Annotated in this window: 42 protein-coding genes and 2 tRNA genes (1 of these 44 running past the window's edge); 24 read left to right on the forward strand and 20 right to left on the reverse strand. The window is 66.1% G+C overall.

The features are described 5' to 3' along the window. Positions 1 to 613 carry the 5' portion of an alpha/beta fold hydrolase gene (locus BZF61_RS07735; RefSeq protein WP_169711951.1) on the reverse strand. It extends 122 nt beyond the left edge of the window, so only the first 613 of its 735 coding nucleotides appear in the window; it begins with the start codon at positions 611 to 613; the stop codon falls past the left edge of the window. An 81-nt stretch (positions 614 to 694) separates the two neighbouring features. Between BZF61_RS07735 and BZF61_RS07740 the strand changes: the two genes are divergently transcribed. From BZF61_RS07740 to BZF61_RS07750, 3 genes are all read left to right on the forward strand, one after another. Beyond that, a complete protein-coding gene (locus BZF61_RS07740) occupies positions 695 to 2,368 on the forward strand; it encodes an alkaline phosphatase D family protein (RefSeq protein ID WP_086618321.1) in 1,674 nt (557 codons plus the stop codon). 252 nt (positions 2,369 to 2,620) lie between these two features. Then, positions 2,621 to 4,621: a threonine--tRNA ligase gene (gene thrS, locus BZF61_RS07745; RefSeq protein ID WP_086618239.1), complete on the forward strand. Its 2,001-nt coding sequence runs from the start codon at positions 2,621 to 2,623 to the stop codon at positions 4,619 to 4,621. 10 nt (positions 4,622 to 4,631) lie between these two features. Further along, a complete protein-coding gene (locus tag BZF61_RS07750; RefSeq protein WP_086618240.1) occupies positions 4,632 to 5,375 on the forward strand; it encodes a TSUP family transporter in 744 nt (247 codons plus the stop codon). Position 5,376: 1 nt separating this feature from the next. Here BZF61_RS07750 and BZF61_RS15750 read toward each other — a convergent pair whose 3' ends face one another. From BZF61_RS15750 to BZF61_RS07760, 3 genes are read right to left on the reverse strand one after another with little or no spacing between them, the layout of a single operon-like run. Next, positions 5,377 to 5,517, reverse strand: coding sequence for a hypothetical protein (locus BZF61_RS15750; RefSeq protein ID WP_158094073.1), 141 nt, complete (start codon positions 5,515 to 5,517; stop codon positions 5,377 to 5,379). Positions 5,518 to 5,552: 35 nt separating this feature from the next. Then, on the reverse strand, positions 5,553 to 6,533 hold the full coding sequence (locus BZF61_RS07755; RefSeq protein WP_086618242.1) for an agmatine deiminase family protein: 981 nt from the start codon (positions 6,531 to 6,533) through the stop codon (positions 5,553 to 5,555). Positions 6,534 to 6,537: 4 nt separating this feature from the next. Continuing rightward, positions 6,538 to 8,241 carry a M28 family metallopeptidase gene (locus BZF61_RS07760; protein ID WP_086618243.1) on the reverse strand — a complete coding sequence of 568 codons (1,704 nt, stop codon included), beginning with the start codon at positions 8,239 to 8,241 and terminating at the stop codon, positions 6,538 to 6,540. 139 nt (positions 8,242 to 8,380) lie between these two features. Between BZF61_RS07760 and glnE the strand changes: the two genes are divergently transcribed. The 6 genes from glnE to BZF61_RS07790 all read left to right on the forward strand — a co-directional run bounded on the left by glnE (position 8,381) and on the right by BZF61_RS07790 (position 16,337). Further along, positions 8,381 to 11,137, forward strand: coding sequence for a bifunctional [glutamate--ammonia ligase]-adenylyl-L-tyrosine phosphorylase/[glutamate--ammonia-ligase] adenylyltransferase (gene glnE, locus BZF61_RS07765; protein WP_086618245.1), 2,757 nt, complete (start codon positions 8,381 to 8,383; stop codon positions 11,135 to 11,137). Beyond that, positions 11,134 to 11,607: a peroxiredoxin gene (locus BZF61_RS07770; RefSeq protein WP_086618247.1), complete on the forward strand. Its 474-nt coding sequence runs from the start codon at positions 11,134 to 11,136 to the stop codon at positions 11,605 to 11,607. The genes glnE and BZF61_RS07770 overlap by 4 nt, the downstream gene beginning before the upstream one ends. 8 nt (positions 11,608 to 11,615) lie before the next feature. Then, a complete protein-coding gene (locus BZF61_RS07775; RefSeq protein ID WP_086618249.1) occupies positions 11,616 to 12,407 on the forward strand; it encodes a ferritin-like domain-containing protein in 792 nt (263 codons plus the stop codon). Positions 12,408 to 12,536: 129 nt separating this feature from the next. Further along, positions 12,537 to 13,262 (forward strand): M23 family metallopeptidase, encoded by a 726-nt coding sequence (locus BZF61_RS07780; protein WP_245804544.1) that lies wholly within the window; start codon positions 12,537 to 12,539, stop codon positions 13,260 to 13,262. A 244-nt stretch (positions 13,263 to 13,506) separates the two neighbouring features. Continuing rightward, positions 13,507 to 15,048, forward strand: a complete 1,542-nt coding sequence (locus BZF61_RS07785; protein ID WP_211276738.1) for an acyl-CoA synthetase — start codon at positions 13,507 to 13,509, stop codon at positions 15,046 to 15,048. Further along, on the forward strand, positions 15,045 to 16,337 hold the full coding sequence (locus BZF61_RS07790; RefSeq protein WP_086618253.1) for a cytochrome P450: 1,293 nt from the start codon (positions 15,045 to 15,047) through the stop codon (positions 16,335 to 16,337). The genes BZF61_RS07785 and BZF61_RS07790 overlap by 4 nt, the downstream gene beginning before the upstream one ends. Before the next feature lie 331 nt (positions 16,338 to 16,668). Here the strand turns inward: BZF61_RS07790 and BZF61_RS07795 are convergent. Further along, a tRNA-Thr gene (locus BZF61_RS07795) sits at positions 16,669 to 16,744 on the reverse strand. A 51-nt stretch (positions 16,745 to 16,795) separates the two neighbouring features. Beyond that, positions 16,796 to 16,869: transfer RNA gene (locus BZF61_RS07800), tRNA-Cys, on the reverse strand. Positions 16,870 to 17,038: 169 nt separating this feature from the next. On the opposite strand from BZF61_RS07800, the gene BZF61_RS07805 reads away from it, so the two are divergent. Next, positions 17,039 to 17,818, forward strand: coding sequence for an acyl-CoA thioesterase (locus BZF61_RS07805; RefSeq protein WP_086618322.1), 780 nt, complete (start codon positions 17,039 to 17,041; stop codon positions 17,816 to 17,818). A 296-nt stretch (positions 17,819 to 18,114) separates the two neighbouring features. Here BZF61_RS07805 and BZF61_RS07810 read toward each other — a convergent pair whose 3' ends face one another. From BZF61_RS07810 to BZF61_RS07835, 6 genes are all read right to left on the reverse strand, one after another. Further along, positions 18,115 to 19,785, reverse strand: coding sequence for a TonB-dependent receptor domain-containing protein (locus BZF61_RS07810; protein ID WP_158094074.1), 1,671 nt, complete (start codon positions 19,783 to 19,785; stop codon positions 18,115 to 18,117). Then, the gene (locus BZF61_RS07815; RefSeq protein ID WP_086618256.1) at positions 19,691 to 20,242 is read right to left on the reverse strand and encodes a TonB-dependent receptor plug domain-containing protein; all 552 of its coding nucleotides are present in this window, start codon (positions 20,240 to 20,242) and stop codon (positions 19,691 to 19,693) included. Before BZF61_RS07815 ends, BZF61_RS07810 begins: the two co-directional genes overlap by 95 nt. 90 nt (positions 20,243 to 20,332) lie before the next feature. Next, complete coding sequence (locus tag BZF61_RS15885; RefSeq protein ID WP_086618258.1) at positions 20,333 to 20,749, reverse strand: hypothetical protein; 417 nt, start codon at positions 20,747 to 20,749, stop codon at positions 20,333 to 20,335. 92 nt (positions 20,750 to 20,841) lie between these two features. After that, positions 20,842 to 21,660, reverse strand: a complete 819-nt coding sequence (locus tag BZF61_RS07825; RefSeq protein ID WP_086618259.1) for a crotonase/enoyl-CoA hydratase family protein — start codon at positions 21,658 to 21,660, stop codon at positions 20,842 to 20,844. Positions 21,661 to 21,733: 73 nt separating this feature from the next. Next, positions 21,734 to 22,030, reverse strand: a complete 297-nt coding sequence (locus BZF61_RS07830) for a hypothetical protein (protein ID WP_086618261.1) — start codon at positions 22,028 to 22,030, stop codon at positions 21,734 to 21,736. A 180-nt stretch (positions 22,031 to 22,210) separates the two neighbouring features. Next, entirely contained in the window at positions 22,211 to 23,410 is a 1,200-nt protein-coding gene (locus BZF61_RS07835; protein WP_086618263.1) for an LL-diaminopimelate aminotransferase, read from the reverse strand. A gap of 176 nt (positions 23,411 to 23,586) precedes the next feature. On the opposite strand from BZF61_RS07835, the gene BZF61_RS07840 reads away from it, so the two are divergent. The 6 genes from BZF61_RS07840 (at position 23,587) to lptG (ending at position 29,903) form a co-directional block, all read left to right on the forward strand. Then, the gene (locus BZF61_RS07840; RefSeq protein ID WP_086618265.1) at positions 23,587 to 25,512 is read left to right on the forward strand and encodes a PHA/PHB synthase family protein; all 1,926 of its coding nucleotides are present in this window, start codon (positions 23,587 to 23,589) and stop codon (positions 25,510 to 25,512) included. Between the two features lie 113 nt (positions 25,513 to 25,625). Beyond that, positions 25,626 to 26,393 (forward strand): phasin family protein, encoded by a 768-nt coding sequence (locus tag BZF61_RS07845; protein WP_086618266.1) that lies wholly within the window; start codon positions 25,626 to 25,628, stop codon positions 26,391 to 26,393. A 225-nt stretch (positions 26,394 to 26,618) separates the two neighbouring features. Then, complete coding sequence (clpS, locus tag BZF61_RS07850) at positions 26,619 to 26,963, forward strand: ATP-dependent Clp protease adapter ClpS (protein ID WP_086618324.1); 345 nt, start codon at positions 26,619 to 26,621, stop codon at positions 26,961 to 26,963. A gap of 13 nt (positions 26,964 to 26,976) precedes the next feature. Continuing rightward, entirely contained in the window at positions 26,977 to 27,483 is a 507-nt protein-coding gene (locus tag BZF61_RS07855) for a DUF427 domain-containing protein (protein WP_086618268.1), read from the forward strand. 65 nt (positions 27,484 to 27,548) lie between these two features. Further along, positions 27,549 to 28,784: an LptF/LptG family permease gene (locus tag BZF61_RS07860; protein WP_086618269.1), complete on the forward strand. Its 1,236-nt coding sequence runs from the start codon at positions 27,549 to 27,551 to the stop codon at positions 28,782 to 28,784. Positions 28,785 to 28,793: 9 nt separating this feature from the next. After that, on the forward strand, positions 28,794 to 29,903 hold the full coding sequence (lptG, locus tag BZF61_RS07865) for an LPS export ABC transporter permease LptG (RefSeq protein WP_086618271.1): 1,110 nt from the start codon (positions 28,794 to 28,796) through the stop codon (positions 29,901 to 29,903). A 149-nt stretch (positions 29,904 to 30,052) separates the two neighbouring features. Here lptG and BZF61_RS07870 read toward each other — a convergent pair whose 3' ends face one another. After that, positions 30,053 to 31,147 (reverse strand): fatty acid desaturase family protein, encoded by a 1,095-nt coding sequence (locus tag BZF61_RS07870; RefSeq protein WP_086618272.1) that lies wholly within the window; start codon positions 31,145 to 31,147, stop codon positions 30,053 to 30,055. A gap of 148 nt (positions 31,148 to 31,295) precedes the next feature. Between BZF61_RS07870 and BZF61_RS07875 the strand changes: the two genes are divergently transcribed. Further along, entirely contained in the window at positions 31,296 to 32,471 is a 1,176-nt protein-coding gene (locus BZF61_RS07875; protein ID WP_086618274.1) for an N-acetyltransferase, read from the forward strand. 262 nt (positions 32,472 to 32,733) lie between these two features. Next, entirely contained in the window at positions 32,734 to 33,528 is a 795-nt protein-coding gene (locus BZF61_RS07880) for a response regulator (protein ID WP_086618326.1), read from the forward strand. Between the two features lie 15 nt (positions 33,529 to 33,543). On the opposite strand, the gene BZF61_RS07885 is transcribed toward BZF61_RS07880, so the two are convergent. Next, entirely contained in the window at positions 33,544 to 35,232 is a 1,689-nt protein-coding gene (locus BZF61_RS07885; protein ID WP_281251525.1) for a CHASE domain-containing protein, read from the reverse strand. A gap of 219 nt (positions 35,233 to 35,451) precedes the next feature. Here BZF61_RS07885 and BZF61_RS07890 point away from each other — a divergent pair, with 219 nt between their 5' ends. Both BZF61_RS07890 and BZF61_RS07895 read left to right on the forward strand, forming a co-directional pair. Next, positions 35,452 to 35,685, forward strand: coding sequence for a NepR family anti-sigma factor (locus tag BZF61_RS07890; protein WP_086618275.1), 234 nt, complete (start codon positions 35,452 to 35,454; stop codon positions 35,683 to 35,685). Continuing rightward, positions 35,682 to 36,305, forward strand: coding sequence for a sigma-70 family RNA polymerase sigma factor (locus BZF61_RS07895; protein ID WP_086618277.1), 624 nt, complete (start codon positions 35,682 to 35,684; stop codon positions 36,303 to 36,305). The genes BZF61_RS07890 and BZF61_RS07895 overlap by 4 nt, the downstream gene beginning before the upstream one ends. 59 nt (positions 36,306 to 36,364) lie before the next feature. Here the strand turns inward: BZF61_RS07895 and BZF61_RS07900 are convergent, their stop codons facing one another. Beyond that, on the reverse strand, positions 36,365 to 36,973 hold the full coding sequence (locus BZF61_RS07900) for a superoxide dismutase (RefSeq protein WP_086618278.1): 609 nt from the start codon (positions 36,971 to 36,973) through the stop codon (positions 36,365 to 36,367). Positions 36,974 to 37,042: 69 nt separating this feature from the next. Continuing rightward, positions 37,043 to 38,338 carry a dicarboxylate/amino acid:cation symporter gene (locus BZF61_RS07905; protein ID WP_086618280.1) on the reverse strand — a complete coding sequence of 432 codons (1,296 nt, stop codon included), beginning with the start codon at positions 38,336 to 38,338 and terminating at the stop codon, positions 37,043 to 37,045. Between the two features lie 97 nt (positions 38,339 to 38,435). Here BZF61_RS07905 and glmM point away from each other — a divergent pair, with 97 nt between their 5' ends. From glmM to thiD, 3 genes are read left to right on the forward strand one after another with little or no spacing between them, the layout of a single operon-like run. Beyond that, complete coding sequence (gene glmM / locus BZF61_RS07910; protein WP_086618281.1) at positions 38,436 to 39,773, forward strand: phosphoglucosamine mutase; 1,338 nt, start codon at positions 38,436 to 38,438, stop codon at positions 39,771 to 39,773. 11 nt (positions 39,774 to 39,784) lie between these two features. Then, positions 39,785 to 40,009 (forward strand): DUF1272 domain-containing protein, encoded by a 225-nt coding sequence (locus BZF61_RS07915; protein WP_086618283.1) that lies wholly within the window; start codon positions 39,785 to 39,787, stop codon positions 40,007 to 40,009. A 49-nt stretch (positions 40,010 to 40,058) separates the two neighbouring features. Then, entirely contained in the window at positions 40,059 to 40,892 is an 834-nt protein-coding gene (gene thiD / locus BZF61_RS07920; protein WP_086618285.1) for a bifunctional hydroxymethylpyrimidine kinase/phosphomethylpyrimidine kinase, read from the forward strand. On the opposite strand, the gene BZF61_RS07925 is transcribed toward thiD, so the two are convergent. The 3 genes from BZF61_RS07925 to BZF61_RS07935 form a co-directional block, all read right to left on the reverse strand. Then, the gene (locus BZF61_RS07925) at positions 40,889 to 41,764 is read right to left on the reverse strand and encodes an LOG family protein (protein ID WP_086618287.1); all 876 of its coding nucleotides are present in this window, start codon (positions 41,762 to 41,764) and stop codon (positions 40,889 to 40,891) included. The genes thiD and BZF61_RS07925 overlap by 4 nt on opposite strands. Before the next feature lie 770 nt (positions 41,765 to 42,534). Next, positions 42,535 to 43,365, reverse strand: a complete 831-nt coding sequence (locus BZF61_RS07930; RefSeq protein WP_086617980.1) for a Fic family protein — start codon at positions 43,363 to 43,365, stop codon at positions 42,535 to 42,537. A gap of 104 nt (positions 43,366 to 43,469) precedes the next feature. Next, complete coding sequence (locus tag BZF61_RS07935; protein ID WP_086618288.1) at positions 43,470 to 43,769, reverse strand: DUF6471 domain-containing protein; 300 nt, start codon at positions 43,767 to 43,769, stop codon at positions 43,470 to 43,472. A 162-nt stretch (positions 43,770 to 43,931) separates the two neighbouring features. Between BZF61_RS07935 and BZF61_RS07940 the strand changes: the two genes are divergently transcribed. Beyond that, on the forward strand, positions 43,932 to 45,011 hold the full coding sequence (locus tag BZF61_RS07940; RefSeq protein ID WP_086617977.1) for an IS1595 family transposase: 1,080 nt from the start codon (positions 43,932 to 43,934) through the stop codon (positions 45,009 to 45,011). On the opposite strand, the gene BZF61_RS07945 is transcribed toward BZF61_RS07940, so the two are convergent. After that, a complete protein-coding gene (locus BZF61_RS07945) occupies positions 44,989 to 45,501 on the reverse strand; it encodes a hypothetical protein (RefSeq protein WP_086617976.1) in 513 nt (170 codons plus the stop codon). The genes BZF61_RS07940 and BZF61_RS07945 overlap by 23 nt on opposite strands. Between the last annotated feature and the right edge of the window lie 119 nt (positions 45,502 to 45,620).

Raw genomic sequence — 45,620 nt, forward strand, 5'->3', positions numbered from 1 at the left:
GCCGCAGCGAAATCTCCCACGGCACCTCGGCATCCCGCTGGCCGTGGATCAGCCGCACCGGGCAGGTGATGTCGATCGGCCCGTCAAGCCGCACATGGCATTCGGCATCGGCGAAGAAGCCGGGGTGGGTCGGGGTCGGCTCGGGCCCGTAGGGGTTGGGTTGATAGAGGATCTTGCCCGCCGCGAGGCTAGCACGCTGTTCCTCGGAATAGCCCCAGCGGGTGAAATCGGGGGCAGGGGCGATCCCGATCAGCCCTGCGAGGCGGTGCCTGAGATGCTCGGCCACCAGCAGCATCAGCCACCCGCCCATCGAGGAGCCGACCAGCAGCACCGGCCCGCTGACATAGGAGGCGACCAGCGCCAGCACCTCGTCGCGCCACCGGCTCAGCTTCCCCTCGGCAAAATCGCCCGCGCTCTGCCCGCAGCCCGAATAGTCCATCAGCAGGCAGGCGCGCCCTTGCGCCTGTGCCTCGGCGAACAGCGCAGTGGCCTTGGTGCCGCTCATATCGGACATATATCCCGGCAGAAACACCAGGCATGGTCCGGTTCCGGGGGTGAAACGGAAGGCAATCTGCCGGCCATCATAGAGCCTATGGTGCATGACATCGCTCATGGCTTGCTCCATGCCTTGCGCCGATGGGCTGGCGCAAGCATTGTCATGCAAGCGCAACCGGAAAGGATTATTCGCGCCGCCATGCTCAAGACCGACGATCCCGTTGCCCAACCGGCGGCCGCACCCACCGCGCTCACCCGGCGCGGCCTGTTCACGCTCGCGGGCGCATCGGCGGCGCTGGCCGCTACCCCGCTCGCCGCGCGCAGCTTCGGCACCGGTTTCACCCACGCGGTGGCCAGCGGGGAGCCTGCAACCGACAGGGTGCTGCTGTGGACCCGCTACGTCTCGGATGCGCCGGCCTATCTCGCCTGGGAAATGAGCGAGACCGAGGATTTCGCCCGCATCGTCGCCGAGGGCAGCAGCGGCAGGCCCGCCGGGCCGGACAGCGATTATTGCGTCAAGGCCTGGGCCGACGGGCTCGCGCCGGGGCGCTGGTATTTCTACCGCTTCATCGCCCCCGACGGGACGAGCTCGCCGGTCGGCCGCACCCGCACCCTGCCCGCGGCCGGCGTGCAGAAATTCCGAATGGCGGTGTTTTCCTGCTCGAACTACGGGTTCGGCTGGTTCAATGCCTATGGCCATGCCGCCGAGGCCAATGACTGCGATCTCGCGGTGCATCTGGGTGATTACATCTATGAATATGGCGCCGGCACCTATCCCGATAGCAGGCAGGGCGTTGCCGAGCGGATGATCGAACCGGCCTGGGAGATCGTCACCCTCGTCGATTATCGCCTGCGCTACGCCACCTACCGCGCCGATCCCGACTGCCAGCGCCTGCACCAGGTGCTGCCGATGATCGCGGTGTGGGACGATCACGAGACCGCCAACGACAGCTGGAAGGACGGGGCGCAGAATCACCAGCCGGATAAGGAAGGCGACTGGGCTACCCGCAAGGCGATTGCCAAACGGGTCTATCGCGAATGGATGCCGGTTTCCGATGAAGCCTATGGCGCCTATCAGGTGGGCGATCTGGCCACCCTGTTCAAGCTCGACACGAGGCTGGAGGGTCGCGAGCAGCAGTTCAGCCTTGAACGCGTGCTGGCCGGACAAAAGGATCCGCACGGCGCGATGCAAGCCCTCAATCGATTCCGCGACGGGGACTGGGCCAATCCGGATCGCCAGTTGCTCGGACAGGCACAGGAAGCCTGGCTGGTCGAGGGTCTCAAGGCTTCGCGCGCGAGCGGGACCGCGTGGCAGGTGCTGGTGCAGCAGGTGCTGATGGGCAATCTCAGAACCCCGGTCAGCCTTATCGACCAACTTGGCGATGCACTGCCCGACTTTATCAGCCAGCGTCTCAAGGCCGCGGCCATGGCGAGCCAGGTCGGGCTGCCGTCGAACATGGACGCGTGGGACGGCTACCCCGCCGCGCGCGCGCGGGTATTCAGGGCCGCGCTGGATGCCGATGCCAACCTGCTGGTGCTGGCGGGCGACACCCATAACGGCTGGGCCTTCGAACTGGCGCAGGATCGGGCCAGGGTGGGCGTGGAACTGGGGGTCTGTTCGGTCAGCTCGCCGGGGTTCGAAACCTATCTGACCTTCATCAAGCCCGCCGATCTGGCAAGCGCGCTGGTGAGCACCAACCCCCAGCTGCAATGGGCCGACACCGCGCAGCGCGGCTACATGGCCGTGGAGCTGACCCCGACGCGGGCTGTCACCGAATACCGCTTCTCCAGCAGTGTGAAGCAACGTTCGACCAAGCTCGCGGGGACAAGGCTGATCGCCACCGAGAAGGGCTCGCGCAAGCTCGCCGTTTAGGCGGCACATCCGATAATGACATCGCCAGCCTGTGCGTCTAGAAGGCGGCCCATGGCCGCGTTGGTCCCCACCGCCCTGACCACCACCACCCGGACGACCATCCGGGGGCGGCGGCGCGCGGGTTAGGCCCGGCCGCCCGTCGCCCGGATCGGGGCGGCGCGGTGTCCCTCCCGAACCGGTTTGCGTGCAACACCGCTCTTCCGGTGCGCCCCTGCTTGTCCTAAGGCGCGCCAAACCAGACGGATGTGAACGATGACGCAATTGCTCAAGATCAGCCTGCCCGACGGCTCGGTGCGCGAAGTGCCCCCCGGCTCGACCCCGGCGGACATTGCCGCGGCGATCGGTCCGGGCCTTGCCAAGGCGGCACTGGCAGCGCGCGTGAACGGGGAGCTGCGCGATCTTGGCCGTCCCTTCGACGGCGATGCAGAGCTTGCGCTGGTGACCAGCCGTGACGAGGCCGATGCGCTCGCACTCGCGCGCCATGACTATGCCCATGTCCTGGCCGAGGCGGTGCAGGCGCTGTGGCCCGGCACCCAGATCACCTTCGGCCCGGCAACCGAGGACGGGTTCTATTACGACGTCAAGGCGCCCGACAGCCGCGAGCCTTTCGGCATGGATGATCTTCCGGCCATTGAAGAAAAGATGCGCGAGATCATCCGTGCCGACAAGCCGCTGCGCCGCGAGGTGTGGAGCCGTGAACAACTCATCGCCAAATGGAAGGCCGAGGGTGAAACCTTCAAGGCCGAATGGGCTGCCGAACTGCCCGAGGGCGAGGAGCTGACGGTCTATTGGTCCGGCGATGACTGGCTCGACATGTGCCGCGGCCCGCACCTGCCCAGCACCGGCAAGCTCGATCCCGATGCCTTCAAGCTGATGCGCGTCGCCGGAGCCTACTGGCGCGGTGATCAGAATAATGCCCAGCTGACCCGCATCTACGGCACGGGCTGGCTCAACAAGAAGCAGCTTCAGGCACACCTCACGCGGCTGGAAGAGGCGGCCAAGCGCGATCACCGCAAGCTGGGACGCGAGATGGGCCTGTTCCACCTGCAGGAAGAGGCCCATGGCAGCGTGTTCTGGCACCCCAAGGGCTACCGCATCTGGCGCGAGCTGGAAGCCTATATGCGCCGCAAGATCGACGCTGCGGGCTACCGCGAGATCAAGACCCCGCAGCTGATGGACGTGCGCCAGTGGACCCAGTCGGGCCACTGGGGCAAATATGCACAGAACATGTTCGCTGTTCCCGACATCGTGCCCGAAGTTGATGAAGAATCGGGCATTGCCGCGCCCAAAGTGGCCGATGATGCTTCGTGGATGGCGATCAAGCCGATGAACTGCCCGGCGCACGTGATGGTGTTCAAGCAGGGCATCACCTCCTATCGTGATCTGCCGATCCGGCTGGCCGAGATGGGCTGCTGCCACCGCAACGAGCCGCACGGCGCGCTCCACGGGCTGATGCGCGTGCGCCAGTTCACGCAGGACGACGCGCATATCTTCTGCACCGAGGGACAGGTCGTCTCGGAAGTGCAGGCCTTCATCGCCCTGGCGGATTCGGTCTATCGCGACTTCGGCTTCAGCTATGACATCAAGCTCGCGCTGCGTCCCGAAAAGCGCTTCGGCTCGGACGCCGATTGGGACAAGGCCGAGCAGGAACTGCGCGATGCGGTTGCGGCCAATGGCCTTGCATGCGAGGAGCTGCCGGGCGAGGGGGCCTTCTATGCCCCCAAGCTCGAATGGCACCTGACCGATGCGATCGGACGCACATGGCAGGTCGGCACGATCCAGTCCGACCGCGTGCTGCCCGAGCGGCTCGATGCGCATTACATCGGCGAGGATGGCGAAAAGCATCGCCCGGTGATGCTCCACCGCGCGATCTTCGGGAGCTATGAACGCTTCATCGGCATCCTGATCGAGCATTTCGCGGGCAAGCTGCCGACATGGCTCGCCCCGGTGCAGGCGGTGGTCGCAACGATCGTCTCGGACGCGGATCCCTATGCCGATCACGTCGCGCGCCAGCTGCGCGCGGCGGGCATCCGGGTCGAAACGGACCTCCGCAACGAGAAAATCAACTACAAGGTGCGCGAACACGCGCTGGCGAAGGTTCCGCACCTGCTGGTGGTCGGCAAACGCGAGGCCGAGGACGGCACCGTTGCGCTCCGCACGCTGGGTGCCGAACACCAGAAGGTGATGCCGCTGGCCGAGGCCGTCGCGATGCTCAAGGCCGAAGGCACGCCGCCCGATCTCGCCGCAGGCTGAAGCACAGGCCATGGGCCTGCTGGCGGGCTTCACCGCGCTGCAACTCGCTGTTGCAGTGCTCGCCGCGCTCGGCGCAAGTTTCGTGCGCGGCCTGACCGGCTTCGGCATGGCGATCCTGCTGGTGCCGGTGCTGGCGCTGGCGCTGCCGCCGGTCGAAGCGGTGGTGATGGGCAATGGTCTTTCGTTGCTGATCGGCCTCACCGAAATCCCCCGGCTGGTGCGCGATGCCGAGCGCAGCGCGTGGAGCATCTGCGCGCTGGTGGTGCTGGCAACCCCGCTCGGGCTTGTCGCGCTGACGGTGACCGGTGCGGACACGGCGCGGCTGGTGATCGCGCTGATCGCGCTGAGCGCCTTCGCCGCTATCCTGCTGCCGCGCCGTTCGGCTGCGGTGCCGGGGCCGCTGGCGACCGGTGCGGTTGGCGTGGTGAGCGGGTTGATGACGGGCTATGCCGGGATGCCGGGGCCGCCGGTGGTGCCCTATTACGCGGGGCGCGCTTTGCCGCGGATCACCATAAAGGCCTCGATGCTGCTGATCTTCACCATTGCTGCCGGAGCGGGGCTGGCCGCGGCGGGCTGGATGGGGCTGCTGCGTGCCGAGCTGATGCTGTTCGCGCTGGCGCTCTTGCCCGTGATCCTGATCGGCAACCGGATTGGCCTGGCGGTATCGGGACGGATCAGCGATCCCGTCTGGCGCGGGTTGGTGGGGGTGGTGCTGGGCGCGGCAGCGGTGGGGGCAGTGGTGCGGCTGCTCTAGCTCAGAGCGGCAGAAAAGGCTGGCGCGCGAGGATCAGCGCGGCGGCGCAACCGAGCACGATCAGGGCGCGCGCAACTTCAAGCCGGTCGATCCGGCCGGAGGCAGCGGCAAACGGGGCAGCAAGGGCGATCGCACGATTCATCCACCGCACCATCGCCCCAAATTCCTAACGAAGCGTTAAGCAGTCGGCATCTGCTGGCTGGCGCAGTGGAAGCCCCCGCCACCCGCCAGCACCGCCTCGCCCGGCAGACCGATCGTCTCGCGATCGGGGAACAGCGCGGCGATCGCGGCGACGCCTGCGGCATCGTGGGGGCTGCCGAAGGTCGGCACCACCACCAGATTCGTGGTGATCGCGAAGTTCACATAGCTCGCCGGTTCGATCGCCCCGTCGCGGGTCAGCAGGCCGGGCGAGGGGATGCGCACCACTTCGCAGCCGAATGCCTCGGCGCGCGCGGCGGCATCGGCATAGATCGCGGCATTAGGATCGTCCTTGCCGGTGGCCACGGGCACCACGAGACGATTGGGGGCAACGAAGCGGGCGAGATTGTCGACATGGCCGTCAGTATGATCGTTGATCAAACCCTCGCCCAGCCACAGCACCCGCCTGAAGCCGAGCTGCGCGGCCAGTTCCACCTCGATTTCAGCGCGAGACATGTGCGGATTGCGGTTGGGGTTCAAAAGGCATTGCTCCGTGGTGGCCACCAGCCCCGTCCCGTCGCCGTCGACCGCTCCGCCTTCGAGGATCATCGGCGTGGTCGTCACCTCCAGCCCGGCATCGCGCGCCAGCTCGGCGCCGATCTCCTCATCGCCCGGCATCCGATATTTGCCGCCCCAACCGTTGAAGCCAAACCGCCGCGCGCTGCGCGTGCCGTCCGCCGCGCGCACCACCAGCGGGCCGGTGTCGCGCAGCCAGATATCGCCATAGACGCGGCGTTCGAGGACCACCTTGCTGCTCAACAGCTGGCGCGCGCGGGCCTCGTTGGCCTCGTCGCGCACCAGCAGTCGCACTGCCTGCCCGCTCTCTGCCACGGCGCTGGCAAAGGCAGCGATCTGCACCTGTGCGGGTTCGAGCCAGCCGGGCCACTCCTCGGCGAGATGCGGGAAGCCGATCCAGATCCAGTCCTGCGGCGCCCATTCGGGGGGCATCAGCGCGGTCATGCGATCAGCAGCCCTTCTCGCTCGCCTTGCAGCTTTCGTCCCGGATCGCGCGGAATTCGTCGCCCTCGTTCCAGTTCGGCCAGCTAGTGCTCATCGCCATCATCCGCCCCAGCCGGTAGTAGAGCTGCAGGTCGGCCATCACGCCCGACCAGTCCCAGCTCTCGTCGAACTCGTCCTTGGGACCGTGATAGCGCCTTTCGGTGTAGTCTTTGGCGATCGCCTCGCCCGCCGCGCGGCCGCCTTCGATGAGGTCCTGCCCGCCATCGATATAGAGCATCGGCACGCCGAGCTTGGCGAAGGCGAAGTGATCCGAACGGTAGTAGTAGCCGTTTTCGGGCTTGGGATCGGGGGTCACGCTGCGCCCATCGGTCTTGAGCGCGGCATCGAGGAACCGGTCGAGCGCCGACTTGCCGAAGCCGACTGCGGTCACGTCCTTGGCCGGGCCAGCCATCTGCAGCGCGTCCATGTTCACCCCGCCGACGGTCTGCGCCAGCGGAAAGATCGGATGGGCGGCGTAGTAATGCGCGCCGAGCAAGCCGGATTCCTCGGCCGTCACCGCGAGGAACACAAGGCTGCGGCGCGGCGGGCCGGCCTTGGCGTGGGCCTCAGCCAGGGCGACCAGCGCGGCGGTGCCGGTGGCATTGTCGATCGCGCCGTTACAGATGTCGTCCCCGTCAGGCGCAGGCGTGCAGCGCCCCAAGTGATCCCAGTGCGCGGTGTACAGGACATATTCCTCCGGCGCCTCGCTCCCCGGCAGGATGCCGATGATGTTGTGCGACTTGAAGCTGCGCACATCGTTCTCGAAGCTGGTCGAGGCTGTGATGCCGAGCGGTACGGGCTTGAAACCCTTCATCTGCGCGGCCTTGGTGAGCGCGTCGAGATCCTGCCCTGCCGCCTTGAGCATGGCACGCGCCGCGCCTTCCGTGATCCAGCCATTCATCTGGGTGAGCGGCGGGGCATTGTCGCCGCGCTGGGCATAGGCCTGCGGGCCGGTCCACGAGCTTTCAACGACATTCCAGGCATAGGCGGCCGGCGCGGTCTGGTGGATAATCAGCGCCCCCGCCGCGCCCTGCCGCGCGGCTTCCTCGAACTTGTAGGTCCAGCGGCCGTAATAGGTCATCGCCCTGCCGTTGAAGGGCCCGTCCAGCCCTTCGGTCTGCCAGTCGGGATCATTAACGAGGATCACCACCGTCTTGCCCTTCACGTCGAGCCCGGCGTAGTCGTTCCAGCCCTTTTCCGGCGCATTGATGCCGTAGCCGACGAACACCAGCTCGCTGTCCTCGAGGCTGGTCTTTGCCTCCTCGCGATAAGTGACGCCGACCCAGTCCTTGCCGAAAGCGAGGGATTGCGTGCCGGCTTTGCCGGTGACGGTGAGCGGGGCGTAGTTCTTGCCGGTAATCTCCACCAGCGGGACTTCCTGCACCCAGCTCTCGCCATTGCCGGGCTTGAGGCCTGCCGCCTTGAAGCGTTCGGTGAGCAGGGCGATGGTCTTTTCCTCGCCCGGGGTGCCCGGCATCCGGCCTTCGAAGGCGTCGCTCGCGAGCAGGCGGGTGACATCCTTGATGGTCGCCTCGGCGATGTCGCCCGCGTCCACTTCGGGAATGTCGAGCGCAGCAGGGGCGCCGGAAAGGCCGGGCATCGCATCGCAGGCCGCCACCGCCAGCGCGCCGGCCAGCAGGGTTCCCAGGACAGTCCACTTTTTCGTCATCACGCTTTCCTCTGTATCGCTGTCGCGCGCCTCAATTGCAGAGGCAGGGGCGGGGCGCAAGCACGCCTCGAGCCGGTGCGGCGGCACGGTGCGAACCGCCTCTTGCAGGGATCGCCCGCTGCGGCCAGAGAGGCGTTTGATGGGAGACAGCTCAACCCCCGACTGGCACGGCGCGCTCGCCCGCGCCCGCGCCCATGCGCCATTTCTGGCACGCGCGCTCGATCGCCAGCCCGAACTCGCGGCACTGCTGGCGGCGGGCGAGGGCGAAGCGGCGCTGGCGCTGGCGCGTTCCCACAGCGCCCATCCCGACACCGGAGTGGCGCTCAGGCGCGAGCGGCTGGCGCTCGCGGCAGCGCTGGCGGTGGGCGATCTGGCCGGCGCTTTCCCGCTGGCACGGGTGGTGGCGGAGCTGACCGCCTTTGCCGACCGCGCGCTCGAACGCGCGATCCGCACCGCGATTGCCGAACGCGCGGGCGAGGAGCGCACCGACGGTTTCATCGCGCTCGCGCTCGGCAAACAGGGCGCGGGCGAGCTCAACTACTCGTCCGACATCGATCCGATCTTCCTCTACGACCGCGAGCGCCTGCCGCGTCGCGCCAGCGATGATCCAGGCGAGGCGGCGCAGCGCTATGCCCGGCGGATCGTCGCGCTGCTCGCGGCAAATACCGACGAAGGCTATGCGCTCAGGGTCGATCTGCGGCTGCGGCCCGCCAGCGAGATCAGCCCGCTTGCCGTGCCGGTGGGCACGGCGCTGGCGCATTATCAGGGGCAGGCGCTGGCGTGGGAACGCGCCGCCTTCACCCGCGCCCGCGCCGCGGCGGGGGACATCGCCGCGGGCGAGGACTTCCTCGCCCAGATCCGCCCTTTCGTATGGCGCAGCCAGCTCGATTTCGGCGCGATCGAGGAGATCCGCGTGCTTACCCAGCGCATCCGCGACAGCTACCAAGGCCCGCCTGCTCCCGGTCCGCATTTCGACGTCAAGCGCGGGCGCGGCGGCATCCGCGAGATCGAATTCTACGCCCAGACCCACCAGCTGATCCACGGCGGGCGCGATGTGACACTCAGGGTGCGCGGCACCCGCCATGCGCTCGATGCGCTCGCCGCTGCGGGCTGGATAACGCCCGAAAATGCGCTCGCCCTTGGCGAGGGCTATGATCGGTTGCGCAGCGTCGAACACCGGCTGCAGATGGTGAACGACCGCCAGACCCACAGCCTGCCCGAGGGCGCGGCGCTCGATCAGGTCGCGCGGCTCGACGGGCTGGCCGATGGCGCGGCGCTGGTCGCCGAGCTGACCGCGCTGACCGCCCGCACCGCAGCGATCTACGAACAGCTGATCGGCGCGCCCGAGGCGGCCCCGGTTCCGGTCGCCGTTGCCAGCGATCTGGCGCACGAACTCGCTGCGCTCGGGTTCGAGGAGCCTGAAACGCTCGCCGAGCGGATCGAGAGCTGGCGCGACGGGCGGCACGCGGCGATCCGTTCGCCGCAGGCTGTGGCGGCGTGGGACCGGCTGGCCCCGGCGCTGCTCAAGGCCATCGCTCGCAGCGACGATCCGCCCCGCGCGCTGACCCGGTGGGAGCGGATACTCGAAAGCGTGCCGAGCGCGATCACCACTTTCCGCCTGCTGGTCGCCCGCCCGCACCTTATCGACCGGTTGGTGGCTGCGCTCACACTGGCGCCGGTGCTCGCCGATGAACTGGCGAGGAAGCCCGATCTGCTTGACACCCTGCTCGATCGCGGCGCGCTCGATCTGCCGGGCGACATTCCCGCGATCGCCGCAAGGATGCGCGGCGCGGCGGTGCGCGAGGATTACGAGGCGCTGCTCGACGCGATCCGGGTGATCACCGGCGAGATCCGTTTCGCGCTCGGCATCCAGTTGATCGAGGGGCTGGCCGATCCGCTCGACATCGCCCGCGCCCTGTCGCGCACCGCCGAGGCGGCGCTCGATCTGGCGGCGCAGGCCACCATCAGCGAATTCGCCGCCAAGCACGGACGTGTGCCGGGTAGCGAGCTGGTAATCCTCGGTCTCGGACGGCTGGGCGGCGGTGCGCTGACCCACGCTTCCGATCTCGATATTGTCTACCTGTTCACCGGCGATTTTTCCGTGCAATCGGACGGCCCGAGACCGCTGGGCGCGACGGTCTATTACAACCGCCTGGCCAGCCGGGTTTCCGCCGCGCTTTCGGTGCCGACCGCGCAGGGCGCGCTCTACGAGGTCGATACGCGCCTCAGGCCGCAGGGCAATCAGGGGCCGCTGGCGGTGAGCTGCGAGGCTTTCGGCAAATACCAGCGCGAGGCGGCATGGACCTGGGAGCACATGGCGCTGGCCCGCGCGCGGGTGCTGTTCGGCTCCGAACGCGCGCGCGCGGAACTGGACGCGGTGCTCAAGCAGGTGCTTCAGGCCCCGCGCGGGCAAGCCGAACTGCGCGAGGCGGTGCTGGCGATGCGCGCCGAAATGGCCCGCCACAAGCACCCTGGCGGGCCGATCGACGCCAAGCTGCTGCGCGGCGGGCTGGTCGACATCGAATTCCTCGTCCACTACCTGCAGCTCAGGGGGCAGACGGCGAGCGGCGCGCCGCTTGGCGAGAGCCTGCCGCAGGCACTCAATCCCGATCTCGCGGTCGCGATCGGCGGGCTGGTCGAGGCCGGGCTGCTGCCGGCCGAGATCGCCGGACCCCATGCCTTGATGAGCCGAATGCTGGTGGCCGGACGCCTGCTCGCCCCGGACGGCCGCGAGCCCTCGCCCGGCGGGGCGCGCGCACTGGCGAAGGCCTGCGGGCACACGAGCTATGCCGCGCTGCGCGATGCCTTTGCCGCCGCCCGCCAGCAGGTGGCGCAGGCGTGGAAACAAATTCTGGGCACGGACATTCTCGCAAGCGAACAGGAGAACCCCGCATGAGCACCTTCCCCGGCGTCGGCGACGCCATCCCCGACATCGCCATGGAAACCCCCGAGGGCGGCAGCGTGAGGCCGTCCGACTTTGCCGGTTCCAAGCTGGTGATCTTCTTCTATCCCAAGGACGATACCCCCGGCTGCACCACCGAGAACAAGGACTTCTCCGCGCTCAAGGACCAGTTCGAGGCGGCGGGTACCAAGCTGCTCGGGGTCAGCAAGGATCCGCCCAAAAAGCACGCCAAGTTCATCGCCAAGCACGGCCTTACCGTCCCGCTCGCCACCGATGCGGAAGAAGGGGGGCTGTCGGACGCGCTCGGCGTCTGGGCGGAAAAGCAGATGTACGGCAAAACCTACATGGGCATGGTCCGCGCGACCTATCTGGTGGGGCCGGACGGCAAGATCGCGCAGATCTGGGACAAGGTGAAAGTCGCAGGGCACACCGAGGAAGTGCTCGCCGCCGCCAAGGCGCTTTGACACCGCCCATGCAAACCGTCGCCGCGGCGATCCGTGCCGCGCTGCTCACCGCCGGGCCGCGTGCCAAGTGCTTTGCCGCGCGCGAAGTGGCGCGGGCGTGGCGCCGAGGCGCGCTGGCATGGCGGTTTGACGTCGCCATGCCGGATCAGCCCGCCTGGCCCGATGCGCCCGCGCTGCTCCCGCCGAACCGGATGCCCAAGCGGGGCAAGTTCGGATCGGAGCGTGCGCGAATCGCGCTGTGGCACAGTCTGGCGCACATCGAATTCGTCGCGATCGATCTGGCCCTCGACATGGCCGGGCGATTCGGCGCGCAGATGGGCGAGGCATTCGTCGGCGATTTCCTCAACGTTGCCGCCGACGAGGCGATGCACTTTGCGCTGCTGGCACGGAAGCTCGAATCGCTTGGCAGCCATTATGGCGCGCTGCCTGCCCACGCCGGGCTGTGGGAGGCCGCGCACACCACCCGAAACGATGTCGCCGCGCGGCTGGCGGTGGTGCCGATGGTGCTCGAAGCGCGCGGACTCGACGTCACGCCGGCGACGCTGGAGCGGGTAGCCGCGGCGGGCGATGCGGGTGGGGCAAGAATTCTTGCCCGCATCCTTGACGACGAAGTCAGGCATGTCGCGGTTGGCACCAAGCATTTTCTTCGCTGTGCCGAAATGGCGCAGGAAGCGCCGGAGCCCCTGTGGCAGAAGCTCGTAAAACAGCACTTTCGCGGGGTCATTAAGCCGCCGTTCAACGACTCGGCGCGTCTTGCTGCCGGTTTGTCGCGCGAATTTTACGCGTCGATTGCGTCTTAGCGACTCACCCGCATAACCACGATCCCACCAAGGCACGGGTCAGACGTGCTCAATCAAACGAGCGACCCGCCAGTCCTGGCCGGGCCGAAATCGAGGATCGGGTCAGTTATGAAGTTTGCCGTGCGCCAGATGTCGAAAATCGCAGCCTTGTGCTGCGCTGCATTGCTTACCGCCGCCGGCACCACGCCCGCTCTCGCCAATACCGCCAGTTCCGCCAGTGCCAACGCCAGCGCGGATGTCGCCGCGCCGGTGAAGCCCGATCAGGCCGATCCGCTTGCCGCTGGCGACCAGCGCTTCAAGGCGCTGTTTGCCAGCTGGACGGCGCTCGAACGCACCAGCCCGAATGTGGGGGTCGGTGCCCTTGCCGAAACCGCCTATTCCGCGCCCGTCACCCGTCCGACAGTCTCGGTGCCCTCGCGTATGCCGCTGGAGGGCGCTGCGCTGACCAGCGGCTTCGGGATGCGCACACACCCGGTTCTCGGCGGTCGCCGCCAGCACGCCGGGATTGATCTTGCCGCGCCGACCGGCACCCCGGTCTATGCCACCGCCGATGGCCTTGTCGGCCGTGCCGACTGGTATTCGAGCTACGGGCTCTACGTCAGCATCAATCACGGCGCCTCGATGGAAACCCGCTACGCCCATCTCTCGCGCCTCGCGGTCGCTGCCGGCGACAGTGTCAAGAAAGGCGATCTGATCGGCTATGTCGGTTCGACCGGTCGATCGACCGGCCCGCACCTTCATTACGAAGTCCGCATCGATGGGGTTGCAGTAAATCCGATTCCGTATATGGTAGAGAGCGAAGCACAGCTGGCATATGCCCGCGATGCGCGCCTCACCGGCCAAGGTGGTGAGTGAATCGGACGAGATTGCCCGCTGTAAGCGGGCCGGACATTGGAGAGGGTGTCCGAACATGGCGGCGGGTTATCCCGCCGCCTTTTTTCTTGTCCCCCCCCCCGGCAGCCGTGGCACCGCGTTTTCGGTAGCATTTCCCATACCGATTTTGCTTGCGGGCTGTTGCGCTACCGCTAGATTTCATGCCCGAGAATGCCAGCGCGCGCCGCCTACCGGCGCGCCGCTGCGAGGGAGAGAGATCATGTCGATGCACCCGATCGCGCACGCCGCGGCCCGTCCGGATCATCCCGCCGTCATCATGACCGGATCAGGCAAGCAGATCACCTATGGCGCGATGGACGCCGAATCGAACCGCTTTGCGCACCTGCTGCGCGCCCACGGGATCGGAGCGGGCGACGCCTTTGCGGTGCTGCTCGAAAACCGGATCGAATATTTCACCCTGATCTGGGGCTCGCAGCGTGCCGGGACGATGCTGGTGCCGATCTCCTCGCGCCTCACGGCGCCGGAAGCGGCCTATATCATCCGCGATTCGCAGGCGAAGCTGCTGATTACCAGCGGCTCTTTCAGCGGTCTGCTCGATCACATACGCGCCGAGTGCCCCGGTCTTTCGGTGCTGGTGATGGATTCGGGGGACCACGAGGATTTCGCTGCTGCACTGGCGGCCCAGCCCGCCACCCCGATCCCCGATCAGAGCGCCGGCCTGCTGATGCTCTATTCCTCTGGAACCACCGGCCGACCCAAGGGCATCCGTCCGGCTCCGCCGGAAGATCCCGATCCCACCGCGCCGGTTCCGCTGCTGGGCCTTGCGACGCTGGGGATGGGGATGCCAGCGGATGGTTCAATGGTCTATCTTTCCCCCGCCCCGCTCTATCACGCCGCGCCGATCGGCTGGTGCTCGGTCGTCCACCGCCTCGGCGGCACAGTGGTGATGATGGAAAAGTTCGATCCCGAAGCGGCGCTCAAGGCGATCGAGACATACAAGGTCACTGACAGCCAGTGGGTGCCAACCCATTTCGTGCGTTTCCTGCGGCTCGATCCCGAAGTGCGCAGCCGTTACGATCTGTCCAGCCACAAGCGCGCGATCCACGCCGCCGCGCCCTGCCCGGTGCCGATCAAGCGCCAGATGATCGAATGGTGGGGTCCGATCGTGAACGAATATTACGCCGGGAGCGAAATGATCGGGATGACCCTGGTGAAGTCCGAACAATGGCTGATGAAGCCCGGCACGGTCGGGGTGGCGGTGCACGGCAAGATCCATGTCTGCGGGCCAGACGGCGAGGAACTCGGCCCCGATCAGGACGGGTTGATCTTCTTCGAGAACGACAATCTGCCGACCTATCACAACGATCCCGAAAAGACCCGCGAGGCGATGCATCCCAAGGGCTGGATGACGCTGGGCGACATCGGCCATCTGGACAAGGACGGCTTCCTGTTCCTGACCGACCGCAAGAGCCACATGATCATCAGCGGGGGCGTGAACATCTATCCGCAAGAGATCGAGAATCTGCTGGTCACTCACCCCAAGGTGATGGACGCCGCCGTCATCGGCGCGCCTTGCCCTGATCTGGGCGAGAAGGTCGTCGCGGTGGTGCAGCCGCGCAACATGGCTGACGCAGGGCCGGAACTGGAGGAAGAGCTGCGCGCATTTCTCGCGCCGTCGCTTTCGAAGATCAAGATGCCCAAGCTGTTCGACTTCCGCCCCGATCTCCCGCGCGAGGCCAACGGCAAGCTCTACAAGCGCGAACTGCGCGATGAATACGCCGCCAAGGCGAAGGAAGCAGCGGCGTGAGCGGGGTGGCGGTTCTGCCCGGCGACATCGCCCGCCGGGTGATCGATCCGCACGCCTATGCGCAGTGGGACGGGCTGCTCGACACCTTCGACGCGATCCGTGCCACGACCCCGGTCGCCAAGGTCCAGCCGGACACGCCCGGCCTGTTCGAGCCGTTCTGGCTCGTCACCGCCTATGACGATGTGATGCGCATCTCGAAGGACAATGCGACCTTCCTCAACAACCCGCGCCCGGTGGTGTTCAGCTTCAACGAAGCGATCGCGTTCAGCCGCGCCGCGACCGGCTCCAACATGCTGGTCGATTCGCTGGTGGTGTTCGACGCGCCGATCCACCCGAAATATCGCAGGCTGACACAGGACTGGTTCATGCCGAGGAACCTCGCGAAGCTTGAGGGCGAGCTGCGCGCGCTGGCGGCACGGACGATCGACCGGATGATCGAACAGGGTCCGCAGGTCGATTTCGTCAAGCTCGTCTCCGGCCCCTATCCCTTGCGCGTCGTGATGCAGATCCTCGGCGTGCCGCCTCAGGACGAGCCCCGGATGCAGATGCTCACCCAGCAGCTGTTCGGCGGGCAGGACAAGGATCTGTCAGGCTCGGGCATGGAGAACATGACACCCGAACAGGTCGTGCAGATCGTCGCCGGAGCGGTGAAGACCTTTGAGGACTATTTCGCCGCTCTGGCAGAAGATCGCCGCCGCAACCCAACCAACGATGTGGCGAGCGTGATCGCCAATGCGCTGGTGGACGGCCAGCCGCTGCCGCCGCGCGACATGGCGGGCTATTACATCATCGTCGCCACCGCCGGGCACGATACCACATCGGCAAGCACCGCGGGCGCGATGCAGGCGCTGGCCAATGATCCCGAACAATATGCCCGTGTGCGTGCCGATCGCTCGCTGCTCCCAGGCATCGTCGAGGAAGCGATCCGCTGGACCAGCCCGGTGCAGCACTTCATGCGCACCGCTGCCAAAGACGTGGAGATCGGCGGCCAGCAGGTGAAGAAGGGCGACTGGCTGATGATCAACTATGTCGCGGCCAATCACGATCCTGCGCAGTTCCCCGATCCGCGCCGCTTCGACGCCGCCCGCTCGCCCAACCGCCACCTTGCGTTCGGGGCAGGGGCGCACCAGTGCCTTGGCCTGCATCTGGCGCGGCTGGAAATGCGAATCCTGTTCGAGGCGCTGCTCGACCGGGTCGCGGCGGTCGAACCGGCCGGTGAGGCCAAACGCGCCAGCAGCACCTTCGTCGGCGGGCTCAAAACTCTGCCCTTGAGGGTGACAGCGGCCTAGGCAAGGCGCAGTCTGACCGGAAGCGGCGACGGCGCAAGAGCGTTATTCTGGCCTGACTTCCTCGTGGCTGCGCTGGCACCGGCATCCGTGCGCCGCGCCTGCGTCCAGCGCCGGGGCCGGGATTGTGGTCAGCAGCACAGCGAACCGCTGCGGCAACGGCCCCAAGCGCGGCAGAGCCGAAGCGCGCAGCAATCATCGAACGCGCCATCCGGCGCCGGATCGCGTGCATTCCGAGGACGCCGGCAGGAACAGCCAGCGCCGTTGGACGCCGAGATATCCCGCATAGACGGCGGAATTTCACGACTTCCGGCAATGTCGAGAAACAGGTGGGTGGTGCCGCTTACGTGACTCGAACACGTGACCCCATCATTACGAATGATGTGCTCTACCGACTGAGCTAAAGCGGCATTCCGGCCTTGCGGACTAGGCCTTGTGGCCCGTTCGCGCAATCGCAAAGGTGGAGGCCCGAGCCGGAATCGAACCGGCGTATACGGATTTGCAGTCCGCTGCGTCACCACTCCGCCATCGGGCCGAGCCTCCCGAGACAATCGCCCGGGCGGAAGCGGCGCACTAGCGATTCGGGGACTGCTTGGCAATCTGTGATTGCGCTGCAGGCCGCCCGCCCCTCCTTGCGCCAGCAGACCCGACATGACGCAACGTCAGTCTGGACGAGGGCCGCAGGCCGCGGCATGGCGAGCGGCATGACCATCGCCAGCCTGCTCGCGCCCGTCACCGGCCAACCCGGCCCTGCCCGCCTTGCCCATGCCGCCGACTGGATGCAGGGGCGCACGCTCTATGGAGGGGCCTCGGCGCTGATCGCCTACACCATGGCAACCCGCGCCTTCCCTGGCCTTCCGCCACTGCGCGCCGGGCAGATCGCCTTCGTCGCACCGGTCGGTGAGGCCATCGAACTCTCCGCCGAGATCGTTCGCCAGGGCCGCCATGTCACGCAGGTCCGCAGCGAGATCCGCTGCGAGGGCAAGGTCGCCCTTTCGGCCTTCTGGGTGTTCGCCGAGGGCCGCGAAGCCAATGCCGTCCACCCATCCGCGCCCCCCGAGGACTGGCCCGGCCCGCCCGAAGAGAACGAGTGCGTGACCCACCCTTTCGCGCCCTCCTTCGTGGCCAAGAACTTCGAACTGCGCTACGGCCAGCGCAAGGGCGCCGCGCACGGTGCGGCTGTGCGGCGCTGGGCGCGCCTGACCGAGGCGCACGATCTCGATCCGGTCTCCACCCTGGTGCTGATGGGCGACGTCATGCCGCCCGGCGCGATGCGGGCGATGCGGCGGCAGGGTCCGATCAGCTCGATCAACTGGTCATTCACCGTGCTCGATCCGGAAAGCCGCTCGCGCGATGGCTGGTATCTCGCCGAGAACGCCAGCCAGCATGCCGACGCGGGCTATTCTTCGGAACGGCTGCGATTGTGGGATGCGCAAGGGCGGCAGGTGCTCGACGGCATCCAGTGTGTGGCGGTGTTCGGCTGAAAGCCTCCCGCAACAAAATAACAAAGTTGACGAAGTTGACACCCCGTCACCTTCACAATTTCCGGTATTTCGTCTTTTTTTCAATTTGTTGTACAGGGTGGCGGCGCTGGACGGACACCGGCCCAGCGCGCGCCCCTGACGATCGCAATCGGGGTCTGACAATGCCGAAGATCCGCGCGCAAGCTAGGCGCCCGGCCGCCTGTAGGAAAGGGCTGCGCGGGCCAAGGCCAGCCGCCTTGACCCACCCCCAAGCTTGCCCTTCCGGGACAGGCGTTGGGGGTGGGCATTCCTGCGGCTCAGAACTGCGCGGTCAGCCTTGCCCAGACACCACGGCCCGGGCCGGGCAGGCGTTCGAGCAGAGGGACGTCCGATGCCCCCACCCGGCTGCGACCGGCGAGGTGCGGGGCATAGGCCGCGTCCAGCAGGTTCTCGACCCCGGCTTCGAGCGCTAGCCCCTCGGCAAACCCGAAGCGCGCGAACAGGCCGATGGTGGCAAAGCCTTCGCCGGGCTGTTCGCCATTGGTGCGCGAGACGCGGTTCTGGTCGGCCGCGGCGAACAGCTCCGTCCCCACCGCCAGCCGCCCGCTGGTCCTGGTGGCCGACAGCCGCAGGTTGGCCGGGGGAATGCGGTAGAGATTATCGGCAATGTCGCGCCGCTGTCCGCGCACTACGCTCGCCGTACCCGCCAGTTCGAGGCGCGCCAGCGGGCGCAGCACAAAGTCGAGATCCGCACCGTAAAGTTCTGCATCGGTGTTGCGGAACATCAACGGGGTGGGATCGCCGCTCATGCTCGCGACCATCTCGACCGGCGTGTTGATCACCCCCGGCGTCGCATCGAAGGGCGTGCCCTGGATGAAGCGATCGACCCGGCGGTAGAAGAGGGTCGGGCGCAGCGTCAGCCAGTCATTGTCCCAATCGAACCCGGCTTCGGCAATCCAGGCAACCTCCGGCTTCAGCGCCTGATTGCCGACATAGATATTGCCGTCCGCCAGCCCGAAACTGGCCTCGGTCGGCAGCCAGGCGAAGCGTTCGAGCACGCTCGGCACGCGGGTCTTGCGCGCCAGCGTCAGGCGCGGAACGAAGGTGCCGCTCTCGACCCATAGCCGCGCCACGCCGTCGAAGGTGGTATCGGAGGCCTGCCGCCCCGAAGCGATGAAGGCATTGGCCAGCCCGCGCGGCCCCATCGGCACTGCTGCGCCCAGCAAGGGGATGCCTACCGATTGTTCGGTCCGGTCAATCCGCCCGCCCAGCTCAAACTGCACCGCGCCCAGTTGCCCGCGCCACTGAAGATAGGCGCCGTAGCGTTCGGCCTCCACATCGGGTTGGGACTGGATGAAGAAGGCCGGGTTGGTGGGGTTGGTAATGGTGACGAAGCGGTCGGTAAGCTCGGCATCGGCACCGAACTCGAAATAGGCACGGCTGCTGCCGAAGCGCAGCGCGGCTTCCGCCGTCATGGTGTCGGCTTCGGCAAAGGTCGCGCGCGCCTGTGCCGGGGCGGCGCGGGGGCGGCGCAGGGTCTGGTTGTCCATCAGGTGCCGCACCGCGACATGGCCGAGCCGCACCGTCAGGCCGACATCCTCGGCGATTTGCCCACGAAATCCGCCCTGGACGAAGTCGGTGTTGAAATAGACCATATCGAGCGCGAAGGGCGGGTTGCCCGAGGGGTCCGTTTCCGAACGGCGATACTCGACGAACAATTCGCCCGCGCCGGTCTGCAACCCGGCGTGGACGCCATAGAGGTTGCGTTCGAACCGGGTGCCAACCGCAGTGCCGCCGGGGAAGCGGTAATCGTCCCCCTGCTCGCGGCTGGCGCTGAGGCCGAAACGCCAGCGCGCGCTCGCAAGCCCCGCCAGGCCGCCGACGGCGTAGCTGTCATCGACGCTGCGATATTGGCTGGCGAGGGGCGAGGCGCACCTGCGGCGAGAGGCTGGCGCTATCGGTGAACTGCGCCTGCACCAGCTGGGCATTGATCGCGCCGCCCAGCGACGGCCCCTCGGCCACCGGAGCAACGCCGCGGGCGACATCGATCCGTTCGACCAGGATCGAAGGTGCGTAGTGCAGCGGCGGGTCCATCGCGTTGGGGCCACCGGTGGCGAAGCGCTGCCCGTTGACGCGGCCGAGCACGCGCTCGCCCGCCAGCCCGCGATAGCTGAGCTGGCCGGAGAGCGCGCCATTGCCGAAGATGTCGCCGCCTGCAACCCGCGCGGCGATCGCGGCGGCATCGGCAGGCAGCGCGATCTGGCGCGGCGCGGCGACAGCATCGCTGGCAATGGTGTCACCGCGCTGGGCGGTGACGATGATGGTATCGGTGAGCCTGTCCTCGCGGTCCTGCGGGGTGGTGGCGTGCTCGGCCAGCGCCGGGCTGGCAATGGCGAGGGTGCATCCGGCAAGCAGGCTTGCCCGGACCATGCGGGTAAAGTTCATTGGAAAACTGGCCTTTATCGAAAAGAGTAGACAACCGCGGCACCGCCATCGATCCGGAACGGGCGGGTGCGGGTGCGCGGCGCGTGACGGTCAGATGCGCGGCGAAGGCGGCCCGCGCAGGGGCGGGCGCAGGAAGGGCGCGTCACGCGCAGGCAGCGCAGGGCGCAGCGCCAATCCGGGCAGCCGGATGAAGGCGAGCGCCGCGGCCAAGAGCAGCGGATCGGCCCCGCCGAGCATGGCATGACCAAGCCCCGAAAAGGCGCAGGGCTGGCCCTTGTCCGCCGCCCCTGTCCGATCGCCGTGCCCATCGTACCTGTCGGGGATCGCGATGCGCATCTGCTGGGGCACGCCGCTGGCATCGGCGCAGATCGTGACCGTGAGGTAACGGTCCGCCCCCGGCGACAGCATCAAGCCCGCCGGCACCAGCGCCTTGGCCGCCAAGGCGAGCGCCAGCAGCACCAGCACGCGCCGGGCATGGTGAGAGACAAGGGCGCGCAAACGGGCCATGACGGCGAGGCCGTTAGCCCAACCGCCGCGCCCTGTCATCACGCAACTGCGGCAATACCGCTTGCGCGAAACGCCGCGCGGGCGCGTGCGCCTTAGAGATCCTCGAAGTTGGGCTTGCGGCGTTCCATCTCGGCCATCACCGCTTCGATCTGGTTGCGGCTGCGCATGATCGCGTGCTGTTCGATGCTTTCCTCCATCAGGATCGCGTCGGTATCGTTTTCGACCATCGCGGCCTGAAGGCGCTTGGCAGCGCGGATGGCGTGGGGGTTCTTGAGCGCAATCGTGCGGGCCAGCGCCAGCGCGCGTTCACGCGGACTGTCGTCCACATAGGTCGCCAGACCAAGCCGCTGCGCTTCAGCCCCGGTGAATTCGCGGTTGGTGTAGATCAGCTCGCGCAGCACGTCATCGCGCACCAGCCCGCGCCACAGGGCATAGCCGCCCATGTCGGGAACGAGGCCCCACTTCATTTCCATGATCGCCATGCGGGTTTCGGGATGGACGATGCGGATGTCCGCCCCGCTCGCGATCTGCAGGCCGCCGCCGAAGCACACCCCGTGCACCGCGGCGATGACGGGCACGGGCAGCTTGCGCCACTGCATCGCCACCTGCTGCGCGCGGTTGGCATTGCCATAGGTGCGTTCGGTCAGCGGGGGTTCGTCCGCGGCCGGCGGCTTCGAGAAGTTCGCCAGATCGAGCCCGGCGCAGAACGCCCGCCCCTCGCCCGACAGCACCACGGCGCGCAGGCCCTTCATCCGCTGGAGCGCGCTGCCCGCCTCGATGATGCGCTGAAACATCGCCGGGTCGAGTGCATTGAGCTTGTCGGTGCGCACCAGGCGCACGTCTGCCACGCCGTCTTCGCCCAGTTCGATGGCGACGCGATCATTGACGATGGTGGTAGCGGTGGCCGTCATGGTGCTCTGATCCCTCGAAACGCGCTGTGTGCAGCCTCAGCCTTGCCGATTCCGGCCGCCAAGTCCAGTTGCTCTAGGCACCCATGCTCCGCGTCAGCCGGTAATCGGCCGGGTCGAGCGCAGTGGCGAGGTAATAGGCGCCGTCGGGATGGGGCGCGACCATCCGCGCAAGCCCGAAAGGCTCAAGCCTGGCCCGGCGCCGCGCGACGAGCACCGCAAGGCCGGTGGTCTCCCGCTCGAAGGTGATGCGCCCCACCTCGGCCAGGCAGCGCGCGGCAGTCCATGCGCTCGCCCGGCTGCTGCGCCCGCCCCCACAGCAGCGCGAATTCGTGCGGATGCAGGCCCAGCCAGCGATCCGCGACCCGGCCATCGCGGTGGAGCAGATCGCGCGTGACCTCGCCAGTCTCGCGAAAACGCGGGATCAGCGTGTCGCGGTCAGACAACGAGCCGTTGGCGGAATGCGGCATCTCCTTCAAACCCGACCCAACCTCGGCTGACTACCTAACCCATCCGGCAATCCGATGCCCGCGGGTTTGGCGAAGATGACAGCTCACGCCGCCGAGGAGTTGACGCCGAGCGACTGGAGGTAACGCCGGATGTTGCGCGCGGCCTGCCGCAGGCGCTGCTCGTTCTCGACCATGGCGATGCGGACATAGCCCTCGCCGTTCTCGCCATAGCCCACACCCGGCGCGACCGCGACTTGCGCCTCGGTCAGCAGCTGCTTGGAAAATTCGAGGCTGCCCATGCTCTTCAGCGCCGGCGGCAGCGGCGCCCAGGCGAACATCGAGGCCGAAGGCGCGGGGATTTCCCACCCGGCGCGGCCGAAAGCCTCGACCATCACGTCGCGGCGCTTGCGATAGAGCGCGCGGTTGGCCTCGACGATATCCTGCGGGCCGTTGAGCGCGGCGCAGGCCGCCGCCTGAATCGGCGTGAAGGCGCCGTAGTCCAGATAGGACTTCACCCGCGTGAGCGCCGCGATCAGCTGACGGTTGCCCACCGCAAAGCCCATCCGCCAGCCCGCCATCGAATAGGTCTTGGACATCGAGGTGAACTCGATCGCGACATCTTTCGCGCCGGGCACCTGCATGATCGAAGGTGTGGGATTGCCGTCGAAATAGAGCTCGGAATAGGCCAGATCGGAGACCACCCAGACCTGATTCTCCTTCGCCCAGGCCACCAGCCGCTGGTAGAAGGCCAGATCGACCGTCTCGGCGGTGGGGTTGGACGGATAGCTCACCACCAGCACCGAAGGGCGCGGCACGGTGAAATTCATCGCCCGTTCGAGCGATTCCCAGTAATATTCATCGGGCGTGGTCGGCACCGAGCGGATCGTGGCGCCGGCAATGATGAAGCCGAAGGTGTGGATCGGGTAGCTCGGATTGGGTGCCAAGACCACGTCGCCCGGCGCGATGATCGCGGTGGCGAGGCTGGAAAGCCCCTCCTTCGAGCCCATCGTCACCACTACCTCGGTTTCGGGATCGAGTTCGACCCCAAAACGGCGCGCGTAGTAGCCCGCCTGGGCGCGGCGCAGCCCGGGAATGCCCTTGGACTGCGAATAGCCATGCGCATCGGGCTTGGCCGCGACTTCGCACAGCTTGTCGATGACATGCTGAGGCGGGGGTTGATCGGGATTGCCCATGCCCAGATCGATGATGTCCTGCCCGGCCAGACGGGCGGCGTGACGCATCGCGTTGACTTCGGCGATCACATATGGCGGCATCCGCTTCATCCGGTAGAACTGATCATTCATCGACGTTCTTCTTCATCCTTGGTGGCTCGCATGGCCTGCACGCTGGGGCGACACATCTCCCCTAAGCCAATAGCCCTCGCCGAGGGAAGGCGTTTTCGCTAGATTGCCGCTGGCGCGTCAGGGCCGGCGCGGCCATGATCGCGGCGAGACGCGGAAACTCGGGACATTTGCGGAAAATGGCGGACGACAAGGACTTGACGGCGGGGGCCGAAGCGGCGGCGGAAAGCATCCGCGGTTTCTTCGATATGCAGGGCGAGGCGCTGCGCGAACTGCTCGCCAAGGGGCTGGGCGGCGCCACCTCGCCCGACGCGCTGGCGGCGCTGATGCCGCAAGGCATCGACGTGGGCGAGCTTGGCGAATGGGCCAACGCCAGCGCGCAGCTCCAGCAGCTGTGGCTCGATTTTGCGGCCCATCAGGCCAGCAAGGCGGCCGAGCAGGCCGCGCAGGGCGCCCATCCGGTCGATCCGGCGCAATGGCTGGTGATCTCGCAGTCGATGCTCGCGCAGATGCCCATGGGCCTGCTCGGCGCGCAGGCCAAGCTGGCGCAGGAGGCGTTCGAGCTGTGGCAGGGGATGGCGCAATCCTTCCTCGCCGGCGCGGCGAGCGAGGCCCCCGAGCCGGAGGCCCTGCCGCTGCATGACCGGCGCTTTGCCGATCCGGCGTGGCGCGAACATCCGGCCTTCCTCCTGCTGCACCAGACCTATCTGATGCTGGCCGAATATTTCCGTAACAGCGTGAAGGCGATGCAGGGGCTCGATCCGGCCAAGCGCGAGCAGCTCGAATTCGCGGTGAGTGCGCTGGCCGAGGCGATGAGCCCGGACAATTTCCTGCTCACCAATCCGGTGGTGCTGAAACGCACGGTCGAGACGCGGGGGCAGAGCCTCGTGCGCGGGATGCGGCACCTCATCAACGATCTCAAGCGCGGGCAGCTGACCCATACCGATCCCGACGCCTTCCGTCTGGGCGAGAACCTCGCGGCGACGCCGGGCAAGGTGGTGCACGAGACCCCGCTCTACCAGCTGATCCAGTATTCGCCTGCCACCGAACAGGTGTTGGAGGTGCCGCTGGTGATCTTCCCGCCATGGATCAACCGTTTCTACATCCTCGACCTGACGCCCAAGAAGAGCTTCATCAAATGGGCGGTCGATCAGGGCATTTCGGTGTTCGTGGTCAGCTGGAAGAGCGCCGATGCAACCATGGCTGACGTGGTATGGGACGATTACATCCGCGCCCAGATCGAGACGATCGACCATGTCCGTGCGCGACTCGCCGTACCGGCCGTGCACACCATCGGCTATTGCGTCGCCGGAACGACGCTGGCTGCGACGCTGGCGGTGCTGGCCCGGCGGGGCGAGGCGGAAAAGGTCAAGTCCGCGACCTTCTTCACCGCCCAGGTCGATTTCGAGCGCGCGGGCGATCTCAAGCATTTCGTCGATGAAGGGCAGCTGCAGATGATCGCGCAATTGTCGCCGCAAGGCTATCTCGACGGGCGCTATCTCGCCGCGACCTTCAACGCGCTGCGGGGCAAGGATCTGATCTGGAACTACGTCGTCAACAACTATCTGCTGGGCGAGGATTATCCCGCCTTCGACTTGCTCCACTGGAACGGCGACGTCACCAACCTGCCTGCCAAGTGGCACAATGCCTATCTGCGCGATCTCTATCGCGACAACAAGCTGGTGGTGCCCGATGCCCTGTCAGCCGACGGCACGCCGATCGACCTGACCCGCGTCACCACCCCTGCCTATGTGCAGGCGGGACGCGAGGATCACATCGCGCCGGCCGAAAGCGTGTGGCGGATCACCGAGCATTTCAAGGGGCCGCTGGAATTCCTGCTCGCCGGCTCCGGCCACATTGCCGGGGTGGTCAACCCCCCGAGCGCGAACAAGTACCAGTACTGGACCGGCGACAGCAGCGCGCCGTCGTTGAAGGCCTTTATCGCGAGCGCCGAGGAACATCCGGGCAGCTGGTGGCCGCACTGGCTCGGCTGGCTGGAGCGTCAGGACAATACCCGTGTTCCGGCCAGCGGCAAGCGGGTGCCGGGCGGCCCGGGCGACAGGGTGATCGAGGACGCCCCCGGCCGTTATGTCAAGATGAGGTGAGGCTAACATACTGAATCAATGCTATTAATCGCTTTTTTGTGCGCTGCACAAAAAAGCTTGACTTCGCAGTCGCACTCACTATTTTGTGCAGTGCAACATGAAGCGAGGTCATCATGTCCGAGGTTGAAACCCCTGCTGCCGCTCCCAAGGCTGCGCCGGTCGCCAAGATCGACGCGGCTGCCGAGAAGGCCTATGCTGAAGCGGCCGCCAAGGTCGTCGCTGCGCCCAAGGCCGAAACCTCGGCTGGCGTGAAGAAGCCCGCCGCACCGCAACCGACGCTCGCCACGCGCGCGGCCAAGAAAGCTCCGGCAAAGAAGGCTACGCCAAAGAAGCCCGCCGCGCCCAAGAAGGCTGCCGTCAAGCCGAATGCCGCGAAGAAGGCCGCAAAGGTCGCCGCGGCGCCCAAGACCAACCCCGTCATCAAGCTCAAGGATACGATCATGGCCACCACCAAGAACACCGACATCACCGCCACCGCCAAGGAAATCATCGCCGACGTCCAGGCCCGCGCCAAGACCGCCTACGACAAGACCGCCGCGCTGGCCAGCGAAGCCACCGAATTCGGCAAGGCCAATGTCGAGGCCATGGTTGAAAGCGGCAAGATCTTCTTCGCCGGCGCGCAGGACATCGTGAAGAGCGACATCGAGACCGGCAAGGCCGTGCTCGAGACTGTCGTCGAAGACGCCAAGAAGGTCGCCGCGGTCAAGTCGCCGACCGAGCTGATGCAGCTTCAGGGCGAAATCGCCCGCCGCAACTTCGACGCGCTGGTCTCCTTCGGCTCGAAGCGCACCGAAGCCTGGGTGAAGCTCTACAACGATGCCTTCGCTCCGATCTCGAACCGCGTCAGCGTCGCTGCCGAGAAGATCTCGAAGGCGGCCTGAGCCACGAGTTCCTGGACCGGTCCTCTCTCCTCTCTCTCCCAACCCGGTCCACGAGAGCGCGCCGACCGGCGCTGGCCGGCCAGACCTTTGCGTCTGGCCGGCCATTTCTTTTGGCGCGCCACGCGCACCAACTGCTTGCACAGATGCCAGCGAATCCCATAATGATGAGCTATGCCGTGCATGACTGTTCCCCAACTCGCCGAGAGTGCCGCGCTGCCGCTCGCCATGCGCCCCCGCGCGGGCGAGGATGATGGCGGCAGGGACGCGGACGGCGCCGGCCAGATCGGCATCGCCACCAAGACCCGCGCCAAACCCAAGAAGCCGAGCCAGTACAAGGTGCTGATGCTCAATGACGACTACACCCCGATGGAATTCGTGGTGATGGTTCTGAAGCGCTTCTTCGGCATGGATCTGGAACAGGCCACCCGCGTCATGCTCCACGTTCACCAGCGCGGGGTCGGCGTGTGCGGGATCTTCCCTTACGAGATCGCCGAGACCAAGGTGAACCAGGTGATGGACTTCGCGCGCCAGAACCAGCACCCGCTGCAATGCACGCTGGAAAAGGCGTGATCGGCGCGCGCTGATGCGCCTGCCCCATCACCCCGCACCCGATCGGGCTCTGCCCGGACAGGAAAGCGTGTGGAACTACCCCCGCCCCGCCGTCGCCGAACCGACCAAGCGCCATGTCCGCATCATTCACAAGGGCCATGTCTTGGCCGACAGCCGCGCGGCCTGGCGCGTCCTCGAAACCGCGCACCCGCCCAGCTATTACATCCCGCCAGATGACATCGCGATGGCGCACCTCGTGCCGAGCCCGGCGTGCTCGATCTGCGAATGGAAGGGAAGGGCGATCTATTGGGACGTGACGATCGGCGGCGAGACCATCGCGCAGGCGGGCTGGTTCTACCCCGCGCCCGCGCCCGCCTTTGCCGGGATCGCGGGCCACATCGCTTTCTACGCCGCCCCCTTCGACGAAGTGACGCTGGACGGTGAACAGGTCACGCCCCAACCCGGCGGCTTCTATGGCGGGTGGATCAGCCCGCGCGAGGCCGGGCCGTTCAAGGGCATACCCGGCAGCAGCTGGTGGTGATGGCGCTGCTGGTAATTGCCCGCAGGGCGCGCTAGGGCCGCGAGGGTCATCGACGGATACGCCCCTTGTTCAAGCTCGTCCCCAGCATCGATCGCTATATCCTGCGGCTGACCGTGGTGCCGATGCTGGGCGTATTCGCGCTCGCGGCGAGCCTGCTGATGCTCGACAAGATGCTGCGGCTGTTCGATTTCGTCGCGGTCGAAGGCGGGCCGGTGGCGGTGGTGTTCAAGATGCTCGGCGCGCTGATCCCGGAATATGCCAGCCTCGCGATTCCGCTCGGGCTGCTGCTCGGCGTGCTGCTCGCCTTCCGCAAGCTCGCCGTGACCAGCGAGCTCGACTCGATGCGCGCGCTCGGCCTGTCCTACAACCGGCTGCTCAGGATGCCCTACCTCATCACCCTGGCGCTGATGGCGGTGAACGTGGCGCTGGTGTTCTACATCCAGCCGGTCAGCCGCTACTACTATGAGCAGATGGAATACGAGCTGCGCTCGGGCGCGCTCGGGGCCTCGATCAAGGTCGGCGAGTTCACCACGCTGGCCGACCGCATGGCGCTGCGCATCGAGCAGAGCGAGGACGAGGGCCGGCGCCTGATCGGCATCTTCGCCCGCGTCTCGAATGCCAAGGGGCAGGCGCTCAGTATCAGCGCGCGCGAGGGGGCTTTCCTTGCCACCCGCGACAATCCCGACACGATCATCCTGCGCCTTACCGAGGGCACGATCATCCAGGAAACCGGCAGCAAGACCCCGCGCGTCCTGAGCTTCAGCCGCCACGATCTGCCGATCGATCTGCCCGCGATCGAAAAGTTCCGCGCCCGCGGCGATGCCACGCGCGAATATATCCTGCCCGAACTGCTCAGCATCGGCTGGAGCGACAAGAGCGCCCCGCGCGAACGCGATGCGAGCGTGGCCAGCTTCAATTTCCGGCTGGTCGAAATCGTGATGATGGCGCTGATGCCGCTCTTGGCGGTGGCGCTGGCGATTCCACCCAAGCGCTCGACCAGCGCATTGGGCGTGTTCGTCTCGATCGTGATGGTGGTCGCCTATCACAAGGTCAACCAGTATGGCGAGGACGTCGCCGCGCTCGGCCGGCTCGATCCGATCCTCGCGCTGTGGGTGCCCTTCGTGATCTTCGCCGCGCTGATCGTGTGGATGTATTACCGCGTCGCCTATGTCCCCGGCGGGCAGGCGATCGGCGCGCTCGAGACCGCCTTTGCCAAGCTGTCGAAGCAGGTGGTGAAACTGTTCACCCGCCGCCGCCCGCGCAGCCATCCGGCGGCGCCGCAACTGGCGCCAGCGCAATAGGCCTGAGCGATGCAGTTCGAATTCTTCCCCTCGCGCACGCTGACGCTCTACCTTGCGAAGATGTTCGTGGTGCGCATCCTTGCGGTGCTGGTGATGTTGGTGCTGGTGCTGCTGGCGCTCGATCTGCTGGCGGCGACGGGCGACATCCTCAAGGTGCCGGGCAACGGGCAGGCGGAGATCCTTCACTATGCCAGCCTGCGCACGCCGCAGCTGGTAAGCCGCTTTCTGCCCTATTCGGTGCTGCTGGCCACGCTGATCACGCTGGTAACGCTGAACCAGAACAGCGAGGTGGTGGCGATGAAGGCAGCCGGTCTTTCCGCGCACCAGGTGCTCGCCCCGCTGCTGCTGACAGCCGCGCTCGTGGCGGTGGTCAGTTTTGCCTTCAACGAGCGCATCGTCACCCGCGCCAATGCGACGCTCAAGGCGTGGGAGGCGGCCGAATATGGTGCCAAGCCGCCGCCGGGCACCGGCGCGGGCGGGGTGCGTTCCAACGTCTATCTCAGCGACGGGCAGAACATCCTCGCGGCGGCGCGCCTTGCCGGACGGGGCGAAGACATCGTGCTGACCGGCGTCACCTGGTACGAACGCACGCCATCGGGCATCATCCGCGCCCAGATCCGCGCCCCGCGCGCGACCTATGCCGCGCCGGGCTGGCGGCTGGAACAGCCGGTGCGCTTCGACGTTGCCGCAGCCGCCACCGAACGACTGCCGGAGATGGTGGTGGGCAGGGGGCTCAGCCCGGCGCAGATCGGCCTGCAATCGGTCGACCCGGATTCGCAGAGCTTCTGGGAGCTGTCCAGGACGATCGATGCCTTTGCCGCCGCCAGACGCAACACCGAGGAATTGCGCGCCAAGTGGTGGCACCGCCTTTCGGGGCCGCTCTCGGCGCTGCTGATGCCGCTGCTCGGCTCGGTCGCCGCCTTCGGGCTGGCGCGTTCCGGCCAGCTGTTCTTGCGCGCGATCATCGGCATGGCGCTCGGCTTTGCCTATTTCGTGGTCGACAATGCCGCGCTGGCGATGGGCAGTTTCGGCGGCTACCCGCCGCTGCTGGCCGCCTGGGCGCCGTTCCTGCTGTTCCTGCTGCTCGGCGAGACGGTGCTGATCCGGACCGAGGAATGAGCTGCGGCCTCTCGCCGGGGTGCAGGCTGACCGATCGTCACCGCGCGCCGATCGCCCTTGCTCCGGCCTTGCCGGCGGCCGGGGTGCCGTCTTGCTGCAGGCAGGTGGTGCCCGTGCTTCGACCAGCCTGCGGCCGAGGCGAGGGTGTTCTAGGCCCGCTTGCCCATCGTGCTCCTCGCGATCCGAGCGACGAGCACCAGCATGCCGGGGTGGTTCGCGCTCTCGTAGGTCGAGCCGGTGCCGAGCGCGCGGGCCAGACGACGGTGGGCTTCGGGCAGGTCGTGATAGGGCATCGAGGGCATCAGGTGATGGAGCGCGTGATAGCGCAGGCCGACCGGTGCCCAGATCTCCGCGGCGAGGCCCGGCGGCGGAACGTTGACCGAATCGAGGAACTGCGCGGTCACCGTCATCGGCTCGCCCTCGTTCTCCCAAAGATGCGCCACCAGCGTGCGCAGCTGGTTGAGCAGCGCGGTGAGCGAGACGATGCAGAGCGCGATCGCCAGCGGTCGCCAGCCGAACACGAAGGTGCTCGCGATCAACGTCCACGCCCATACGAACACGCCCGCTTCCTGCCAGCGCACGCGCTTGGCGAAGTCGCCTTCGGGCGGGCGGCGGCGGAACTTGGGGTTGATCTGGAGCGCGGAGAACCTTTCCCATGTCAGCCGCCGCACCGCCGGAATCAGCACGCCGAGCGGCACCAGCACCGCCGCACGAATGATCAGCGCCACCGGTGCCAGGATGGCAACGATCACGAACAGCGGCAGGCTCCATGGCTTCATCAGCGCCAGCGGGAGATATTCGGGATCCGCCTCGGTCCCATATTGCGTGCGCTTGTGATGAATCGTGTGCACGCCCTCATACATGAAGGAGGGCGTCAGCAGCGGGATGCCGACGATCAGGTTCCAGCCCGTGCGAAAGCCCGGCAGCGCGTCGCGGTGGATGTGGGTCAGCTCGTGGATGAACATCAGCGCGCGGTAGAGCGCGAGCGCGCCGACCAGGCCCGCGGCCAGCTGCATCACAAGGCTCTCGGACAGGATCGTCACCGCGATCGCGGCATAGCCCATCCCGGCGGAAAGCAGCATGTCGGGCCAGTAGATCCATGGCTTGGCCTCGCCCAGCCCCTTGGTCAGCTCACGCGCGGCGCGCAGCAAGTCCTTGTCATCGGCCGCCATGAACTGGATGCGGGTCGCGCGCGGGGGCGCGGCGACGCGGCGGGCGGGATCGAGGGTCTGGTGCATGGTCATGTGTGCGGCCTGTCGTGTGGCCCGCCCTAGCCCAATTCGGCAGGCAAGCCAAACCTGTCTATGTGCTCAGTGTAATCGATTGGCTTGCGTCAATGGCGCGGGCACGACACAGACGCCTTGACCTGAAGCAAATACGAAGGACCCCTGCGTGCCGGATGCCCTTACCCACCTTTCGGACATAAGCATTGAGCCTGTCATCGACAAGCGCGGGCGCGCGGCCTTCGTCGATTGCGGGCGGGCCTTTTCCGACCGGCTTGCGAATTTTGTCCCGCAGCTGCGCGGCGAGCAGCTCGAACTGGTCGATCCGGACAAGAACCCGTTTTTCGGCCACGCACGGGTGCAATTGTTCATCGCGCGCCGCGCGGGCAAGGCGGTGGGACGCATCGCGGCGCATATCGACGAACTGGCGCTGGCGATGCCGCCGGAGCAGGGCTTTGGCCCCGGCACCGGCTTCTTCGGCTATTTCGATGCCGAGGATGAAGATGTCGCCCGTGCGCTGCTGGCCGCCGCCGAAGGCTGGTTGGCGCAGCAGGGCATGACCCGCGTGCTCGGCCCGATCTCGCTGTCGATCTGGGAGGAGCCGGGCTTGCTGGTGCGCGGGCAGGATCATCCGCCGATGATCATGATGGGCCACCACCCGGCGCATTATGCCGGCTGGATCGAGGCGGGCGGATATGTCCGCGCCAAGACGCTCTACACCTATGATCTCGACATTTCGAAGCCCTTTCCGCCGCTGGTGCAGCGCATCGTCCAGTCGGGCCACAAGAACGCGCGGATCAAGGTGCGGCGGGTGGACAAAAGCCGCTGGGATGACGAGGTCGCGATCGTGCTCGGCATTCTCAACGATGCCTGGTCACACAACTGGGGCTTCGTGCCCTTCACCCCCGAAGAAGTCGCCTATGCCGGCAAGAAGCTGCGCCCGCTGATCTTCGAGGAGCTGAACATGATCGCCGAGGTGGACGGGCGGCCGGTGGCCTTCATGCTGACCTTCCCCGATGTCAACGACGCGCTGGCCAGGATCAAAGGCAAGCTGCTGCCTTTCGGCTGGATCACCATGCTGCGCTGGCTGCGCCATCCCAAGGGGGCGGGGATGCGGGTGCCGCTGATGGGGGTGCTCAAGCAGCTCCACAACACCCGCCTCGCCAGCCAGCTCGCCTTCATGATGATCGAGGCGATCCGCCAGCAGGCACACAGCAAGTTCGGCTCGACGCGCGGAGAGATCGGCTGGATTCTCGAGGACAATCAGGGCATGGTCGCCATTGCCGACACCATCCAGAGCAAGATCAACCGCGAGTATGCGATCTTCGAGAAGCGGTTGGGGTGAGCGAGAAAAAAGGCCTCCGTTGCATGGCAACGGAGGCCTTTCGGGATCGTATCACCAGCCGCTTGGACGGGAGGGGGGGTCTCGGCGGTGACGACAGCAAAATGCACGTCCCCGCCGCCGGTTCCCGCGACGCGAAACTTTTTTCAGTCACGGCCGAGAGGGGCCAAGCGCGGGCGCGACGGGGCGTCCCGGAACCGCTAACCTTGCGAATCGCTTGTGTCCCTGCAAGCCCAGCATGATGCCCACCCAGCGGAGCCGGACAATGAGCCTCGGAAACCAGATCGCCGCCAATCTGCCCTATCTCAGGCGCTATGCCCGCGCGCTGACGGGATCGCAGAGCACCGGCGATGCCTTCGTGCGCGCGACGCTGGAGGCGGCGGTGGCCGATGCCGGAGTGATGGAATCGCTCGGTGGCGGGCGCGTGCCGCTTTACCGCGCCTTCACCCGCGTCTGGTCGAGCGCGCAGCTGGCCGAGGTGCCCGTCGGGGCAGCGTCGGGCGAGCACGAAGCCGGCGCGCAGCGCCGGCTCGGCGCCATCACCCCGCCGGCGCGCCAAGCGCTGCTGCTGACCACGCTGGAAGATTTCACTCCGGCGCAGGCGGCCGAGATCATGGAGTTGACCACCGCCGAAATCGACGCGCTGGTCGCAGCTGCGGTGGCCGAGATCGAGGCGGAACAGAAAACCAGCGTGCTGGTGATCGAGGATGAACCGCTGATCGCGATGCAGCTCGAAGACCTCGTCGCCGGGCTTGGGCACAGGATCTGCGGCACCGCCGCCACCCGCAGCCAGGCGCGCGAAGTCGTGGCCGAGCGGATGCCGGGCCTCGTGCTGGCCGACATCCAGCTGGCCGATGGTTCATCGGGTCTGGATGCGGTGGACGACATTCTCGCGCTGGCCAGCGTGCCGGTGATCTTCATCACCGCCTATCCCGAACGCCTGCTGACGGGCGACCGGCCCGAGCCGACCTATCTGGTGACCAAGCCGTTTCAGGAAGCAACCGTGCGCGCCGCGATCAGCCAGGCGCTGTTTTTCCAGTCGAGCCGGCCGCTTTCCTGAGCGGCGGCGGGCCAATCACGGGTTCTGCCTGATCCGGAACTCCCCCGGTCGGCGGATCGGCACGCGCAGCCGGCACACCACGCCTTCGGGACGGAAATCGAGCACCACCGGCTGGCGCAGCTCGTGGGCGACGATCTTCTCGATCAGCTCGGTGCCGAACCCGCGCCGGCGCTCGGCGGCGACCGGCGGCCCGCCGGTCTCCCGCCATTCGACCTCGGCGAGATGTTCGCCCGCCATCTTCCAGCGGATCGTCACGCGCCCGCCGGGGGTGCTGAGCGCGCCATATTTGGCCGCATTGGTCGCCAGTTCATGCATCGCCAGGCCAAAGGAGAGCGCATCATTCGGCGCCAGTTCCAGCGGCGGGCCTTCGAGCAGGATAGCGTCGTCGAAGTCGATCCGGAAATGCTGCAATTCCGCCTCGATCACCGCGTGGATCGGGGTGGTGCCCCAGTCGGTCACTGTGAGCAGGTCATGCGTCGCCGACAGTGCGCGGATGCGCCCTTCGAGACTGTCGGCAAAGCTGTCCAGATCCTTCGTCCGTCGCCGCGTCAGGGAGAGGATTGAGAGCACATTGGCAAGCGTGTTCTTGACCCGGTGATTGAGTTCGCGGGTCAGCGAATTGCGGATCGAGTGCTGTTCCTCGAAGAAGGCGAGGCGCGCCTGGTCCTCGTAAGCCTGCTGGGTCAGCAGCCGCGCCAGCAGCATCAGCAGGCTCGCCAGCGCCAGGCCGAACAGCAGCGTCACCATCGACAGCGGGCTGAGCACCTCGCGATCGGCGGATTCGACCACCAGCAGCAGCTTGCGGTTGGCGATGGTCACCTGTTCCTCGACCTGCTTGTCCCCCGCATCCGCGATCGAACGGGTCACTAGCAGATGCCCGGTGCCGGCCTCGCCGTCATAAAGCCGCACGCCGAATTGATCGCTGCGGGTGGTGTCGATCGCCGAATCGAGAAACTCGCGGGCGCGGAAGGGGGCGTAAACGAAGCCGAGCAGCCGCCGGTCGTCCTCGCCGAAGGTGCGGAACACCGGCATGTAGATCGCGAAAGCCGGCAGATTGCCCGATTGCTCCTGCTCCAGCACGATCCGTCCCGATGCCGTCGGGCTGCGCGCCAATTCGGCCTCGGCCATGGCCGCAGCGCGGGCCGGGTCGGAATACATGTCATAGCCCAGCGCCCGGCGGTTGCGCGGGCTTTGGGGCGCGAACATCGTCACCGGCGCAATCCGCCCCGTGGTGGAGACGGGGCGCGGGTGGATTTCGGGAAAGCCGGGCTGGCTGGCGCGGGTGCGGGCCATGAAGGCGGGGAGATCGGCAGGCTCGATCACCGGCAGCCAGCCGATGCCCTCGGCCCCGGGATAGTCCATGTCGAGCCTGAGCGCGCGCACGAAGCTGTCGAAGGTTTGCGGGCTGACGTCCGCGCTGCTCGCGAACAGCGCCGCGCCCGAGCGCAGGTAGGAGGAAAAGCTGTTGCTGCTGCGGTCGAGCGCGGCGGCGACGCTGCGGGCATATTCGCGCATCTGCGCAAGCTCGCGTGCGCGGGCGTTGCTTTCGATCGCGAAGACGCTCAAGGCCGTAATCGCGGTGATGGCAAGGAAGATCGCCAGCGGAATCGCACGCGGATAGAGCACCAGCCAGCGCCGCGCGCGACTATCAGCCGCAGCGCTCAAGGCTTCGGCAGGCGCAATGGCGGCGGAGCGGTCGATCACGCTTGTCCTCACGCGAAGAGCAGGCCACCGGGCCTGCCGCAGAACACGACCTATGCCGCATCGTTCCCCAACAGTCCAAGCGCGTTTGCATGGGGCATTTGGCGAAACGGTGTGCTATGCTGCGCGCCGGCGCCACGCCAACCGCGCTGCCTGTCCCTCGCCGGGGTGTGGCGGCACGGCTTTGCCGGCGCTCCGGGATCAGGGATAACCGACAAGACCATGGCTTCAGATCGCAAACCCCCTTCAGCCGGCGGCAAGCAGGCGCAGCGTGTGCCGGCATGGGCGGATGGTCTCAAGCAGCTGTATGATTCGGTGGTCGAGGAAGACCTGCCCGACAGCTTCAAGACCCTGCTTGCCCGGCTCGACGAGCTTGATCCGCGTCGCCTCGGCGATGGCCTGGCTGGTGGTGGCAGGGCCTCGCCATCCCCGGACGACCGGGAAGCGCAGACGTGAGCGACAGCGATCCGCCCGAACCCCGCCGTTCGGCCGGCGAAAAGGCCGATTTCAAGCGCGAGCTGACCGCCGTCGTCCCGCACCTGCGCGCCTTTGCCCGCGGCCTGTGCGGCCGGCCCGACATGGCCGATGATCTGGTGCAGGAAACCCTGCTCAAGGCATGGGCCGCGCAGGACCGGTTCGAGCCGGGCACCTCGATGCGCGCCTGGACCTTCGTGATCCTGCGCAACGCCTATCTCACCGACATGCGCCGCAACCGCTTCCGCGGCGAATATGACGAAGGCGTGGCCGAACGCATCCTGACGGCACCGGCCGGCCAGGAGGAACCGATCCACCTCTCCGATCTCCACCGCGCGCTGATGACGCTCCCGCCCGAACGGCGCGAGGCGCTGCTGCTGGTGGGTGCGGGCGGATTCTCCTACGAGGAGGCCGCCGAAATCTGCGGCTGCGCGGTCGGCACGATCAAGAGCCGGGTGGGCCGCGCCCGCGCCGCGCTCACCGAAATGCTCGCCAATGGCAATGTTCCGCGCCGCTCGACCGACGACGAGGTCGCCCACCGCGCGATCCTCGAGGAGCTCGACGAGGTGGCCGCAGGCAACGGGGTCAGTTCGCGGGGGTAGAAGAAAAAGGCCCGGAGGATCGCCCCCCGGGCCTTGCTTTTTTCATCTGGCGGGAAAGCTCAGGCGTAGGTCCACACCGTCCCGCGCGCGAGGTTCTCGCTGGCGAAGGCCCAGTTGAGCTTGTTCTCGACCACCGCGTCGAGATAGGCGGGGCGCTTGTTCTGGTGATCGAGGTAATAGGCGTGCTCCCACACGTCGAGCACCAGCAGCGGGTTGAAGCTGCTGTCGGCGAGCGTGTCGGCATCGTGGGTTTCCTCGATCGAGAGCTTGCCGTCCTTTTCGGCCAGCCACACCCAGCCCGAGGCGAAGTGGCCCACCCCGCGATCCTTCAATTGCTGCTTGAGGTTGTCGAGCGAGCCGAAAGCCTCGTCGATCTTGGCGGCAAGTTCCGCCGAGGGCGCGGTGCTCTCGGGTGCCATCGAGTGCCAGTAGAAGGCGTGGTTCCAGGTCTGCGCCGCGTTGTTGAACAGGCCCTGATTGGTCCCGCGCGAGGCGGCGATGATCGCTTCGAGCGAAGCATCGGCGTGCGGCGTGCCTTCGATCGCGGCGTTCATCTTGTCGACATAGGTCTGGTGGTGCTTGCCGTGGTGGAACGACAGCGTCTCGGCCGAGATCGCCGGTTCGAGCGCGGTGTCGGCATAGGGCAGCGGGGAAAGTGCAAAAGCCATGGGTCGTCCTCCAAAGGGCAGGGTTGAAGCTCGGAGCGGTAACGCAGATGTGGGCGAAGGGTTGCCGCTTCAAGTCGTCCCGTTACCGTCCTGCGCGGCCCGGTCAACCGCGCTTGTGACAGCCACGTTCATCGTGACATTGCCGAGCGTGCGCATCAGATCGGGCAGCATCTCCACCGCCACCAGCAGCGCCAGCGGCTCAACCGGCACGCCCATGGCAAGCGCGATCGGGCCGATCGAGACGACGAAGCTGATCGAGCCGGGCAGGCTCACCGCGGAGAGGCTGATGACGCTGGCGATGAGGATGCCGGCAATGGCGATCGCCGGAGAGACCTCGATCCCCGCCAGCGCGGCGATGTAATAGACCACCGCGAGGTTCATCGCCGCGCTAGTGGCGCGGAAGACCACCACCGCCAGCGGCAGGACGAATTCCGCGGTCGAGGCGCGCAGCGACAGGCGGCTGGCCGAATCGAGCATCGCCGGCAGGCTCGCCAGCGAGCTTTGCGTGGACAGCGCCACTGCCTGCGCGGGCAGCACCGCCCTGGCGAAAGCGGGCAGTCCCCTGCGCCCCAGACCCGCGGCGATGGCATAGGCCAGCACCAAGATGAAGGTGCCCATCATCGTGACGGTGAGGACATAGTGCCCCAGCGCGGCAAAGGCCCCGCCCCCGCTCTGCACTCCGACACCATAGGCCAGCGCGAAGACGCCGATGGGCGCGATCGCCAGCACCCAGCCGATGATCAGCAGCATGACATTGCCGAGCGCGTGGAACAAGCCGAGCAGCCTTTCGCCCTGATCCGCGGGCAGGCGGGTGATCGCGACCGCAAACATCACGAAAAAGATTGTCAGCGGCAGCATCGCGGTCTCGGCGGCGGCAGCGATGATGTTGGGGGAGACCAGCGAGGCGAGGAAATCGAGCACCTTGGGCACCTCGCCCACGTCCGAGGGCGTCTGTGCGAGAAAGGCCTCGGCTCCGGCGGGCACCGGGAAGGCGCGCAGCAGCGGGGGCATGACGAAGGAGGTGAAGGCCCCGCCCGCCAGCTGCACGAACACCATCAGCGCGATCATCCGCCGCGCCACCGTGCCGACCCGCGCGGCCATGATCATCTGCACCAAGCCGAGCACCAGCAGCGCCGCGACCAGCGGGATGATCGTCATCTGCAGCGCGCGCAGCCACAGCCCGCCGATCAGCGCGGCGATCTCGCGCACCGCCTCCGGTGCGCCAGCCGCGGCTCCGGCGATCCCGGCCACCAGTCCGCCGACCAGCGCGGCAAAGGTCAGCGTCACCGGCAGGCGGATCGATACCAGCGCGAACTTGCCCTGCCCGCCTGCCTGCGCAGCACCGGCCTTTTCATTCTCCAGCAATATCGTGTCCTCAAAACGCGTCCTGCGCCCTTTCCTTCGGGCGATAACCGCGCCAGAAGCGCGAGACAATCTTGCCGCACCGGGGGATGGGGAATTCATGGCACGCAAGCTGTTCGGGACCGACGGGATCAGGGGCCGCACCAATGCCGGGGTGATGACCGCGGCAACGGCGATGAAGGTGGGGCAGGCGGCCGGACGCCACTTCGTGCGCGGTGGCCACCGCCACCGCGTGGTGATCGGCAAGGACACGCGCCTGTCGGGCTACATGATGGAAAGCGCGCTGGTGGCGGGGTTCACCAGCGTCGGGATCGACGTGATCATGACCGGGCCGCTGCCCACCCCCGCGATCGCCCTGCTCACCCGCGAGATGCGCGCCGATCTCGGCGTGATGATCTCGGCCAGCCACAACCCCTTCGCCGATAACGGCATCAAGCTGTTCGGGCCGGATGGCTTCAAACTCTCGGACGAGGCCGAGGCCGAGATCGAGCGGCTGATGGAAACCGACATTCCGCTCGTCCCGGCCGAGAAGATCGGCCGCGCACGCCGGATCGAGGACGCGCGCGGGCGCTATATCCACGCGGTCAAGCAGTCGGTCGCCGCCGAGCTGCGCTTCGATGGCCTCAAGGTGGTGGTCGATTGCGCGCACGGCGCGGCCTATCAGGTCGCCCCTTCCGCGATCTGGGAACTGGGGGCAGAGGTGGTCGCGATCGGCGTCAGCCCCAACGGCACCAACATCAACGACGGGGTCGGCTCGACCGCGATTGCCGCCCTGCAAGCCAAGGTGGTCGAGGAAGGCGCGGATATCGGCATTGCCCTCGACGGCGATGCCGACCGGCTGATCGTGGTCGACGAAAAGGGCCGCGCGGTCGATGGCGACCAGATCATGGCGCTGATCGCGGGGCGGATGCAGGAGCGCGGTTCGCTCAGGGGCGGCGGGATCGTCGCGACGGTGATGAGCAACCTCGGGCTCGAACGCTACCTCAATGGCATCGGCCTCGATCTGGTGCGCGCCAAGGTGGGCGATCGCTATGTGCTCGAGGCGATGAAGGCAGGGGGATACAATGTCGGCGGCGAGCAGTCGGGGCACATGATCCTGCTCGATTATGCCACCACCGGCGACGGCACGGTTGCGGCCTTGCGCGTGCTCGCCAGCCTCGTGCGCTCAGGCAAGCCGGCGAGCGAGCTGCTCCACGTCTTCGACCCCGTGCCGCAGCTGCTCAGGAACGTGCGCTACGATGGCGGCCAGCCGCTCGAAAGCGCCAGCGTCAAGGCCGCGATCGTGGCTGCCGAGGCCGAACTGGCCGGCAAAGGCCGGCTGGTGATCCGCGCCTCGGGCACCGAACCGGTGATCCGCGTCATGGCCGAGGGCGACGATCAGGCGCAGGTCGAACGGGTGGTCGACACCATCTGCGAAGCCGTGCGCGCGGCGGCCTAGGAGGGCACGCGATGCTGGAAATGCGCCCCGATTGCGAGGCCTGCGGCGCGGATCTGCCCGCCGAGGCGCCCGGTGCCTTCATCTGCTCGTTCGAATGCACCTTCTGCGCCCCATGCGCCGAAGCGCTCGATGATCGCTGCCCCAATTGCGGCGGCGAGCTGATGGATCGCCCGACCCGCGCCAAATCGCTCCACGCGCAATATCCGCCGAGCACCGAGCGCAGGTTCAGGGGCTGAAAGCGCGCGCTCCTTGCAAAAACCATCCCCGCAAGCCGGCGGGCTTGCTATGGCGCTGGCCATGACCACCCGCGCCCCGCCCCGCATCCTTGCCATCGCCGGTTCGGATTCGTCCGGCGGCGCCGGCATCCAGGCCGATCTCAAGACCATCGCCATGCTCGGCGGCTATGGCATGACCGCGATCACCGCGGTCACCGCGCAGAACACCGTCGGCGTGCAGGCGATCGCACCGATTGCGGGCGACATGGTGGCCGAGCAGATCGCCTCCTGCGTGGCGGACATCGGGGTCGATGCGGTGAAGATCGGGATGCTGCACGATGCCGACATCATCGGCCATGTCGCCCGTGCGCTGGTGGGCGTGAAGGCGCCTATCGTGCTCGATCCGGTGATGATCGCGACTTCGGGCGCGGCGCTGATCGATCCGGCGGCCATCGCGCTCTTGCGCGAGGCGCTCTTCCCGCGCGCGACGCTAATCACGCCCAATCTGCCCGAACTCGGCCATCTCGTCGGTCGCAGCCTCGAAACCAGCGCACAGATGGTCGAGGCGGCCGAAGAACTTTCGCGCATGACGGGGGCTGCCGTGCTGGCCAAGGGCGGGCACACCTCCGACGCGCGGATCATCGACGTGCTCTACCTGCCCGGATCGATGGCGGGTGAGGCACAGGCGCTGCATTTCGAGCACGCCCGGATCGACACGCCCCACACCCACGGCACCGGCTGTACGCTCTCGTCAGCGATCGCGACGCTGCTCGGCCATGGCCAGCGGCTCGAACACGCGGTCCGGCTGGCGCGCCACTTCGTCATTCGCGCGATCGAGGCCGCGCCCGGCTTCGGCGCGGGTAACGGCCCGCTCGGGCATCACGCGGTGCGCAGGCGCGATTAGCCTTCGGGCAGCTCGTAAAAATCGGCGATGCAGGCCCAGGCCTCCTCGGCGGTTTCGACCCAGGTGAACAGGTCGAGATCGCCCTTCGAGATCACGCCCTCTTCGGCCAGCGCCTCGAAATCGACCACCCGCGTCCAGAATTCCTTGCCGAACAGGATGATCGGGATCGGCTTCATCTTGCCGGTCTGGATCAGGGTGACGAGTTCGAAGAATTCGTCGAAAGTGCCAAAGCCCCCCGGGAACACCGCCACCGCGCGCGCGCGCAGCAGGAAGTGCATCTTGCGCAGCGCGAAGTAATGGAACTGGAAGGAGAGGTAAGGCGTGACATAGGGGTTGGGCGCCTGTTCGTGCGGCAACACGATGTTGAGCCCGATGGATTCGCTGCCCGCATCCGAGGCGCCGCGATTGCCCGCCTCCATGATCGACGGCCCGCCGCCGGTGGTGACGACGAATTGGCGCAGGCCATTTTCGATCAGCCCCTTTTCGCTGACCAGACGCGCCAGCCTGTAGGCCTCGTCATAATATTTGGCCTTTGCGGCGAGGCGCTGGGCGACCTTCTGATCATATTCGGTGCCGTTCTTCGCCGCCTCCAGCCGCGCCTCGGCCTGCGCCGGCGAGGGAATGCGCGCCGAGCCGTACATCACCAGCGTCGAGCCGACCCGCGCCTCGTCGAGCAGCATCTCGGTCTTGAGCAATTCGAGCTGGAAGCGCACCGGGCGCAGCTCGTCGCGCAGCAGGAAGTCGGTGTCACGGAAGGCGAGCTTGTAGGCGGGATGCGCGGTCTGCGGGGTACGTTCAGGGCCCGCCTCGGCGAAGCGGGTCTCCTCGCCCGCGCGGTAGAATCTGCGTTTCGTGAGTTCTTTATCAGCCATCGTCAGGCCTCTAGGCGCGCGCGCACAGGCCGACAAGCGGTTTGCATCAGGCACGCTGCCCTGCCCCTGACAACCGGGCCATTTCCGGCCAGACCTGCGACTCGTGCCGCGGCGCGCCCGATGCAGGTGCAGCTGGGTTTGACGGCGACGAGGCTGTTTTCGGGGCACTTGGGTAAGGGGGCGGCGATGCCCCGGAAGCGCGTGATGCAGTTGAAGAAGCGCGCGATGAGATTGCGCTGCCGGTAGCGCCAGCCCGAAAGGGCAAATCTTTGCCTGCGGTTGGCGCGCGACAGTCGGCCAGCAGCTTGGCGCCATCGGACAGGGCATCGGGCACGGCCCCGGCTTTCTCGCCGTCATGGATCTGGCCGCCGGCTAGGCACGGGGCGAGGGTGCGACCATCATCGTCACAAGGTCGAGAACATGTTCGGATAGGCAAGGGACTGGCGGCGCATCCACACCCGCTCCGACCCTCGCGCTCGCACCATCATGTCCGCCATCTGCATCGCTGCAAGCGTCATCTTCTGGCTGGCGCAACGGGTCCTGGCCCGGAGCAGCGGACGAGGCGGCTCACCGCGCGGCAGGGCTTATGCTAAAATTTGTTTTAATTTCAAGGATTTAGAGGGAAACTGGTTCCTCAGCGCCATGAGGCCGAATGGCTGCGGTATTATGACGCTGAGGAACTAACTCATCCATAAGTAACTGATTCTTCGATTAAATCAGATGAAGATAGTGCTGGGTTTTCTCTAGACGTCGTGAGCCTTTGGGAGGCATCAAATTCCTGGGCCGCGGTTCCTGTGGAGGAATGCGAGTTGCTCCGGTGTCAGTGCAGAGGACTGTTGCCTCTCTCTGCCCTCTTTGCCTTCTCGTAGAACCTCTATGTATTCCTGCATGTTCTTGATCAGCCTGAGATGCATGAACTCTTGGAAAGCCGGGGCTTGAGCATCGCCGTTGATCTGAGCCTCACGTATCGTTGAAAGGTATTCGCTCCGCTGCTCGGGGCCGATCGTGACGGGAACATAGCCTCCCCTTAGCAGAATCATATTCATAAGGAGACGTGCCGTGCGTCCGTTCCCATCATCAAATGGATGAATCGACACCAGCCGATGGTGGAAGCTAAACGCTTCAGCGGGAGTGTTCGACGAAGATGACAGTTCGCGCCCTAAATTCTCCATCAAAGTTGGGATCTTTAACGGATTGGGAAAGATTACATCCGATCCGTAGATCCGGCGCGCTGACTGGCTATACATTCCCGCAATTTCCTTGCGGCTGCTAGCCACGATGCGGCGGTGGAGCTCCAAGATGGTCTTTTCGCCGATTGGATTATCAGAGGATGCCACGCTTCGCATCCATACCAAGGCGTCATAATGATCCTTGGCTTCCAGATGCTCATCGAGCTTTTTGCCGCCGACTGTTATGCCATGTTGAATCAGCTCTGAAGTTTGATCAAGAGTAAGAGTATTACCTTCGATTGCGTTAGAAGTGTAAGTAAGCTCGATATCCTTCAAGAGTTGCTGATCGTCTGTCAGAAACTCTTTGCGGTCACCTTTGAGGGAGTTGAGCTCATCCTTCAGAAGAGCGATCTGATTTTGAAGTTTTTCCATCAAATGCTCCTACATTCAAATTTAGCGTGTTGAGCGATATATATATCATTATAGTGATTATTTTGCCATGGAGAATAGCAGCCCTATTGGAATGCAATGGAATTCTAGATGGAGGTCGGCGGCGCCTTCTTTGCCAAGGACTGCGCGCCGTGCTTGCCGGCACCGTCTTCAAGATTCTTGGGGAGATGGATCCACTCTGCCCCGAGCACGTGAAGGCATTGCATTAGGAACACAGCAGTGAACCTGCCCCGGCTGACCTTGTTGCGCAGGTTGAGCTCGTTGTCCTCGACGCCAATCGCCGACAGGCGCTCTGCCAGAGCGGCATAGGATACGCCTTTGCTCATCATGGCACCCCGCAGGGTGTTCTTTGACAGCTCTTCCCAGATCTTCTCGTCACTCGACACTCTGCGCACTCCAAGCTGACTCTCTGCCTCTTGTAGGAGAGCCGACCAGAATCGCAAAGGACGCCGTCACGCAAAACGATGGCGGGCATCATCAAATTTGGATATTTCCACTGGACAAATGATTAACATCATCATATGTGATGACGTAGAGCATCACATTTCATGGCGCAGCACTTTCTCCTTTCTCCACAGGCGCGATCGGTCAGTATCCTGTCCGTTGCCTCGATGTCGGAGAAGCGCGCCTACGCCAAGCTCAAGCGGATCATGTGGGATGCGAATGGCGGCAAGCCGATCTGCCCTCACTGCGGCGGCCTCGATCACTGGGAACTCGAAGATGACAGGAAGTGGCGCTGTAAGGGATGCCGCAAGTCCTTTTCGCTCACGAGCGAGACCATTTTCAAAGATCGCAAGCTCTCCTTCCGCAAGATCCTGGCGGCCTGCGTAATCTTCGCGAATGGTGTGATGGGCGTGTCAGCCTGTCGGCTCTCTCGCGAGCTGGACATCAGCTACAAATCCGCCTGGGTGCTTTTGCAGAAGGTCAGAGACGCTCTGGGTCAGAACGAGGAAACGGCTCAGCTTGCGGGTGTCGTAGAGATCGATGGCGCGGTGTTTGGCGGCAGCATGCCGAGGCTCCCGAACAGCAAGAAATTGTGGGAGGAGTTCAAGAGGAAAAACAAGGCGGCGGCCAAGAAGCGGCAGAAGCTCATCGTCGTCATGCGCGAGAGGGATGACCCGGAGACCGGCAAGACCGGCAAACTGCGCACGTTCCTGCTCCCGAAGGAGGGAGACGCAATCCCGATCGCTCGCGACATCCTCCTGCCAGATACGATCGTCCACGCTGATATGAGCCCTCAATGGGAGCCGCTTCAGCTGCTGTTCGAGACCAAGCGGATCAACCATTCGGAGCATTTCTCGCACGATGGTGCCTGCACCAACATGGCGGAGAGCTTCTTCGAGCGGATGCGCAGCGCTGAGCGCGGCGTCCACAAACATATCTCGGGAGCGCATTTGCACCGCTACGCGATGGAACTTGCCTGGAAGGAACAGAACCGGCGTGTCTCGAATGGCGAACAGGCTGCCATGATGATTAGCGCAGTCGGAAAGGCCCCACCTTCGAAGACGCTTGTTGGCTACTGGCAGGGACGCAAGGGCAAGCCTTCAGGCAATGGCAATTCGTCAGGACCAGCAAACGACCAGGATGACGATGCGATCGCATACCTCACTGGCCGGACGGCGGTGTAGGCCGGCCATCCTGAATGATGAACCAGGTTCGGCTGTATCGCTCACCATGGTGATCGACATACTCGCCCTTCTTGGTTTTCAGGCTTGCATCGACCGCGATCTTGACCTGATCGACCAGCATTCGATCCGAAGGATCAAGACCCTTTTCTGCAACCACCAGCTCCGAAATCTCCCTCGACCCCATCGGCCGAGCTTCTCGCCGCATGACGTCGAATGCCATGCGCGTCACTTCACCTGGCTTGAAAGGTAGCTTCATCGCGTTCCTGCGGCTCGGCCGGACCGATTCCGGCCGCCAGTGTGGAGCGATTTCCTTCATGATCACCTTGGTGCTCGCGAGAAGGGCTTCGACCGTCTCAAGCCGCTCGCGCTTATCGCCCAGCGCCTCATAGGCTGCCGTCACATCTGCGATGTGCTTTTCGAGATCCTTCTGCTCGCCAAGCCAGTCGGCGAACTTTCGCTGAAGGTTTTCTTTGAGATTTGTCAGACCCATAGCCCGAGCTTAGGCGCCTAGTGTTTCCCGGATCAATCGTCCGGCCTCAGGAAAACTCCACAGATCATAGGTTCTTGTGGAAACAGGCAGAGTTAGTTCCTCAGCGCCATAATACCGAA

Source organism: Erythrobacter tepidarius, from assembly GCF_002155695.1.
Lineage (GTDB): Bacteria > Pseudomonadota > Alphaproteobacteria > Sphingomonadales > Sphingomonadaceae > Erythrobacter > Erythrobacter tepidarius.

What these genes read in the sequence shown, in the direction of transcription:
- BZF61_RS07740 (WP_086618321.1), top strand. Translation starts at nt 695, where the DNA reads ATGCTCAAGACCGACGATCCCGTTGCCCAACCGGCGGCCGCACCCACC.
- thrS (WP_086618239.1), top strand. Translation starts at nt 2,621, where the DNA reads ATGACGCAATTGCTCAAGATCAGCCTGCCCGACGGCTCGGTGCGCGAA.
- BZF61_RS07750 (WP_086618240.1), top strand. Translation starts at nt 4,632, where the DNA reads ATGGGCCTGCTGGCGGGCTTCACCGCGCTGCAACTCGCTGTTGCAGTG.
- BZF61_RS15750 (WP_158094073.1), bottom strand. Translation starts at nt 5,517, where the DNA reads ATGAATCGTGCGATCGCCCTTGCTGCCCCGTTTGCCGCTGCCTCCGGC.
- BZF61_RS07755 (WP_086618242.1), bottom strand. Translation starts at nt 6,533, where the DNA reads ATGACCGCGCTGATGCCCCCCGAATGGGCGCCGCAGGACTGGATCTGG.
- BZF61_RS07760 (WP_086618243.1), bottom strand. Translation starts at nt 8,241, where the DNA reads ATGACGAAAAAGTGGACTGTCCTGGGAACCCTGCTGGCCGGCGCGCTG.
- glnE (WP_086618245.1), top strand. Translation starts at nt 8,381, where the DNA reads ATGGGAGACAGCTCAACCCCCGACTGGCACGGCGCGCTCGCCCGCGCC.
- BZF61_RS07770 (WP_086618247.1), top strand. Translation starts at nt 11,134, where the DNA reads ATGAGCACCTTCCCCGGCGTCGGCGACGCCATCCCCGACATCGCCATG.
- BZF61_RS07775 (WP_086618249.1), top strand. Translation starts at nt 11,616, where the DNA reads ATGCAAACCGTCGCCGCGGCGATCCGTGCCGCGCTGCTCACCGCCGGG.
- BZF61_RS07780 (WP_245804544.1), top strand. Translation starts at nt 12,537, where the DNA reads ATGTCGAAAATCGCAGCCTTGTGCTGCGCTGCATTGCTTACCGCCGCC.
- BZF61_RS07785 (WP_211276738.1), top strand. Translation starts at nt 13,507, where the DNA reads ATGCACCCGATCGCGCACGCCGCGGCCCGTCCGGATCATCCCGCCGTC.
- BZF61_RS07805 (WP_086618322.1), top strand. Translation starts at nt 17,039, where the DNA reads ATGACCATCGCCAGCCTGCTCGCGCCCGTCACCGGCCAACCCGGCCCT.
- BZF61_RS07810 (WP_158094074.1), bottom strand. Translation starts at nt 19,785, where the DNA reads ATGCCCAGCTGGTGCAGGCGCAGTTCACCGATAGCGCCAGCCTCTCGC.
- BZF61_RS07815 (WP_086618256.1), bottom strand. Translation starts at nt 20,242, where the DNA reads ATGAACTTTACCCGCATGGTCCGGGCAAGCCTGCTTGCCGGATGCACC.
- BZF61_RS15885 (WP_086618258.1), bottom strand. Translation starts at nt 20,749, where the DNA reads ATGGCCCGTTTGCGCGCCCTTGTCTCTCACCATGCCCGGCGCGTGCTG.
- BZF61_RS07825 (WP_086618259.1), bottom strand. Translation starts at nt 21,660, where the DNA reads ATGACGGCCACCGCTACCACCATCGTCAATGATCGCGTCGCCATCGAA.
- BZF61_RS07830 (WP_086618261.1), bottom strand. Translation starts at nt 22,030, where the DNA reads ATGGCCGGGTCGCGGATCGCTGGCTGGGCCTGCATCCGCACGAATTCG.
- BZF61_RS07835 (WP_086618263.1), bottom strand. Translation starts at nt 23,410, where the DNA reads ATGAATGATCAGTTCTACCGGATGAAGCGGATGCCGCCATATGTGATC.
- BZF61_RS07840 (WP_086618265.1), top strand. Translation starts at nt 23,587, where the DNA reads ATGGCGGACGACAAGGACTTGACGGCGGGGGCCGAAGCGGCGGCGGAA.
- BZF61_RS07845 (WP_086618266.1), top strand. Translation starts at nt 25,626, where the DNA reads ATGTCCGAGGTTGAAACCCCTGCTGCCGCTCCCAAGGCTGCGCCGGTC.
- clpS (WP_086618324.1), top strand. Translation starts at nt 26,619, where the DNA reads ATGCGCCCCCGCGCGGGCGAGGATGATGGCGGCAGGGACGCGGACGGC.
- BZF61_RS07855 (WP_086618268.1), top strand. Translation starts at nt 26,977, where the DNA reads ATGCGCCTGCCCCATCACCCCGCACCCGATCGGGCTCTGCCCGGACAG.
- lptG (WP_086618271.1), top strand. Translation starts at nt 28,794, where the DNA reads ATGCAGTTCGAATTCTTCCCCTCGCGCACGCTGACGCTCTACCTTGCG.
- BZF61_RS07870 (WP_086618272.1), bottom strand. Translation starts at nt 31,147, where the DNA reads ATGACCATGCACCAGACCCTCGATCCCGCCCGCCGCGTCGCCGCGCCC.
- BZF61_RS07880 (WP_086618326.1), top strand. Translation starts at nt 32,734, where the DNA reads ATGAGCCTCGGAAACCAGATCGCCGCCAATCTGCCCTATCTCAGGCGC.
- BZF61_RS07890 (WP_086618275.1), top strand. Translation starts at nt 35,452, where the DNA reads ATGGCTTCAGATCGCAAACCCCCTTCAGCCGGCGGCAAGCAGGCGCAG.
- BZF61_RS07900 (WP_086618278.1), bottom strand. Translation starts at nt 36,973, where the DNA reads ATGGCTTTTGCACTTTCCCCGCTGCCCTATGCCGACACCGCGCTCGAA.
- glmM (WP_086618281.1), top strand. Translation starts at nt 38,436, where the DNA reads ATGGCACGCAAGCTGTTCGGGACCGACGGGATCAGGGGCCGCACCAAT.
- BZF61_RS07915 (WP_086618283.1), top strand. Translation starts at nt 39,785, where the DNA reads ATGCTGGAAATGCGCCCCGATTGCGAGGCCTGCGGCGCGGATCTGCCC.
- thiD (WP_086618285.1), top strand. Translation starts at nt 40,059, where the DNA reads ATGGCGCTGGCCATGACCACCCGCGCCCCGCCCCGCATCCTTGCCATC.
- BZF61_RS07925 (WP_086618287.1), bottom strand. Translation starts at nt 41,764, where the DNA reads ATGGCTGATAAAGAACTCACGAAACGCAGATTCTACCGCGCGGGCGAG.
- BZF61_RS07930 (WP_086617980.1), bottom strand. Translation starts at nt 43,365, where the DNA reads ATGGAAAAACTTCAAAATCAGATCGCTCTTCTGAAGGATGAGCTCAAC.
- BZF61_RS07940 (WP_086617977.1), top strand. Translation starts at nt 43,932, where the DNA reads ATGGCGCAGCACTTTCTCCTTTCTCCACAGGCGCGATCGGTCAGTATC.
- BZF61_RS07945 (WP_086617976.1), bottom strand. Translation starts at nt 45,501, where the DNA reads ATGGGTCTGACAAATCTCAAAGAAAACCTTCAGCGAAAGTTCGCCGAC.